Genomic DNA, 57,671 nt, shown 5'->3' on the forward strand with positions numbered 1-57,671 from the left:
GAGGGGCTGCTGCGGGCGCTCGTACTGCGGGCGCTTGTGTCGCCGATGGCGCTGAAATCTGTGGCGATGCAGTCACCGCAGGGGCTGCGCGGCGCAGCGTTGGCGGGTCGAACAGCATGGTGTAGCTGCGCACGATGCGGCCAGATCCCCAATTGGCGTCCAGGACCAGATCCAGGAAGGGTTCGTTGACTGGGCGATCACTTGATAAGCGAAGGACCGCCGTACCATCCGGCCGGCGCTGCAGTTGAATCTGCAGGTTGTTCATCGTTTGCGTGTATTCCATGCCCTGCGAGCGGAAGACCTCTGGGGCTGCCGTGGTGGCGCGCAAAGTGTCGGCTTCTGCCGGTGTGATCTGGGGCAGGTCAATTTCAGCGCGCAGGGGCTCGCCCAAAGCCGACTGCACGGTAATACGGCCCAATGCCAGAGCGGATGCATCGCTGGCATAGAAACCAGCAGAAGCGACGGCCGCAGCCGCCAAGACAGAAAATTTCCAACGATGCATGTTTGCGAACAACTGATTAGGATTTTTTGCGGCTCGGACGAGCGATGCTTTTTTTCTCATGGTCTGATCCCCGCCCCGGCGCGTGAAAATATGTAAAAAGCACCATAGCATCAATGTTTTGCACTGACAAGCTGAGGTGGCTCTGAAGCTTTGAGTGGGGTGTCAGTGCCCCACCTTGGGGCATACAGATGTTGCCAATTGCCAACGTAGCGTAACTGAGTGTGTCCTGGTGCTGGGCGTAAAAAAGCGCGCGCAATGGAGTTGCGCGCGCTTGGCTGGGGGCGGCTTATCAAGCGCCCAGCAAGATGCGCAGCATGCGGCGCAGTGGTTCGGCCGCGCCCCACAGCAGTTGGTCGCCAATCGTGAATGCACCCACATATTCAGGTCCCATGGCCAGCTTGCGGATGCGGCCCACAGGGATGGTCATGGTGCCGGTCACGGCCACGGGGGTCAGGTCCTTGATGGTGGCTTCGCGGGTGTTGGGCACCACTTTCACCCACTGGTTGTCGGCGGCGATCATGGCTTCCAGGTCGGCCACGGGCACGTCCTTCTTGAGCTTGAAGGTCAGTGCCTGGCTGTGGCAGCGCATGGCGCCGACGCGCACGCAGAAACCATCGACTGGGATGGCAGCCGTGTCAAAGCCTTCACCCATGCCGAGGATCTTGTTGGTCTCGGCCATGCCCTTCCATTCTTCCTTGGACATGCCATTGCCCAGATCCTTATCGATCCAGGGGATCAATGAGCCGCCCAGGGGCACACCAAAGTTGGCAGTTTCAGCGCCGGTCAGGGCGCGCTGCTTGGCGATGACCTTGCGGTCGATTTCCAGGATGGCGCTCTTGGGGTCGTCCAGCAGCGACTTCACTTCGGCGTTCAGCGTGCCGTATTGCGTGAGCAATTCGCGCATGTGCTGCGCCCCGCCGCCCGATGCCGCCTGGTAGGTCTGGGTGCTCATCCACTCCACCAGGCCGGCCTTGTACAGCGCGCCCACACCCATCAGCATGCAGCTCACGGTGCAGTTGCCGCCCACCCAGTTCTTGCCGCCGTGGGCCAGCGCGTCCTTGATGACGGGCATGTTCACGGGGTCCAGGATGATGACGGCGTCCTTTTCCATGCGCAGCGTGGAGGCCGCGTCAATCCAGTGGCCGTTCCAGCCGGCAGCGCGCAGCTTGGGGAAAACATCGGAGGTGTACTCGCCGCCCTGGGCGGTGATGATGATGTCGCAGCGCTTCAGTGCGTCGATGTTGAAGGCGTCTTGCAGGGTCGTTTCGTTCTTGGCCTGCGCAGGGGCCTTGCCGCCTGCGTTGGACGTGGAGAAGAACAATGGCTCAATCAGATCGAAGTCTTTTTCTTCAATCATGCGGTCCATCAACACCGAGCCGACCATGCCGCGCCAGCCGACCAAACCTACCAACTTGTTGCTCATTTCAACGCCCTTTCAGATTAAGAAACAGTGCCAGACCGGACTGCTCGCCTGGCTCGTCAGAGGCCAGGAGGGGCGCACGACGAACCAGGCTGAGTCAGCCCTTAATGGTCGTGGTTTTGGTGATGGTTGCGCGCGCAGCAACACCGGCCGTGGCGGCGGGTGCAAGGCTCAGGGTGAACGTGTGGGCGGCAAACATTGGGGTGGGATTATACCGACAGCCCCGTCGTGGCCGTGTGATGGCAGCGCTTCACAGGCGCCGAAACAACAAAGGCGGCCCGAAGGCCGCCTTTGTTGTTGGTTCCACCGCAGCGGGCGGGAGGCAAATATTCAGTGCACTGCGCCTTCATCTCCATTGGAGGTAACGGGCGCGGCGCCCATCGATTTGCCTTATTTCAAGGCCGCCACCACCGCATCCCCCATCTGCACCGTGCCCACCTTGGTGGTGCCTTCGCTGTAGATGTCGGGGGTGCGCAGGCCCTGGGCCAGCACCTTTTGCACGGCGGCTTCAATGCGCTGGGCTGCGGCTTCCTGGTTCAGGCTGAAGCGCAGCATCATCGCGGCGGAGAGGATGGTGGCCAGCGGGTTGGCCACGCCTTTGCCTGCGATGTCGGGCGCGCTGCCGTGGCTGGGTTCGTACAGGCCTTGGTTGCTGCTGTTCAGGCTGGCCGAGGGCAGCATGCCGATGGAGCCCGTCAGCATGGAGGCTTCATCCGAGAGGATGTCGCCAAACATGTTGCCGGTGACCACCACGTCAAACGCCTTGGGGGCCTTCACGAGTTGCATGGCCGCGTTGTCCACGTACATGTGCTGCAGCTCGACGTCGGGGTATTCCTTGTGCACGTCGGTGACCACGTCCTTCCAGAACTGGAAGGTTTCCAGCACGTTGGCTTTGTCCACGCTGGTGACCTTGTTGTTGCGCTTGCGGGCGGCCTGGAAGGCGACGTGGGCAATGCGCTCGATCTCGGGGCGGCTGTAGCGCATGGTGTCAAACGCTTCTTCGGCACCGGGGAAGTGGCCATCGGTGGCCACGCGGCGGCCGCGCGGCTGGCCAAAATAGATGTCGCCGGTCAGCTCGCGGATGATCAGGATGTCGAGGCCTGCGATCAGCTCGGGCTTCAGGCTGGAGGCGCTGACCAGCTGCTCGTAGCAAATGGCGGGGCGGAAGTTGGCGAACAGGCCCAGGTTCTTGCGCAGGCCCAGGATGGCTTGTTCGGGGCGCAGAGGCCGGTCGAGTGTGTCGTACTTCCAGTCGCCCACGGCGCCGAAGAGGATGGCGTCGGATTCTTTGGCGAGCTTGAGTGTCGATTCAGGCAGCGGGTGGCCATGGGCGTCATACGCCACGCCGCCGACCAGGGCGGTTTCCATCTCGAACGGGAGCTCAAGGGCGTCCAGCACCTTGACGGCCTCCGAGACAATTTCAGGGCCAATGCCGTCACCCGGTAGAACTGCGATTTTCATTGGATTTTCTTCGAATTTGATAGCTGCTAGCGCTTATGGATAAAGCGCTGGAGGCCAATTTGACTGATATTTTGGATGCCGAAGCCGTCTCACGACACCATGGTGTGCGCCAGCCAGGGCTTGGTCGCCAGGCGCTGTGCCTCAAACGCCTTGATCTTGTCGGACTGGAGCAGAGTCAGGCCGATGTCGTCAAAGCCGTTGAGCAGGCAGTATTTGCGAAATGCCTGCACCTCAAACGGAATTTCTTCTCCTTGGGGGCGCACAACGACCTGGCGCTCCAAGTCGATGGTGAGCTGGTAGCCCGGGAATGCCAGCACTTCGTCAAACAACTGGGCCACGGTGGCCTCGGGCAGCACGATGGGCAGCAGGCCATTCTTGAAGCAGTTGTTGAAGAAGATGTCGGCAAAGCTGGGCGCGATCACGGCGCGAAAGCCGAATTGGTCCAGCGCCCACGGCGCGTGCTCACGGCTGGAGCCGCAGCCAAAGTTCTTGCGCGCCAGCAGCACCGAGGCGCCTTGGTAGCGCGGCTGGTTCAGCACGAAGTCGGGGTTGGGTTGGCGGCTGGCAGGGTCTTGCCCTGGCTCGCCGTGGTCCAGGTAGCGCCATTCGTCAAACAGGTTCACGCCAAAGCCGGTCTTCTTGATCGACTTCAAAAACTGCTTGGGGATGATGGCGTCGGTGTCAACGTTCTCGCGGTCCATCGGGGCCGCAAGGCCCTTGAGTAAAGTGAATTTCTGCATGGCGTTCTTTTTATTTGGCGGCGCGTTCGAGGGCGCCACCGGCACGCTGTACGTCCTGGCCCACGCCCTTGACGGTGTTGCATCCGGCCAGCACGAAGGTGATGGCGAGCACGATGAGGGTTGCGGTCTTTTTCATGGCAAAACTCCTTCAGGCAAATTGACGAATGTCCACAAAGTGGCCGTGCACAGCGGCCGCTGCGGCCATGGCGGGGCTCACCAGGTGTGTGCGGCCACCAGCGCCCTGGCGGCCTTCAAAGTTGCGGTTGCTGGTGCTGGCGCAACGCTCGCCGGGCTCCAGGCGGTCGGCGTTCATGGCCAGGCACATGCTGCAGCCGGGTTCGCGCCATTCAAAACCTGCGGCCACAAAAATCTTGTCCAGCCCTTCACGCTCGGCCTGCTCTTTGACGAGGCCTGAGCCGGGCACCACCATGGCCAGCTTCACATTGCTGGCCACCTTGCGGCCCAGGCTCTTCACCACGGCGGCGGCTTCGCGCATGTCTTCGATGCGGCTATTGGTGCAGCTGCCGATGAACACCTTGTCGATGGTGATGTCGTTGATGGGCTTGCCGGGCTGCAGGCCCATGTAGGTCAAGGCGCGTTCGATGGCGCCGCGCTTGTTGGCGTCTTTTTCCTTGTCCGGGTCAGGCACGCGGGCGTCCACGCCCAGCACCATCTCGGGGCTAGTCCCCCAGGTGACTTGCGGCACGATGTCGGCCGCGTCGAGCTTGACCACGGTGTCGAACACTGCGTCTGCGTCGGAGTGCAGCGTTTTCCAGTACGCCACCGCGTGGTCCCATTCCACGCCCGTGGGCGACAGGGGGCGGCCCTTGACGTATTCAATGGTCTTGTCATCCACAGCCACCAGGCCCGCGCGCGCGCCGCCTTCGATGGCCATGTTGCACACGGTCATGCGGCCTTCCATGCTCATGGCGCGAAAGACGGAGCCTGCAAATTCGATGGTGTAGCCGGTGCCGCCTGCGGTGCCGATCTTGCCGATGATGGCCAGCACCACGTCCTTGGGCGTCACGCCTTTGGCCAGCGTGCCATCCACCTGCACCAGCATGTTCTTGGCCTTCTTGGCCAGCAGGGTCTGCGTGGCCATCACGTGCTCGACTTCCGAGGTGCCGATGCCGTGGGCCAGCGCGCCGAACGCGCCGTGGGTGCTGGTGTGGCTGTCGCCGCACACCACTGTCATGCCGGGCAGGGTGGCGCCGTTTTCGGGGCCGATCACGTGCACGATGCCTTGGCGCTTGTGCATGAACGGGAAGAACGCGGCGGGCGAGATCTGCGCCATGTTGTCGTTCAGCGTGGTGATCTGTTCTTTGCTGATCGGGTCGGTGATGCCGTCGTAGCCGTTTTCCCAGCCCGTGGTGGGTGTGTTGTGGTCGGCAGTGGCCACGATGGAACTCATGCGCCAGACCTTGCGGCCTGCTTCGCGCAGGCCTTCAAACGCCTGGGGGCTGGTGACCTCGTGCACCAGATGGCGATCGATGTAGAGGATGGACGTGCCATCTTCTTCGGTGTGGACGACATGCTCGTCCCAGATCTTGTCGTACAGGGTGCGTCCCATGGCGTGGCTTCTTTCTGCTTTCAGGTGGGGAATTGGATTTTAGTGTCGGGGGCTCAGGGCGCCGGTACCGTGTCTGAGCGGGGCACGAGGTGCTCAACGAGCAATCGGGCGGTGACGGGCAGGGCGTCAAAGTCGCGGGCCACCACCCGCAGCTCGCGGTGTGCCCAGGCGTCGGTCAATGGAATGGCCTGCAGATTGCCCACGCCGCGCATGAGGGCGAAGGCGCGGTCGGGCAGCAGGCCCACACCCAGTCCGTTGTCAATCATGCGGCACATGGCATCGAGCCCCGTGACCTGGATGCGCTGGCGCAGCGGGCGCCCGGCGGTGGCGGCGGCCGAGCGCATGGCCAGGCTGATGCTGCTGTTGGCGTGCAGACCCACAATGTCCCAGTCCAGGACTTCTTCAAAATTAATAGCAGATAGCGCAGATAAATCGTGCGCCTGCGGCACGACCAGCACTAAATTGTCTGCACGGTAGGGGCGGCTTTGCAGTTCCAGGGCACCGTTGGCATTGACCATGCCGATGTTGCAGATGCCCAGGTCGGCAGCGCCTTCCTGCACGGCGTGCAGCACGTCGCTGGAGAGGTGCTCTTGCAGGTCGATCTTGATCTGGCTGTGTTCGCGCGCAAACGCGCCCAGGTCTTCGGGCAGAAACTGGAAGATCGCCGAGATGTTGGCGTGCATGCGCACATGGCCGCGCACGCCGTCGGCGTATTCGCTGAGCTCGCCCTGCATGCGCTCCAGCCCGAACAGCACCGTGCGTGCGTGGTGCAGGAGGCTTTCTCCGGCGGGGGTGAGCGTGACGCCCCGGCTGTGGCGGTAGAGCAGGGCGGTATCTACGGCGGTTTCCAGGTCTGACAGCCGCTTGCTCACTGCCGACGCCGCAATGAACTCGCGCTCTGCCGCGCGGCCGATGCTGCCAAGCTCACACACCGCCACAAACAATTGCAGCGAGGTCAGGTCGATACGGCGCGCAAAACTGCGCTCGGAGCTTTTCATGGGGTGGGGCTTAGTCTTCTTGTTTCGAGAAGGCTGTGTATTTTCAACCCATTTTTCAAGCTTTGCCATCGTTGAATGCGATGGCCTTCATCGTGCAAGTGGACAAATTATGAAAAAGTGAGCTACCCGCGCTTGATGCCAAAAAGGTTTAGGTAGTTTTCTATCTGAAGCCCAATGAGAACAAGCGCTAGCAGCTCATTTTTTTGACAAGAAACTTGCGGTACTTGGTACTTTGTCAGGCATTGAGCGTACTGCCGTGCTCAGGCACCGAGGCCCGCCACCGCAATTCGTGCTCAATGCGCTGGCGCAGCTGATCGGCAGCGCCCATTTCTCCGTGCACCACGTACACCTGGTCCGGCGCGTGGCCCATGCTGCGCAGCCAAGCGATCAGCTGGTTGCCATCGGCGTGGGCCGAGGCCGACGATAGCCGCACCACCTCTGCACGCACGGCAACGTCCTGGCCGTGGATGCGGATGTTTTTTTCACCGTCTGCCAGGCGCGCACCCCGCGTGCCAGGCGCCTGATGGCCCGTCAAGATGATCATGTTGCGATGGTCCCCCGCGTGCAGCGCCAGGTGATGCAGCACACGGCCCCCGGTGGCCATGCCGCTGGCCGACAAGATGACCATGGGGCCATGCAGTTTTGCCAGCCCCTTGGATTGTTCCGGTGTCTGGACCATGGTGGCGCCGTGTTCCAGCGCCTGAACCTCACGGCCGCTGAGGCGGTGCTCCTGCATGTGGTGCTGGAACAAGCCGGTGGTGCTGACGGCCATGGGGCTATCCAGAAACACTTTGAGGGAGGGCGGCACGACCCCCTGCGCCTTGAGCAGGCCAATGGCATGCAGGACCACCTGCGCACGACCCACTGCAAACACCGGCACGACCGCAATGCCGCCGCGTGCAGCCAAGCGCTGCAGGGCAGGGCCCAGCTCATCCAGCAGGCCCTCGTGGGGGTGCTCGCGATCGCCGTAGGTGGATTCGATGAGAACCGTGTCTGCAGGGGGTGGTGCGTCCGGCGGGTTCATGAGCAGGTCATCGGGCCGCCCCAAGTCGCCTGAGAACAGAATGCGCCGCCCCCCCACTTCCAGCAAAACGCTGGCGGCACCCAGGATGTGGCCTGCGGGTGAAAAAGTCACGCGCCAGCCGGGCAGCGGCTCGAAGGCTTTGTGCAACGCATGGATCTGGAACTGCTTGAGACAGTGCATCGCGTCAAGCCGGGTGTACAGGGGCAGGGCGGGGCTGTGGCTGCTGAGCTGGTGCCTATTGAGAAAGGCCGCGTCTTCCTCCTGCAGATGCCCGCTGTCTGGCAACAGGATGGTGCACAGGTCGCGCGTTCCCGGCGTGCAATGTATGGCATGTTTGTAGCCGTCGCGTGCCAGCAGGGGCAGATACCCGCTGTGGTCCAGGTGGGCATGGGTCAGCACCACTGCATCGACCTGCCCTGGAGCCAATGGCAAGGGCTGCCAATTGCGCAGCCGCAGCTGCTTGTAACCCTGGAAAAGTCCGCAATCCAGCAGCAGACTTTTGCCGTTGTAGCGCACCAGGTATTTGGAGCCGGTGACGGTGCCTGAGCCGCCCAGGAAGGTAATGTTGACGCTCATGTCGGATGCTCCCCATTGCTGAACTGTGGTGCTCTTGGCGGCTGACTGAATGTTCATGCTACTGCGCCAGGCGTAGGGGTGGGTGCTTGCTGTTGGGTTCTTGCTTCAGATCAAGAAACTTCCTCTGGCTATGTTTTTCTGTTGCTATTTCGAATGCAGGTTTGCATTGAGGTCGCTCCATTCCGGCGGGCGGTTTTCGGCGGGTCTTTTCGCAGACAAGTTCTGGCATGCACCCTGGTTTTCATCTCCTGCTCGCATTGCCTTGCTTGTTGTTGTTTTGCTGGCAGTGGGGGCGTGTGTATGCGCAGTTGTCGGGCGATCCGCCTGATTGGGGTGACGAGCCTCTTGTGTGTTGTCGCTCTGGCTTGATGAGGGCTATGACCCTGAAGTGCGGCACCAGCCGCACAGTGCCGCAGCACGGTATTGATCTTCACCCGGTTCAATAGACACCTAGCTCCTGTGTGCGTCTGCAATGGGTGATGACAAACGATAGAAAGGGACCAGCGGCTTGGTTGAGTGATCGAGTGGATGCAACCGGACACGAGTTGTCACCATAATTCACGCATGAAAAAGTTCGCTTACCACTGTCCGCGCGTGGCACAACGTGGGTTCACGTTGATCGAGTTGTTGGTGACTCTCGCTTTGGCTGCCATTTTGGGTAGTTTGGCTGCGCCCTCCGTGCGAGATTTCATCATTCGTAGCAAGTTGACAAACCTTGGCAATGAGTTCACCGGCAGTGTGCTCAAAGCACGCAATGAAGCTGTCAATCGCAACACGTGTGTGACCATGTGCATGAGCAGTAGTGCAGGTAATGCGTCCCCGGCGTGCACCACTACGGGCGATGACTGGCAAGTTGGTTGGATTGCCTTCCTCAATCCAAGCTGCGACAGTGGTGCCAACTCGCCGACAGATTCCATCAACATGCTGCTTGCCCGCCCAAACGTGGGTAGTGACTACCTAATCCAAGCTCAAGGGAGCTCTCCAACAAAAAAAATGACCTTTTCTGCACGAGGTTCACCAAGTTTAGGAGCTGCGGGTCAATTTAATATTGTTTATCAAGAGGTGAATAATCCATTGAATAAATATGCCTTTAATATTTGCCTGGATGGACTGGGGCGGACGCGAACTATTCCTGGTGATAAAATTTGCTCGGCGTATAAATGAGATTGCATTATGAAATGTCAATGTAATAATATGCTCAAAAGCGCTCGTGTGCGATCGAGGGGTGTGACATTAATTGAAATGATGGTAGCCATCCTTGTGTTGTCCATTGGAATGTTGGGCATTGCGGGGCTTCAGGCGGCGACTTCCAAATACAAAATTAATACTTGGGCTCGATCATCAGCATCCACGTTGTTGTCGGATTTGTCTGAACGGGTCCGCATCAATCCGGATGCTGCGGGTACAAGTTTTGCAGGTGAGGGGGTGACCACAACGTCGGGATATGTGGTGGCAGCCAACTGGGCTGCGCAACAGTCTGATGCGTTGACGATCACTAAAAATTGCGAAACTGCTGCTTGCACATCATCGGAGCGTGCTACCTATGATCTCTTGATTTGGCGGCAGCGCTTACGCGAAAGCATGCCGCAAGGGGCAGCTTTGGTTTCTGGTGATCGAAGAAACGGTTTGAACATCGCGATGATGTGGTTTGATAAAGAGCTGGTGGATGATCCCAGTAGTGCAAGCGCGACGCTTGTGAAGGCCCCTGTTTGTAATGGAACAGAGGCTGGCATGGCGCAACAGACTTGTTGCCCTACTGAAGCAGCTGCACCTGTTGGTGTCCGCTGTGCACGTTTCTCTTTTGTGCCTTGATGGATGGTTATGAATAAATCCAGTCAATCTTCTCTCCTGTATCAATCTCAGCGTGGCCTGACTATTATTGAATTGCTGGTGGCCATGACCATTAGCTTGGTGATTGTCATTGCTGCTGCCTACATGTATTTGGCATCGCGCGAATCCCAGCGCGCCATTGATCGGAGTAGTAGCAGTCGAGAAACGAGCGCCTATGTGATGCAGATGCTCGGCCGCGAAATCATGAATGCAGGTTTTTACCCTGCTATAGCCCTACCGATTCCGCCCGACGCCACACAGCGAGGTATGTATGACACATACCCTCCATTACCTGCTGAGCCACGGGTAGTTACAGATTGGCAAAACCCTTTGACTGGATGGCCGCCGACTGCTTTTCAAACAGGAATTTTTGGGTGTGATGGGGGGAAGTTAGATGTTCAATCCAGCACCTGTCCCGCTGTGGACAATACGTTAGCAGATACTATCGTTATTAATTATTTTACCTCAGACACTCCGGCAATGGAGAGAACGACAGGCAGGCGGTTTGACTGCACCGGTTCTGATGCAGGCGGAGATCCTAGTAATGCAGAGCGGAAAAAGAACTCTGGTGGAGCGCCTCCTGGAACACCTCATACTGCTACCGCTAATAATATTCCACCGCAATTGCCAATTTTTGTCTCGAATCGGTTTTCGTTGAGTTCCATAAAAATGTCTGTGGATCAGCAGGATGTCAATTCAAAGAGTTTGGTTTGCAGTGGAAATGGACAAAGTCCACATGGAGTAGCAGACGCTACGGCTTATCAACCAATAATTTCAGGTCTTGAAGATTTACAGTTTTCTTATGGAGTTTACAGCACCGACGCTACGTTGGTGCCTGGACGGTATTACACGGCTTCCGAGGTTGGTGCGTTGCCCAGTGTAGTTATCAATGGCTTGACGCTATCAGCATGGCAGCGGGTTACAGCCGTGCGTGTTTGTGTTCTTTCACGTACTGCAGGTGGGAATACACGCATTGCAGATAAAACAAGTGCGCCGCGTACCTATCTTGATTGCAGCGATACCGCCAAGAATCAGCCGACAGGGGACACAATTACCCGCTCTGTTGAGGTTTTTGGTTTGCGCAACAATCTTAAACAATATTATTAGGATATAGATAATGCAAGGCAGGTGCGAATCTGTGTCAGGCGCCAAGCAGCAGCAGGGCGCTGCCTCGTTAACACGCGAGCGGGGGGTTGCGTTGGTGGTTGTACTGCTTTTTCTCGTTGCTATTACGGGGATCAGCGTCTGGACGGCCCGTCAATCCATGTTGGCAGAAGGCATGGCCCGTAATCAAATGGACCAGGAGGCCGCTCGGCAAGCCGCTGAGTCGGCGCTCCGTGATGCTGAGCGAGATATTGATAACGCACCATTGGGCGTTCTCATGGCGGGAGCATCTTGTCAGCGAAATGGTGCAACAACTGACACCGATGGCCTCAGCCCCAGTAGTTTTACTATTGGCTGCACGGGGGGGCTATGTTTGAAAGATGACGCGAGTTATGCGTCGAGTGACTGGTCAGCGGCAACGACGTCAAACACTACCGTGGCAGAACCGTGGTGGCCCGCAAGCAAAGGCGGATTGTGGAATGATGATGAAACCACTAAGCCAGGTCGCGATCCTGTCAGTTCGAGCAATTGCGACTCGTTCACTGGTGGTGTTCCCTTGGGAACTTACAGTGGCGTTCCTGCCATGCGGGGTGTTGCTAAGCAACCTGAGTACTTGATCGAAGTATTTCAACGTAAGCATGTCCGAATCAATCTTGATGAGACGCAAGTGACATCTACAGGCGAGAAAGCCAATCAGTGGTCGACAATGTATCGAATTACCGCCCGTGGCTTCGGTTATTCACAGCGAACGCAGGTAGTTTTGCAGTCGGTGTTTTTCCCATAATTTTGATTCTTTTGAATCACCTGTTGTTAATATCTATTTAATGCTGAATAAATTATTCAGGAGCACGTTGTGAAATTATCTATCGTTTTAAAAGCAGGAGTCCTCCTTACTGGATTGTCCGGTGTGGTAGGTATCTTTGCTACTCCATTGGATGTATCTACGCCTCGCGATGTGATACCGCCGAATATTGTTACGAGTGCCAACAAGCCAATGATGATGCTCGCAGCATCGAAGGATCATTCGCTTTTTGGTCCTATCTATTCTGATTTTGAAGATCTTGATAATGATGGTATTATTGATACTACATTCAAGCCTTCTTTTAAATATTACGGATATTTTGATGCGACGAAATGCTACTCATATGACGGCGCAAGTAACCAATTCAATCCAAGTGCATTAGCCACTCAAACGACAGTGACCGTGGGCACAGTCACTTCCATAAAATACAGCTGTTCATCGGCACAGTCTTATTGGAGTGGTAATTTTCTTAATTGGGCGACAATGACCCGGTTGGATACTGTGCGCAAGATGCTGTATGGTGGCTATCGCTCTACCGATAGCAATGGCTCTACTGTATTGATGGGGTCACGACTGGTTTACGATGCGCATTCGTTTGTTAAATACTATAAAGAATCGGATATACGTGACTACACGCCTTTCACACAAGCCAGCTTAACGAAAACAACGGGCGCTAACGCGAATGTTTATGCTGGTTTGAGTATCTGTGTTACCGGTAACAGCGAGGATCCAAAGACGTCTCAGCCTGTCATGCGATTGGTCAAAGGGAATGTGCGATTTTGGTCTACGGTGGAGATTCAATTGTGCCGTTGGCATGATACAGATGGTTATAGCCAAGGCACTTTTGGGCCGAAGTTGGCGCGATTTTATTCAGATATCGATAAAGGTAATGGCGGTGTAAAGCACGAAATCACAATTCCCAACAAAGTCGGAGATGGCGCTACATATTCGGGGATTGGTCCAGATTTGAACGTGCGCGTGAAAGTATGTGACCCCAATTATCTTGGAGAGGAGCGTTGTCAAGCGTTTCCCCCGGCATCAACCACCAACTTCAAGCCATACGGCCTCCTTCAAGAGTTTGGCTATCCAAAAAATGCGGGTGATGCTGCGCGTGTAGAGTTTGGTTTGATTACCGGAAGTTATGATAAGAAGAATACAGCCGGTGCATTGCGAAAAAATATCCGTGATTTAGAGGATGAGATAAATCGCACCACTGGTGTTTTTTGTCACAGTCTATTATCCGGATGCAGCGCCACTTTGGCGGCTCCGGATAGCCGACCCACGGGGGTTGGGGCGATAAAGGCATTTGACTCTATATTGCTGTACGGCCGCACATCGGGGCACAGCTATGGCGGAGGTAATACGCCAAGTGGCTCTGGTGAAACAGATTTGCCCGCGTGGGGTAATCCTATCGGTGAAATGGTTGTTCAAGCGTTGCAATATTATGCCTACAATGGTTCGACACCAACGCCGACTAATCCGTCGTCGGGTACAAACGATGCGAGCGTGGGAATGCCCGTCGCCAGTTGGAGTGATACCCTGGCCAATACTACGGCACGTGCAAAGTACGGCAATGCTGTTTGCCGACCACTCAATATATTGACATTTTCTTCAAGTGCACTGAGTTTCGATGGGCAAGCTGCCACACCTTTTGGCACGTTGCCCAACTCCGGTGGAGGACTCGACTCGTTTGTTAATAAAATTGGAGATGCTGAGGGGATCACTGGCACACTGCGCTCAATAGGTTCCGTTTCTGGCAAAGGCCTGACTGCTGCAGATGATCAGAATTCTTGTGCAGCGAAGACGGTGACCTCGTTGGCCAATGTGAATGGTGTATGTCCGGAGGCGCCAGCGATGGGCGGCACCTATCAGGTAGCCGGGGCTGCACTTTATGGCAACACAACCAAGATACGCACATTGGCTACTCCACCCGCAGATTTGGCAAAAGTAGAAAATGCCTTGAAAGTTCGCACAATGGCGGCGTCTCTTTCGGGTGGTGCCCCCCGCATTGACGTTCCAGTTCCTGGCTCGAATCCCAAGAAGTACGTGTATATAACACCTGAGAGTGTACAAAATGGCGGTAAGGTCAGTGCTCCATTAACATTCGCATCGATCAGCTCTGGTGCAACCTACGGTGCATTTATCGTGACATGGAACGATATCTTGATGGGGGGCGACTATGACATGGACATCACTGGTTTTCTTCGTTATGACCTGATTGCTAATGCTGCATCCCCATCGGGTTGGGATATAAAAATTACTACTGATATTCCTGGGGTATGTGGCGGTGCTGCAGGTACCCACGGGTTTAGTATCATTGGTGTTCAAAAGGGTGGATCAAGCGCGAATGGGCGGTATCTTACGCACCAACACGGTGGTGGTAGTTCAACGTTTGCCACGCTCACAGGAATGCCAGCAACATCCGAGTATCTTTGCGGTGATGTTACTTATCAAAACACAATTCTTACAGGTACAACAAAATATAAGGATTCGGTATGTGCTGTCACGGGTACTGGTGCTACCGGAGATTCAGCAATTCCTACCTTGGCAAATTATTGCAGCGTTAAAAATGCTGATTATTTGGTGGGTAAGACATTCAATATGGTGGGTGAAACTGATGCCCTTATCAAAGATCCATTGTGGTACGCCGGAAAATATGGTTTTTTCAAGTCTAGCACCAAGAATACTGATGGCACTTACAGCAATGTAGCTATGCCGTCCACGCAAGACACGTGGGACAGCGCGGGGGCCGATGGTAGTGTTGGCTCAGATGGTCAGCCTGATGGATATTTCTTGGCGCGCCGGCCTGAGTTGTTGGAGTCCCAGCTGCGCAAGGCACTGGATGCTGCTGCCAAAAACTCCAATGCGGCACCCGCAATTTCTTCGGCACAACTGGTCGCCGATGGCTATAAGTACGTGGTGAAGTTTGACAGCGCTACCGTGACCGGTGCATTGGAGGCTTACAAAGTCGATTCCGAGGGAGAGTTTGCTGCGACTCCAAATTGGGAGGCCGGCGCTCTGTTGGCGGCTCGCGCGAGTAGTAGTAGTCGGGCTATCATCACGAATAATGGCAACGGATCTTCAGCTGGTGTCGCTTTTCGATGGGCTTCGTTGCCTGCGCCATACGTAACGCAGATGACAACTGCCAGTACCAATGTATTGACTAATGCCAATGCGGAATTAGCGCTGAATTATATTCGCGGCGACCAAACGCTTGAGGGGCTCAATGGGCTGCGTCAGCGTGAGAGTGGTCTTCTTGGCCCTGTGGTGAATGGTACTCCTTGGATTCAGAGTACACCAAGTTCTACATTGCCTGGCATTACTGCTGATGGTTATAGTGCCTTCTTTGCTGCACAGAAAAATCGAACCAAGCTGTTATGGGTTGCGGCAAATGACGGCATGTTGCATGCTTTTAATCCCTCAAATGGCCAAGAGGTTTTTGCCTATGTGCCAGGCACTCTTGCGAACAGATTGGCTGAAATCCCATTGCAAAGGGGTACAACGGCGCGTACTAAGTTGAGTAATGTCAATTTTGTCACGGGTGCAGAAAGTCAGCCAGTCGGAACTGTATGGCCTTATGTGGATGGAAATCCTTTTGTGGCCGATGTCAAGGTGGGGACGGATTGGAAGACCTATGTTTTTGGCACACTGGGACGTGGGGGTAAAGGCATATTTGCTTTGGACGCTACGGTCGTTGCCGATTTAACTGAATCAAATGCAGCCAATGTTTTTAAATGGCAATTTACTTCGGACGATGATGGGGATCTAGGATATATCACTGGCGACGTTTCTGTTCATTCGGCATCCAATCAAGCATTGCCTGTTGTTAAGTTGAATAATGGAAAGTACGCGCTGATCCTAGGTAATGGTAATAAGTCAACATCGGGTAAGGCGGCCTTGTTTATTCTGTATATGGAAGGACCCAATGTCAGCAGTTGGACTGGTCGTTATGTAAAAATCGTCGCAGATGCGGGAACTGGCAATGGACTGTCAGCGCCGCGTTGGGAGGATATTGATGGAAACGGCACGGCTGATGTGGTTTATGCCGGTGATTTGAAGGGTAATCTCTGGAAATTCAATATTTCGAGTATCGATCCCGCAGTTTGGGATGTGGCTTACAAGGCTAGCGGTGTGAACAAGCCTCTGTATACAGCCACCTATACCAATGTATCCAACCAGGTCATTCCGCTTCCAATCACCACGGCGCCGCAGCTGCTTTACATGGCAAAGGGCGGATTTTTGGTGAATTTTGGAACAGGCAATGCCTTTGAAACGGGGGATTTTCCGAGTGCAGGTGTTGTACAGCGGGTCTACGGGATATGGGATCGTCCGGGCATGGGCACTTCGGGTGGGCGTGCGCTGCCCACAGGCTTGACTACTCTGGCATCGCGGACATATTCTCGTGACTCTGATGGAGTTGTGACGGTGAGTGCTGGAGCGACGATGGACTGGTCGACAAAAGATGGCTGGTATCTGAATCTTCCTGGCGCTTCAGAGGCTGTGCTATCAGACCCATCCGTCGATGCAGGCGTGATGTCTTTCGTAGCGGTCCGTCCCAAAACAACAACTGACGAGTGTTCATCGACACCGAATGCAGCATTGTTCACCGTTGATCCTATCTCTGGCCGTGCCGAGCGCAACACACAAGGCACCATAGAGGTTGCGTCGGTGAAGGTGATTGTTGCCGCTAAGGAAATTGGCGATCAGAAGGTCAAAGTTGTGAATGATCGAACCAAAAAACCCTTCACCAAGACGTGTAAGGCAGGTGAAGCCGGATGCACCTGTGTTGGAGCAACTTGCACCAAGGATGCCCCTATTTGCGCTGCCGGTCAGCGTGCGAAACGAGTGACTGGACGAAGCGCTGATGCGATTTTGTGCACTAGCTCGGCTCCACGTTTGCAATGGCGTGAAATTCCTGGTCTAAGGACAAACCAATGACAAAGAAGCGATATCAAAAGGGTTTTACCCTGATTGAATTAATGATTGTTGTAGCGATTATTGGAATTTTGGCAGCGGTGGCCTATCCGTCCTACAAGGAGTACATCGCGCGTTCTCGCAGGGCAGAGGCTAGAACCATTTTGATTGCAAGCCAGCAGTGGATGGAGCGGTTCTATACGGAAAATTTCCGCTATGATAAAACTAGCGCAGCAACCCCTGTGGCTGTTACCGATTCTTCGCAATTTCCATCTCGTTTCAGTGTGTCGCCCACTCCGGGTCAAGGGGCGCCGGTATATGACATAACGGTTGTGGTGACTAACAATGTCCGGGATGTCTATTCGGTACAGGCTACGCGCAAGGCTGGATCTTCCATGGCTGCTGATCGTTGTGGAGACTTTTCCATTGATCATCTTGGACGAAGAGATTTGACTAATTATTCAGGTTTTTCCAGCAAGGCAGCAGCGATTGAGGCCTGTTGGAAATAGTTTTTGAGCTTCATGGGAACCCAATCACAGCAGCGTGGTTGGGTTTTTTTTTGCCGGAGGTCTTTTGATTTGTAAAAATAATGTGGGGATTTTTGAAGGTGCCGAGCATTTGATGGACATTGCAATAGCGAACGCCCACGAGGGATTGTGGCGAACTTCACCGAACCCCAGGGTTGGCTGTGTGATCGCCGATGCGAGCGGAGTCGTATTGGGCCAAGGCTCCACCCAACGCGCGGGCGGTCCCCATGCTGAAGTTGTGGCTTTGCGTGATGCTCGGCTTAGGGGGCATTCAGTAGTAGGTTCCACAGCATATGTCACGCTGGAGCCCTGCTCGCACCATGGACGCACAGGGCCATGTTGCGATGTGCTAGTGAATGCGGGCATTGCCAAAGTAGTAGCGTCATTGGCCGACCCGAATCCTTTGGTGGCGGGCAAGGGCTTTTCCCGTTTACGAGCCTCAGGTGTCGCAGTAGAGGTTGGACAGAGGGGCGACGAGTCGCGTGAGCTAAACCTTGGCTTCTTCAGCCGCATGGTGCGAAAAATCCCCTGGGTGCGTATGAAAATTGCCGCCTCGTTGGACGGAAACATGGCGCTTCTGAATGGGGCCAGTCAGTGGATCACGGGGCCTGAAGCACGAGCCGACGGGCACGCGTGGCGCGCCCGAGCGTGTGCTATTTTGGCGGGTATTGGCACCGTTCTTGCCGATGATCCCCGGTTGGATGTGCGCGGGATTCACACGGAGCGACAGCCCATTCTGGTGCTCGTAGATAGCGAGTTGCAGGTGCCTTTAAATGCTTCTATTTTTATAGCTGATCGCGCCGTATATATCTACGCAGCAATCGAACATGAGGCAAAACAACGCGCATTGGAGGAACTGGGTGCGACCGTGATCGTTTTGCCTAATGACCAAGGAAAGGTGGATTTGTCGGAAATGATGAAAGACTTGGCACGCCGTGAAATCAATGAATTGCACGTCGAGGCGGGTAGTAGGCTCAATGGTTCCCTGGTACGCGAAGGGTTGGTTGATGAATTTTTGGTCTACCTGGCACCGAAGTTGATTGGCACAGGGCTTGGAATGTTGCAGTGGGGCCCATTCACAGAGCTTTCACAGGCGTTGTCACTCGAGTTCGCGGGAGTAGACCGCGTAGGGCCTGATGTGCGTTTGCTAGCCCGGGTCATTGGGCGGGATCGCTTCTAACGGCCCGCCTTTTCCTGCGCTGTGGTTGCCTGCCCCTTATTTGCGTACATATCCAAGGCAGGCGCCCGCGTTGGGTGCTCCCTTGCATTCGCGCGTGAGCCTTCGGTCGCGCTCTGTTGTAGTTTCTTCCGATGTGCTGCGTTGGTGTTTGATCTTGACGGCGCCTTTTTTCTTGGTTTGCTGGGCCGTCGGTTTATGTATCGTTTTTGATGTCGGCTCGACGCTGTATGCGGCTTTTGGAGTTGCAACGGCGGCCACTACAACCACTGCACCTATGGCAGCGATGAGCGCGTTGAGTAAGCGCGTGGTGACTCTGTGTTGAGTGTGCGATGGGGGTTTTATTGATGTCATGGGTGGCCTCTGGTTTGTTGTGTGGAGTAGGTCCGCTTGCATGTGTGCTGAGGGCGCTGCAATGCGAGACATGCAGTGTTTGCAATCATAGATAGGTAGCCGTCGCAGGGGTGTCTGCGATTGAGGCGATCAAAAGGCCGCATTTTCCCCGTGTTTCTTGAGGCGGAGGTACTTTGACTCTCGCGGTTGAATGGCTGTACGAATGCTTGGCCTGCGCCTTGAGGGGGCTGCTGGCTGCAACTCCGCTGAAAATTTGCTTCGAGGTATAATCCAGCGGTTTTGCATGGTGCAAGACGCACGCCTGTGGCCGTTCCAGCTGCTGGCGCAAGTAAAAAACCATGGCCTGCCATAAGGTCGGCCACATTCAAGGAAAAATTATGATCGCATCCTCTATCAAGGCCGAAGTCGTCAAGGCAAACGCCCGCGCTGCCAACGACACTGGTAGCCCAGAAGTGCAAGTGGCCCTGCTGACCGCCCGCATCAACGAACTGACCCCCCACTTCAAGACGCACGCCAAGGACCACCATGGTCGCCGTGGCCTGCTGCGCATGGTGAGCCGTCGTCGTAAGCTGCTGGACTACCTGAAGGCCAAGGACGCTGACCGTTACACCGCGCTGATCGCCAAGTTGGGTCTGCGCAAGTAATTTTCATTGCATGCGAAAACGCCTGGGTTAGTCCGCTAGCTCAGGCGTTTTTTACTTCGGAGTCGCAAAACAGAGCGAAGCTGTGTCATTCCAATGAGGTTGCGACCAATGGCTGGTACGCAGTTTCACTGGAATGGCATCGTGTTCTGAATTGCCCTCCAGAACAATCTGGTAGTGCGCTACCAGCTATCAAAACAGGAGCTGAACATGAGCATTTTCAACAAAGTCACCAAGTCTTTCCAATGGGGTGACAAGACCGTCATCATGGAAACGGGTGAGATTGCCCGCCAAGCCTCCGGCGCTGTGCTGGTGAATATTGATGACACCGTGGTGCTGGCCACCGTGGTCGCTTCCAAGGGCGCCAAGCCCGGTCAGGACTTTTTCCCTCTGACGGTGGACTACATTGAAAAGACATACGCTGCAGGCAAGATTCCTGGCAGCTTCTTCAAGCGTGAAGCCAAGCCCAGCGAACACGAAACCCTGACCAGCCGCCTGATTGACCGTCCGATCCGTCCACTGTTCCCAGAAGGTTTCTTCAACGAAGTGCACGTGGTGATCCACACCGTGTCGTTGAACCCCGAAGTGGATGCTGACATCGCTGCCCTGATCGCTACCAGCGCAGCCTTGGCCATCTCCGGCATCCCCTTCAATGGTCCCATTGGTGCGGCACGCGTGGGTTACATCAACGGCGAATACGTTCTGAACCCTGGCCAAACAGCGCGCAAGGGCTCGCAAATGGACCTGGTGGTTGCTGGGACCGAAGCCGCTGTGCTGATGGTGGAATCCGAAGCCCAGCAGCTCTCCGAAGAAATCATGCTTGGCGCCGTAGTGTTCGGTCACCAACAAGGCAATGTGGCTATCAATGCCATCCATGATCTGGTGCGCGACGCGGGCAAGCCGGTGTGGCAATGGGCTGCTCCTGCCAAGGACGAAGCCCTGATCGCCAAGGTTGGCGCTCTGGCCACTGACAAGCTGCGTGCAGCTTACCAAAACCGCAACAAGCAAGCCCGCACGCAGGCCTGCCGCGAAGCCTATGCTTCCGTCATGGCTGCACTGAAGGCTGAAGGCGCTGACTTTGACTCCGTCAAGGTCGAAGGCATGCTGTTCGACATCGAAGCCGGCATCGTGCGCAGTCAGATTCTGGCGGGCGAGCCTCGCATCGACGGTCGTGATACGCGCACTGTGCGTCCTATCGAAATCCGCAGCAGCGTGTTGCCACGTGCCCACGGCTCGTCGTTGTTCACGCGTGGTGAAACTCAGGCGCTGGTCGTGACCACACTGGGCACCGAGCGTGATGCGCAGCGCATCGACGCACTGGCGGGCGAGTATGAAGACCGTTTCATGATGCACTACAACATGCCTCCCTTTGCCACTGGCGAAGTGGGTCGCATGGGTTCGACCAAGCGCCGCGAAATCGGTCACGGCCGTCTGGCCAAGCGTGCTCTGGTGGCAGTGCTGCCATCGAAGGAAGAGTTCCCCTACACCATGCGTGTGGTCTCGGAAATCACCGAATCCAACGGTTCGTCGTCCATGGCTTCGGTCTGCGGCGGCTGTCTGTCGATGATGGACGCTGGCGTGCCCATGAAAGCCCATGTGGCTGGTATTGCCATGGGTCTGATCAAGGATGCCAACCGTTTTGCCGTGCTGACCGACATCCTGGGTGACGAAGATCACCTGGGTGACATGGATTTCAAGGTGGCAGGTACGACCGCTGGTATCACGGCGCTTCAGATGGACATCAAGATCCAGGGCATCACCAAGGAAATCATGGAAGTCGCTTTGGCTCAGGCCAAGGAAGCGCGCGTGCACATCCTGGGCAAAATGCAAGAAGCCATGGGTGAGGCCAAGACCGAAGTGTCGAACTTCGCTCCCAAGCTGTACACGATGAAGATCAACCCCGAGAAGATCCGTGACGTGATCGGTAAGGGCGGTTCCGTGATCCGTGCGCTGACTGAAGAAACCGGTTGCCAGATCAACATCGAAGAAGATGGCACGATCACTATCGCTGCGACCGACGCCGCCAAGGCCGATGAAGCGAAGAAGCGCATCGAGCAAATCACGGCAGAAGTCGAGATTGGCAAGATCTACGAAGGCCCTGTGACCAAGATCCTGGACTTCGGTGCCCTTATCAATCTGCTGCCCGGTAAGGATGGTTTGTTGCACATCAGTCAGATTGCGCACGAGCGTGTCGAGAAGGTGTCTGACTACCTGACCGAAGGCCAGATCGTCAAGGTCAAGGTCATGGAGACGGATGAAAAGGGCCGCGTCAAGTTGTCCATGAAAGTTTTGGCCGAGCGTCCCGCTGGCGGTGGCGAGCGCCCTGCGCCTGCAGAGCGTGGTGACCGCGAGCCTCGCCGTGACCATGGTCGCGACGGTGGTCGTCAGCCCGCCGAGCAGCAGCAGCAACAATCCCTGTTGTCGGATGGTGCGTCCGAGCAGATCGTTGGTTAAACGGTAGATTGCTATTGATTTTATAGCTGCCGGCGCTTTTGTGTAAAGCGCTAGCGGCTAGAATCGTTTGAAATTTTCTTTCGATGAACCGCAACATGCGCGCTGTTGAGATCACGTCTTTTGGCGGTCCTGAAGTTTTGAAGCTGGGCGAACGCCCTGTGCCGCAGCCGGGTGCTGGCGAGGTGTTGATTCGTGTCCGTGCGAGCGGCATCAATCGCCCAGATGTGCTGCAGCGCTTGGGTCACTACGCGCCACCTCCCGGAACTTCCGACCTTCCGGGTCTGGAGGTGGCTGGTGTCGTGGAGTCGGGTGATGCTGCAGCCATGGCTGCAGCGGGCGTTCGTATTGGTGACCGTGTTTGTGCGCTGGTGGCGGGTGGTGGGTATGCCGAGTGGTGTGTCGCACCGGTTGTGCAGTGCTTGCCGGTGCCCGAGGGCTTCAGTGATGTAGAGGCGGCGTCGTTGCCTGAGACCTTCTTCACGGTATGGAGCAATGTTTTTGATCGCGGCCGTTTGCAGGCGGGGGAGACTCTGCTTGTGCAGGGTGGCACCAGTGGAATTGGTGTCACAGCCATTCAACTCGCCCGGGCGTTTGGTGCAGTGGTTATCGCCACGGCGGGCAGTGATGACAAATGTGCGGCCTGTCTGGCGCTCGGAGCGCACCATGCCATCAACTACAAGTCGCAGGACTTTGTGGCTGAGGTGAAGAGCGTGACTCAGGGGCGGGGCGTTGACGTAGTGCTCGACATGGTCGGCGGCGACTATGTCGCGCGCGAAGTGGAGTGCTTGGCCGAGGATGGTCGTATTGTGATCATCGCAGTGCAAGGTGGCGTCAAAAGCGGCTTCAATGCGGGGCTTGTCTTGCGGCGGCGACTCACTATCACGGGTTCTACGCTGCGCCCGCGTCCTGTGGCGTTCAAAGGAGCGATTGCGCTCGCCCTGCGTGCGCAGGTATGGCCTTTGTTGGCTGCGGGCAAAGTACGTCCAGTCATCCATAGCACGTTTGCGGCGGCGGATGCTTGCCAGGCCCATGCCTTGATGGAGTCGAACCAGCACATCGGCAAGATTGTTTTGACGTGGTAACCATGAACAGTAAGAAAAAACTCATCGCCGGTAATTGGAAGATGAACGGCAGCTTGGCTGCCAATGAGGCATTGTTGAAGGCACTCATTGCCGGTCTGGGTGATGTGGCGTGTGACGTTGCGGTGGCTGTGCCCGCGCCCTATCTCGCGCAGGTGCAGTTGCTGACCGCTGGAGCGGCAGTCGCCGTGGCGGCACAGGATGTGTCCCGGTTTGAATCGGGGGCCTATACGGGCGAGATTTCTGCCGGCATGCTCAAGGACTTTGGTGTGCGTTATGCGTTGGTGGGGCATTCAGAGCGCCGCCAGTACCATGGTGAAACGGATGTGGTGGTGGCAGAGAAGGCTCAGCACGCGTTGGCTGCGGGTATCACTCCTATCGTCTGTGTGGGCGAAACGCTGCAGGAGCGTGAGGCGGGGCAGACAGAGTCTGTTGTCAAGCGTCAGCTTGCGGCGGTGATTCACCTCAATGGTCATTGCATCAGCGAAATCGTGGTGGCGTATGAGCCAGTCTGGGCCATTGGCACTGGGCGCACAGCATCACCAGAGCAGGCGCAGGCGGTCCATGCGGTGCTGCGCGCACAGCTCTCGGCAGCGAGCGAGCATGCCGACCGCGTCCGCCTTTTGTATGGCGGCAGCATGAATGCGGCCAATGCTGCGCAATTGCTGGCGCAGCCCGATATTGACGGTGGACTGGTTGGAGGAGCTTCGTTGAAAGCCCCCGACTTTTTGCAAATTATTGCTGCGGCCCGTTAAAGCCTCAGCGAAGCTATTCAATCAGGAGTGAACAGAGAATGAACGTGATCGTGAATGTGATTTTGGCGGTGCAGATGTTGGCGGCCCTGGTGATGATTGGCCTAATCTTGATTCAGCATGGCAAGGGTGCGGATATGGGGGCGGCATTTGGCAGTGGCAGCTCTGGCAGTTTGTTTGGTGCGAGTGGAAGTGCCAATTTCTTGTCTCGCACCACGGCGGTGCTTGCCGCTGTATTTTTTGTTTCCACCCTGGCATTGGCTTACTTTGGCAATGCACGGCCTGCAACATCGGGCAGTGTGCTGGAGGCTCCTGCCGCTGTGCCATCGGGTGCACCAGCAACGCCGGATGCTGCGGTTGTGCCAGCAATGCCTGCCTCCGGCGCTGCGCAGATTCCGACTAAATAATCTGCACGAATTTGGGCGCTCAAGGTCGAAGCAGGGTTTTTCCGGAGTAGAATTCCGGATTGTCTGGGAAGCCAAAACCGCAAGGTTCCTCATGCCATCCAGATACAAAAATCAGCCGTCGTGGTGAAATTGGTAGACACGCTATCTTGAGGGGGTAGTGGCGAAAGCTGTGCGAGTTCGAGTCTCGCCGACGGCACCAAAACAAAGGCCTGCCTGCATGATCCGTCTGGGGTCGTGACGGGCAAGGCCACAGCGGTGAGCACATCCTCAAGATGAACCTCGATCAGTACCTCCCCGTCCTTTTGTTCATCTTGGTCGGCATCGCCGTAGGCGTTGTCCCTCTGGTGCTCGGCTACATACTGGGCCCCAACCGCCCGGATGCCGCGAAGAATTCCCCCTACGAATGTGGCTTTGAAGCCTTCGAGGACGCGCGCATGAAATTCGATGTGCGCTACTACCTCGTCGCCATTCTTTTCATTCTGTTTGATCTCGAAATCGCATTCCTGTTTCCTTGGGCGGTGACGTTGCATGAGGTGGGTGTTGCGGGCTTCGTGGCGGTCGTTATTTTTCTGGCCATCCTGGTCGTGGGGTTTGCCTACGAGTGGAAAAAGGGTGCCCTGGACTGGGAATGAGCGAGCTTCAACAAGGACTGATGCAATGATTGAAGGCGTGATGAAGGAAGGCTTTATCACCACGAGCTATGACTCGGTGGTGAATTGGGCCAAAACTGGCTCGCTGTGGCCCATGACATTTGGTCTGGCCTGCTGTGCGGTTGAGATGATGCATGCGGCAGCGGCTCGTTACGACATTGGTCGCTTCGGTGCTGAAGTGTTTCGCGCAAGCCCTCGGCAGTCCGATCTGATGATTGTGGCCGGAACGCTGTGCAACAAAATGGCGCCCGCGCTGCGCAAGGTGTACGACCAGATGTCGGAGCCTCGCTGGGTGCTGTCGATGGGTTCGTGTGCCAATGGGGGTGGTTACTACCACTACAGCTATTCTGTGGTGCGCGGTTGTGATCGCATCGTCCCGGTGGATGTGTATGTGCCAGGCTGCCCTCCCACGGCAGAAGCGCTGATCTACGGGATCATCCAGCTGCAGCAGAAAATCCGCCGCACCAACACTATTGCTCGCGTCTGAAGGGTTGATGATGACTGCTGTTGCCATTCGGCCCGAAATTCTCAAAAACAATATCGTTGCAGCACTGGGGGCGAAAGTGCGGCAGATCACGGTGGCTCTGGATGAGGTCACTGTGGTTGTGGCTGCTGAGGACTATCTTGATGCCATGCGCCTGCTGCGTGATGCGGAGAGTTGCCGTTTCGAGCAATTGATCGATTTGTGCGGGGTGGACTATTCCGCGTACGCCGATGCGGTGAATGAAGGCTCTCGCTATTGTGTGGTGTCGCATTTGCTGTCCGTGAGTCTGAATCAGCGCGTGCGCGTCAAGGTGTTCTGTGTAGATGACGACTTTCCTGTCGTGGCCTCGGTGTCCGATCTGTGGAACTCGGCAAACTGGTATGAGCGCGAAGCTTTTGACTTGTTTGGCATCGTGTTCGATGGTCACAATGATCTGCGCCGTATCCTGACCGATTACGGCTTCATTGGTCATCCGTTTCGCAAGGACTTTCCACTGTCTGGACATGTTGAGATGCGCTACGACGCCGAGCAGCGTCGGGTGGTTTATGAGCCGGTGTCGATTGAGCCGCGCGAAATCACGCCACGCATCATTCGCGAAGACAAGTACGGAGGCCTGCACTAAAGGCGCCTCTCGCCCTATGTGACCCACCATGGCTGAAATCAAGAACTATTCCCTGAACTTCGGGCCGCAGCACCCTGCGGCGCACGGCGTGCTGCGCCTGGTGCTTGAGCTTGATGGCGAAGTTGTGCAGCGCGCGGATCCGCACATTGGTTTGCTGCACCGTGCCACCGAAAAGCTGGCTGAGCACAAGACCTACATTCAGTCGTTGCCCTATATGGATCGACTGGACTACGTGTCCATGATGTGCAATGAGCACGCTTACTGTCTGGCTATCGAGAAGCTCCTGGGTCTGGAAGTGCCTATCCGCGCCCAGTACATCCGTGTGATGTTCTCCGAGATCACTCGCCTGCTGAATCACCTCATGTGGCTTGGCTCGCATGGCAACGATTGCGGTAGTTCCACTATCTTGATCTACACCTTTCGCGAACGAGAAGACTTGTTCGATATGTACGAAGCCGTCTCGGGCGCACGCATGCATGCGGCTTATTTCCGTCCAGGCGGCGTGTACCGTGACCTGCCGGACTCCATGCCGCAGTACAAGATCAGCAAGATCAAGAACGCCAAGGCCCTGGAGGCCATGAACCAGAACCGCCAGGGTTCGATGCTCGATTTCATTGACGACTTCACGCAACGCTTCCCTGCCTGTGTGGATGAGTACGAGACGCTGCTCACAGACAATCGCATTTGGAAGCAGCGCACGGTGGGCATCGGCGTGGTGCCGCCTGATCGCGCGTTGAATCTTGGTATGACCGGCCCCATGATCCGTGGATCCGGTATCGCATGGGATCTGCGCAAAACACAGCCCTACGATGTTTATGACCGCATGGATTTCGACATTCCGGTGGGCAAGACGGGCGACTGCTACGACCGCTATCTCGTGCGCGTGCAGGAAATGCGCGAGTCCAACCGCATCATCAAGCAGTGCGTTGACTGGCTGCGAGTCAATCCCGGCCCCGTGATTACCGACAACCACAAGGTGGCTGCTCCTGATCGCGAATCCATGAAGTCCAACATGGAAGAGCTGATTCATCATTTCAAGCTGTTCACCGAAGGCTTCCACGTCCCCGAGGGCGAAGCCTATGCCGCCGTCGAGCACCCCAAGGGCGAATTCGGCATTTATCTGGTGAGCGACGGTGCTAACAAGCCCTACCGCCTGAAGATTCGTGCGCCCGGCTTTGCGCACTTGGCCACACTCGACGAGATGGCCCGAGGCCACATGATCGCTGACGCTGTGGCCATCATCGGCACCATGGATATCGTGTTCGGGGAGATTGACCGATGAGCAGTACCGAATCGAAGAACCTGACCGCTGGTGCCATAACCGAGGCAACACTCACCCGCTTTGCGTGCGAAGTGGCCAAGTACCCGCCCGAGCAGGCGCAGTCCGCCGTGATGGCTTGCCTGACCATCGTGCAGCAGGAGCAGGGCTGGGTCAGCGTCGAGAGCGAGGCTGTGATCGCAGAGTACCTTGGCATGGCCCAGATCGCGGTGCATGAAGTCACCACGTTCTACAACATGTATAACCAGCAGCCGACAGGCAAGTACAAGCTCAACGTCTGTACCAATCTGCCTTGCCAGCTGCGCGACGGCCAGAAGGCGTTGCACCACCTTGAGAAGAAGCTGGGCGTGACCATGGGCGAGACCACGTCCGATGGCATGTTCACCCTGCAGCAGTGCGAGTGTCTCGGCGCTTGCGCCGATGCGCCGGTGATGCTGGTCAACGACCGCACCATGTGTAGCTTTATGGACAACGACAAGCTCGACCAGCTCGTGGACGGTCTTCGTGCCGCTGAGGGGCAAGCATGATCACCGCCGCACAGAAGATCCTCTCGCAGTTCCAGGCCACCGGCGTTCAGACCTGCTTCCATGACCGTCACATCAATCCGCAGATTGTTGCGGGCCTCGATGGCACGAACTGGAGTATCAAGGACTACGAGGCGCGTGGTGGCTACGCCGCCTTGCGCAAGATCCTTGCCCAGGGTGAAGGCGAAGGCCTCACCCAGGACCAAGTGATCGCCACCGTCAAGGAGTCGGGTCTGCGTGGCCGTGGCGGTGCGGGTTTTCCCACCGGCCTCAAGTGGAGCTTCATGCCCCGCTCGTTCCCCGGCCAGAAGTACCTCGTGTGCAACTCCGACGAAGGTGAGCCAGGGACTTGCAAGGACCGCGACATCCTTCAGTTCAATCCACACATCGTCATCGAAGGCATGATCATCGCGGCGTACGCGATGGGCATCTCTGTGGGCTACAACTACATCCACGGCGAGATTTTCCAGACTTATGACCGCTTCGAGGAAGCCCTTGAAGAAGCGCGAGCCGCCGGTTACCTGGGCGACAAGATCCTGGGTAGCAATTTCAGCTTCCAGCTGCATGCCGCCCACGGTTTCGGCGCCTACATTTGTGGCGAAGAAACCGCACTGCTCGAATCACTGGAAGGTAAGAAGGGGCAGCCGCGCTTCAAGCCGCCGTTCCCAGCCAGCTTCGGCCTGTATGGCAAGCCTACGACCATCAACAACACTGAAACCTTTGCGGCCGTGCCGTGGATCATCCGTAACGGTGGTGCGGCTTATCTTGAATGTGGCAAGCCCAACAACGGCGGCACCAAGATTTTTTCTGTGTCTGGTGATGTGGAAAAGCCTGGTAACTATGAAATTCCGCTGGGCACGCCCTTTGCCAAGTTGCTTGAACTGGCCGGTGGCGTGCGCAAGGGGCGTCAGCTCAAAGCTGTGATTCCTGGTGGTTCGTCGTCTCCTGTGCTGCCAACGTCCATCATCATGGACTGCACGATGGATTACGACTCCATTGCCAAGGCTGGCTCCATGTTGGGTTCGGGTGCAGTCATTGTCATGGACGACTCGCGGAGCATGGTCGAGAGCCTGCTGCGTCTGTCGTATTTCTATTCGCACGAGTCCTGCGGTCAGTGCACGCCTTGCCGTGAAGGAACGGGCTGGATGTGGCGGGTGATTGACCGTATTCAGCATGGGCAGGGCCGTGACGGTGATCTGGACCTGCTCAATTCGGTGGCAGACAACATTCAAGGTCGCACGATTTGCGCCCTCGGCGATGCTGCAGCAATGCCCGTGCGCGCCATGATCAAACACTTCCGTCCCGAGTTTGAGGCACTGATCCGGACCAAGGCCGTGCAGGCTGCGACCTCCGTTTGATCGCGAGAGAACATATGGTTGAAATTGAACTGGACGGTCAGAAAGTAGAAGTCGCCGAAGGTTGCATGGTGATGCATGCAGCCGAAAAGGCCGGTACCTACATTCCCCATTTCTGTTACCACAAGAAGCTTTCGATCGCGGCCAACTGCCGCATGTGCCTGGTGGATGTGGAAAAAGCCCCCAAGCCCATGCCTGCCTGCGCCACGCCCGTGACGCAAGGCATGGTCGTGCGCACCAAGAGCGACAAGGCGATCAAGGCCCAGCAGTCGGTCATGGAGTTCCTGCTCATCAACCACCCGCTGGATTGCCCCATTTGCGACCAAGGCGGCGAATGCCAATTGCAGGATTTGGCCGTGGGCTACGGTGGCTCTTCCTCGCGCTATGAGGAAGAGAAGCGCGTCGTGCCCGTCAAGGATGTTGGTCCGCTGATTTCCATGCAGGAAATGAGCCGCTGCATTCACTGCACCCGTTGCGTGCGTTTTGGTCAGGAAGTGGCCGGCGTGATGGAATTGGGCATGATCCACCGTGGCGAGCATTCCGAAATCACCACCGTGGTCGGCGATACGATCGACTCCGAGCTGTCGGGCAACATGATCGATATTTGTCCCGTGGGCGCGTTGACCAGCAAGCCGTTTCGCTACAGCGCTCGCACCTGGGAACTGTCGCGCCGCCGCTCGGTCAGTCCGCACGATTCGACCGGTTCCAATCTGATTGTCCAGGTCAAGAATCACAAGGTTATGCGTGTGGTCCCGCTGGAGAACGAGGCCGTCAACGAATGCTGGATCGCTGATCGCGATCGTTTTTCTTACGAAGCGCTCAATGGTGGTGATCGCCTGACCCAGCCTATGCTCAAGCATGGCGGCATGTGGAAGGAAGTCGATTGGCAGACTGCGTTGGAGTATGTCGCCAACGGCTTGAAGAACATCAAGAACGACCATGGCGCCAGTGCTATCGGTGCTTTGGTCAGCCCACATAGCACGCTTGAGGAGCTGTACCTGGCCTCGGCTTTGGTCCGCGGTATGGGGTGCGACAACATTGACTACCGCCTGCGCAATGCTGAATTTGCGGTCTCTGAAGGTATCCGTTGGCTCGGGACCTCGATCGCATCCTTGTCTGCGCTGCAGCGCGTGCTGGTCGTAGGATCTAACTTGCGCAAGGATCACCCGCTGTTCGCCCAGCGAATCCGCCAGGCCGCGCGCCATGGTTGCCAAGTCAATGCCGTCGATTCTGTCGTTCACGACTGGGCGATGCCGGTCGGACAATTTGTGGCTCAGCACGCCAGCCAATGGGTTCAGATCCTGGGCGGGATTGCTTCCGCTGTGGCCCAGGAAAAAGGCATTGCTGCTCCCGAAGGGGCCGCACCTTCGGATGATGCCGCGCAAGCGATCGCCCGTTCCCTGTTGGGCGGTGATCGCAAGGCCGTCCTGCTGGGCAACGCCGCTGCGCACCACGCGCAGGCGGCACAGCTGCTGGCGCTGGCGGGCTGGATCGCCGAGAACACGGGTGCAACAGTAGGCTATCTGACGGAAGCCGCTAACACGGTGGGAGCCCAGTTTGCGGGCGCTCAACCCGTCAATGGTGGTCTGAATGCAGGTCAAATGCTTTCCGGTGGTTTGAAGGCTGCCTTGTTGCTCAATACCGAGCCGGTTTACGACTCGGCAGCTGGTGCCCGTGCGGCTGCTGCCCTGAGTGATGCAGAGATGGTGGTTACGTTGAGCCCCTTCAAGGCCAATATGGAGTTCAGTGACGTTCTGTTGCCAATTGCCCCGTTCACCGAAACTTCGGGTAGTTTTGTCAACGCTGAAGGCCGTCTGCAAAGTTTCCACGCTGTGGTGCGCCCCCTGGGGGATACCCGCCCGGGGTGGAAGGTTTTGCGTGTACTGGCCAACTTGCTGGGCGTGCCTGGTTTCGACTTCGAAACCTCGCAGGACGTGCTAGCCCGTGCCACGGACACTCCTGCAGGCAAGTTCACACAAGTGCCCGTTGCACAGCTGTCCAACGCCGTGAAAACGGTTCCTGTGGCCACTGCCGCAGTTGGAGAACCCGCAGTCGCATCTATCTATCAACTCGACGGCTTGGTGCGCCGTTCCACGTCGCTGCAGCTGACAGCCGACGCGCGCACGGCACGTGAAGGAGTGGCTGCATGATCGACGCGATCTATAACGCGGGCCTGAACCTGCTTTCCTTTGGATGGTGGACCGGCATGGTCTGGCCGGTACTCTGGATCGTGATCAAAATCGTCTGCATCTTGGCTCCCCTGATGGGGGCTGTGGCCTATCTCACGCTGTGGGAGCGCAAGCTGCTAGGTTTCATGCAGGTGCGTCACGGTCCGAACCGCGTGGGGCCGATGGGTTTGCTGCAACCTATCGCCGACGCGCTGAAGTTGTTGACCAAGGAAATCATCCAGCCCACGGCCGCGAGCAAAGGGTTGTTTGTGCTCGGCCCGGTCATGGCTATCATGCCCGCCTTGGCGGCTTGGGTGGCGATTCCCTTTGGGCCCGACGTAGCGCTGGCCAACGTCAATGCTGGTCTGCTGCTGGTGATGGCCATCACCTCGATTGAGGTGTACGGCGTGATCATTGCTGGCTGGGCATCGAACTCCAAGTACGCGTTCTTGGGCGCATTGCGTGCGTCTGCCCAGATGGTGAGCTACGAAATTGCCATGGGCTTCTGCTTCCTCGTAGTGATCATGGTGTCGGGTAGCATGAATCTGACCGAAATTGTGATGGGGCAGGCTCGTGGCATGGCCGCAGACAAGGGGCTGACTTTTCTGTCGTGGAACTGGTTGCCCCTGTTGCCCATTTTCCTGGTGTATCTGATCTCTGGCGTTGCCGAAACAAATCGCCACCCTTTTGACGTAGTGGAAGGGGAGGCCGAAATCGTGGCCGGTCACATGGTCGAGTATTCGGGCATGGGCTTCGCGATTTTCTTTCTGGCCGAGTACGCCAGCATGTGGCTGGTGTCTATTTTGGCGGCGCTGATGTTCCTGGGCGGCTGGCTGTCGCCGATTGACAGTGCATTGTTCAACTGGATTCCTGGCTGGATTTGGCTGGGCCTCAAGACCTTCCTTGTGGTGTCCATGTTCATCTGGATTCGGGCAACCTTCCCGCGGTTTCGTTATGACCAGATCATGCGTCTGGGCTGGAAGATCTTCATCCCGGTCACGCTGGTATATCTGTTGTTTGTTGGCGGGTGGTTGCTCTCGCCCTGGAATATCTGGAAATAAGCGGGGACATCACAAATGACTGCTGTTGCTGCTGCATCTTTCTCGTTCAAGGATTTCTTCAAGAGCTTCATGCTCGTGGAGTTGCTCAAGGGCATGGCTCTTACGGGCCGGTACGCTTTTCGCCGCAAGGTGACCGTGCAGTTCCCTGAAGAGAAGACTCCTCTCTCTCCACGTTTTCGTGGTCTGCATGCCCTGCGCCGTTATGACAACGGCGAGGAGCGCTGCATTGCCTGCAAGCTGTGTGAGGCTGTTTGCCCCGCCATGGCGATCACGATTGAGTCGGATGTTCGCGCTGATGGATCTCGCCGTACCACGCGCTATGACATCGATCTGACCAAGTGCATCTTCTGCGGGTTCTGCGAAGAAAGCTGCCCCGTTGACTCAATTGTCGAGACGCATATCTTGGAGTACCACGGTGAAAAGCGTGGTGATTTGTACTTCACGAAGGACATGCTCTTGGCTGTGGGTGACCGGTACGAAGGTGAAATTGCGGCAGCCAAGGCTGCAGACGCCAAGTACCGCTGAGCGGTTTTGGTTTCAGCTTCTTTGCCAGACTTTCTATAAAGACCCGATTCATGGACGCCAAGACTGGTTTCTTCTATCTCTTCTCGGTGGTGCTGTTGTTTGCAGCTTTCCGGGTGATCACTGCGCGCAACCCGGTGCATGCGGTGCTCTATCTCATCCTCGCGTTCTCGCAGGCAGCAGCCGTGTGGGTGTTGCTCAAGGCCGAGTTTTTGGCCATTGCCCTGGTGCTCGTGTATCTGGGTGCGGTGATGGTGCTTTTCCTGTTCGTGGTGATGATGCTGGATATCCACGTCGATACTGTGCGCAAGGGCTTCTGGAAGCATTTCCCCTTAGCTGCGACTGTGGGTGCGTTGATCGCTCTGGAAATGGCTGCAGTGCTGATGGGGGGCTTTCGTGGCATGGACGAGCCCAAGGCTGTCGCCGCCGCAGTGGATGCAGCGGGGCAAGTGGTTCAGTATTCCAATACCAAGGCGTTGGGCAAGCTGCTCTACACCCAATACTTGTTTCCCGTTGAGATAGCTGCCGTCATTTTGCTGGTTGCCATGATCGCAGCCATCGCCTTGACATTGCGCCAACGCAAGGACAGCAAGGCCATCAACCCATCGTTGCAGGTTCGGGTGCGTGCCTCTGATCGGCTGGAGGTCGTCAAGGTCGCCGCGACACAAAAGGCCGCTGCAGAAGTTTCGGTTGAGCCTGCTGTTGAGGAGAAAAAAGCATGACGCTGACTTTGGGCCACTTTCTCTCTCTGGGGGCCATGCTGTTTGCGCTGGCTGTGATTGGCATCTTCCTGAACCGCAAGAATTTGATTGTGCTGCTGATGGCGATCGAGTTGATGCTTCTCGCCGTGAACATGAATTTCGTGGCGTTTTCGTATTACCTGGGCGACATGCACGGACAGGTGTTCGTGTTTTTCATCCTGACGGTGGCGGCTGCTGAATCTGCCATTGGCTTGGCCATCCTGGTGCTGCTGTTCCGCAACAAGTCCAGCATCAACGCGGAAGATCTCAACACCCTCAAGGGTTGATGAGTCACCGGTATTCCCAAGGTTCTCAAGAATGAGTCAAACCCTCTCTGCTTCCACACTCCTGGCCGTGCCGCTGGCTCCGCTGGCAGGCGCCTTGCTGGCCGGTATTTTCGGTACGACCTTTGGTGGTAACTGGATTGGCCGACGCCTGAGTCACACCCTCACGATTCTTGGTGTACTCGTGGCCTTCGTCCTGTCAGCCATGACGCTCAAAAGTGTGGCCCTGGATGGCGCACGTTTCAACGAGACGCTCTACACCTGGATGGTAGTGGGTGGCTTAAAAATGGAGGTGGGGTTCCTGGTGGACAGCCTCACGGCCATGATGATGGTGGTAGTGACCTTCGTGTCGCTGATGGTCCACATCTATACCATCGGCTACATGGAAGAGGACGAGGGTTACAACCGCTTCTTCTCCTACATCTCGCTGTTCACCTTCTCGATGCTCATGCTGGTCATGAGCAACAACCTGCTGCAGCTGTTCTTCGGCTGGGAAGCGGTGGGCCTGGTGTCCTACCTGCTGATTGGTTTCTGGTTCAACAAGCCCACGGCCATCTTCGCCAACATGAAGGCCTTCCTGGTCAACCGCGTGGGCGACTTCGGCTTCATCCTGGGCATCGGCCTGATCGCGGCCTACACCGGCACACTCAACTACAGCGAGATCTTCGCCAAGTCGGGCGAACTCGGTGGCCTGCCGTTCCCCGGCACCGACTGGATGCTGATCACCGTGATCTGCATCTGCCTGTTCATCGGTGCCATGGGCAAGTCCGCCCAGTTCCCGCTGCACGTCTGGCTGCCCGACTCGATGGAAGGCCCGACCCCGATCTCGGCACTGATCCACGCGGCCACCATGGTGACCGCCGGTATCTTCATGGTGTCGCGCATGTCGCCCCTGTTCGAGTTGTCGGACACGGCGCTCAATTTCATCCTGGTTATCGGCTCCATCACAGCCCTGTTCATGGGTTTCCTGGGCATCATTCAGAACGATATCAAGCGCGTGGTGGCCTATTCCACGCTGTCGCAGTTGGGCTATATGACCGTAGCCTTGGGCGCCTCGGCTTATTCGGTGGCGGTGTTCCACCTGATGACCCACGCGTTCTTCAAGGCGCTGCTGTTCCTCGGAGCTGGCTCCGTCATTATGGGCATGCACCACAACCAGGACATCCGCTGGATGGGGGGGGTGCGAAAGTACATGCCCATCACCTGGATCACCTCGTTGCTGGGTTCGCTCGCACTGATCGGTACGCCTTTGTTCTCGGGTTTCTACTCCAAGGACAGCATCATTGAAGCGGTGCACTTTAGTCACTTGCCTGCTGCCGGGTTTGCCCACTTTGCTGTGCTCGCCGGTGTGTTCATCACGGCGTTCTATTCGTTCCGCATGTATTTCTTGGTTTTCCATGGCAAAGAGCGTTTCGATCAGAATCCTGACGCACACCATGACGATCACCATGATCACGGCCATGATGATCACCACGAGCCGCATGAGTCCCCCTGGGTGGTGACGGTGCCGCTGGTGCTGCTGGCCATTCCTTCGGTGGTGGTGGGCTTCATGTTCATTCAGCCCATGCTGTTTGGCGACTTTTTCAAGGACGTCATTTTTGTGGATGCGGCCAAGCATCCCTCAATGGCCCATATGGCAGAGCATTTCCATAGTGCTTGGGCTATGGCACTGCATGGATTGCAGACCGCCCCGTTCTGGTTGGCCGTTGCTGGCGTGGCCCTGTCGTACTACATGTACATGGTGAATCCGGCACTGCCGGCCGCCATCAAGCGCATGTGTCTGCCCGTCTATACGTTGCTCGAAAACAAGTATTACCTCGACTGGATCAACGAGAACATTCTGGCCCGTGGTGCACGGGCGCTGGGTGTGGGTCTCTGGAAGGGCGGCGATCAAGCCATTATTGATGGCGCCCTGGTAAATGGCTCCTGGAAGCTGGTGCGTGGAGTGTCCGGAATCGTCCGTTGGGTGCAGTCTGGTTTTATCTTCCACTATGCGCTGGTGATGATCCTGGGTGTCTTCGCACTGATGACCTGGTTTGTCTGGGGCGATGTTTTCATGCAGCTCATCAAATAAGGAAAACAACAAATGGGTCTGTTGAGTCTTGCAATCTGGACGCCGATTGCTTTCGGTGTGCTGCTGCTTGCCATTGGGCGGGATGAGCATGCACGTGCTGTGCGTTGGTTGGCGCTGCTGGGTGCGTTGATCGGTTTCCTGGTCACGTTGCCTTTGTATGACGGCTTCAAACTGGGCACCGCTGCTATGCAGTTCGTCGAGAAGGCGGCCTGGATTGAGCGCTTCAACGTGCACTACCACCTGGGCGTGGACGGCATCTCCTTCTGGTTCGTTCCGCTGACCGCCTTCATCACGGTGATTGTGGTGATCGCCTCGTGGGAAGCCATCACCGAGCGCGTGAACCAGTACATGGGTGCTTTCCTGATTTTGTCGGGTCTGATGATCGGCGTCTTCAGCGCGCTCGATGGCATCCTGTTCTACGTGTTTTTCGAAGCCACGCTGATCCCGATGTACCTGATCATCGGAATCTGGGGCGGTCCCAACAAGATTTACGCAGCGTTCAAGTTCTTTCTGTACACGCTGCTCGGTTCGCTGTTGATGTTGATCGCGCTGATTTTTCTGTACAACCAGTCCGGCGGGAGCTTCGACATCGCTACTTGGCACCAGTTGCCTCTCAGCGGCCGTGCTCAGACTTTGTTGTTCTTTGCCTTCTTTGCGGCTTTTGCGGTGAAGGTCCCGATGTTCCCGTTCCACACCTGGTTGCCTGATGTGCACGTGGAGGCGCCTACCGGTGGCTCTGCGGTGCTGGCCGCCATCATGCTGAAGCTGGGCGCCTATGGTTTTCTGCGCTTCTCGCTGCCTATCGCTCCCGATGCAGCACGCCAATGGGCATGGCTGATGATCGCCCTGTCGCTGATTGCGGTGATCTATGTGGGCCTGGTGGCCATGGTCCAGAAGGATATGAAGAAGCTGGTGGCGTATTCGTCCGTGGCGCACATGGGGTTTGTGACCCTGGGATTCTTCATCTTCAATGACCTGGGTGTGTCCGGTGGCTTGGTGCAGATGATCGCCCATGGCTTCGTTTCGGGCGCCATGTTCCTGTCCATCGGCGTGCTGTACGACCGTGTTCACTCCCGCGAGATCGCGGCCTATGGTGGCGTGGTCAATACCATGCCCAACTTCACGGCGTTCGCGCTTTTGTTTGCCATGGCCAACTGCGGTCTGCCCGGTACGGCCGGTTTCGTGGGTGAGTGGATGGTGATCCTGGGTGCCGTCAAGGCCAACTTCTGGATTGGCCTGGCATCGGCCACAGCACTGATATTTGGTGCTGCCTATACCTTGTGGATGTTCAAGCGTGTGTACCTCGGCCCTGTGGCCAATGACCACGTCAAGGAACTCACGGATATCAACAGCCGCGAATTCCTTGTGATGTCGCTGCTGGCGATTGCTGTGCTGGCCATGGGCCTGTACCCACGTCCCTTCACGGACGTGATGGACACTTCGGTCGCGGAACTGCTCAAGCATGTCGCACTGACCAAGCTGAACTGACCAGACTGAACTGAGAGATTCGAGATGATTGACAACATCAGCTGGCTAGCGATTTACCCCGAAATTGTGCTGTTGACCATGGCCTGCGTGATTGCGCTGGTCGATCTGGGTGTCCACAGTGCTCGCCGCACGGGCACCTATGTGCTGACCATGCTCACGCTGGCCGTTGTGGCGGCCTTGCAGGCCATGTACGCCAGCAGTGGTAACACGTTCTACGGTTTTGGCAACATGGTGGTCAGCGATGCCATGGGCAACTGGCTCAAGTGTTTTGCCACCGTGGCCATGATGGTCACGCTGGTGTACGGACGCCCGTATGCCGCCGACCGCGACATGATGCGGGGCGGTGAGTTGTTCACGCTGTCGATGTTTGCCTTGCTGGGCATGTTCATCATGATCTCCGGCAACAACTTCCTGGTCATCTACCTGGGCCTGGAGCTGCTGACGCTGTCGAGCTACGCCCTGGTGGCTCTGCGCCGCGACAACGCCACGGCGACGGAAGCCGCCATGAAGTATTTTGTTCTTGGCGCTATGGCCAGTGGTTTTCTGTTGTATGGCCTGTCCATGATTTATGGTGCCACGGGCTCTCTGGACATCGGCCAAGTGTTCAAGGCCGTCAACTCCGGCCAGATCAAGCACCAGGTGCTCGTTTTTGGTCTGGTGTTTGTGGTGGCTGGCCTCGCCTTCAAGTTGGGTGTGGTGCCTTTCCATATGTGGATCCCTGATGTGTACCAGGGTGCTCCCACGGCGGTCACGCTCATGATCGGTGGCGCTCCCAAGCTGGCTGCATTTGCTATCACGATCCGCCTGCTGGTGGATGGGCTTTTGCCGCTGGCCATCGACTGGCAGCAGATGCTCGCGGTACTCGCGATTGGCTCGTTGCTGGTGGGCAACCTTGCCGCCATTGCGCAGACCAACCTCAAGCGCATGCTGGCCTACTCGACCATCTCGCAAATGGGTTTCGTGCTGCTGGGCCTGATGTCGGGGGTTATCAATGGCAATGTGGATGCCACGGCGGTCGAAAACGCGTACAGCGCGTCCATGTTTTACGTCATCACCTATGTGCTGACCACCTTGGCGGCGTTTGGGGTGATTCTTTTGCTCGCGCGTGAAGGATTCGAGAGCGAAGAGATTTCTGACTTCGCAGGCCTGAACCAGCGCAGTCCGCTGTACGCGGGCGTGATGGCCGTGTGCCTCTTCTCCATGGCTGGTATTCCTCCGATGGTCGGCTTCTACGCCAAATTGTCGGTGCTTCAGGCATTGGTGGCATCGGGTCAAAGCTTCTACATTGCCATGGCCGTGTTTGCGGTAATCATGTCGCTGATTGGCGCTTTCTACTACCTGCGTGTGGTCAAGGTCATGTATTTCGACGCTCCATTGACCGCCTCGACGGTGTCTGCACCCGTGGATGTGCGCGTGGTTCTGACCATCAATGGTGCTCTGGTTCTTGTGTTGGGTCTGCTGCCCGGTGGCTTGATGGCTTTGTGCGCGGACGCCGTGGTGCGTGCGCTGGCGACCTGAGCTGCTGCAACGCGAACGAACACACGTCCCTACCGACGACGACCTCACGGGTTCATTTTCAAGTGTCTCTCACAGGGTCGGTCTGGCTCATCATCGTGGCGGCCTTCATCGCCGCCAACCTGCCCTTTGTGAGCCAACGCTGGCTCATAGCGGGGCCTGTAGCGCTTGCCGGCAAGCCCCTGATAGGGCGACTCGGTGAACTGATTTTTCTGTATTTGGTTGTTGGTGGTCTGGCTCTTTTGCTGGAGCGCCGTGCCGGTCAGATTGCGCCGCAGGGCTGGGAGTTTTACGCCATCACGGGGACGATGTTTCTCACCTTCGCCTTCCCCGGTTTTGTCTACCGTTATCTGCTGCGTCGCCACGGCTGATTTCGCAAGCCTACGATGTTGTTGTCATGAAGGTTCTGGACCTCCAGTGTCGGCAAGGCCATGTCTTTGAGGGCTGGTTCGGGTCCGAAGACGATTTTCAGAGTCAGAGGCAGCGTGGGCTTGTCCAGTGCCCTCTTTGTGCAGACGAGCACATAGAAAAGCGGTTGAGCGCACCGCGCCTGAACCTCGGTGCCCGTGAGCCTATGGCTGCATCGGCGTCGCCCACCACTACCCACACCCCTGCCATCAGCCGTGGTGCCATCGATGGTGCTGGTGTTCTCCCTCCCGTCTTGCAGGCTGCTTGGCTGGCGCTTGCCCGCAAGGTGGTTGCCAATACCGAGGATGTCGGTGCGCGCTTTGCACAGGAAGCCCGACTGATGCACCACGGCGAGGTCGAGGAACGCGCCATTCGGGGGCAGGCCACGCCTGACGAGGCCGTGCAGTTGCTGGAAGAGGGTATTGCTGTCATGCCCTTGCCTTTGCCGGTCGCTGCCAAGGAAACCCTTCAGTAGCTTGGATTGGCTCTGGCGCTGGCTTATAGCCAGGATTAGGTTGTTTTTGCCTCCAAGCGCAATGCCTGTATGCTTTGTTTGCTATTGCATATGTAGCATTTGGGTTTTTGAATCCTGCATACTTTCCATGGCGAAGAGTGTCCGTGATGCATCTGGGTCTTTTCGCAAGTCCCTCGCCGTGACGCTCAGGCCGTGAATTGCAGCGCAGCAAGGCGTGCGTAAACCCCGCCCTGGGCCAACAAGGCGCTGTGCGTGCCCTGCTCCACGATGTGCCCGTGGTCCAGCACCACGATGCGGTCCGCGTTCTGCACGGTGGCCAGTCGATGTGCGATGACCAGGGTGGTTCGTTTTCCTGTGTGGCGCTGCATGGCGGTATCGAGCGCGGCCTGCACCATGCGCTCGCTTTCGGCATCCAGGGCGCTGGTGGCCTCGTCCAGCAAGAGCAGCGGCGGGTTCTTCAGCATTGCGCGGGCAATCGCGATGCGCTGGCGTTGGCCGCCCGAAAGGCGCACGCCGCGCTCGCCAAGAAAGGTGCCATACCCTTCTGGGAGGGCCATGATGAAGTCGTGTGCAAAGGCAGCTTGGGTAGCGGCCATCACCTCATCATCCGTGGCCCCTGGGCGTCCGTAGCGGATGTTGTCCATGGCAGAAGCTGAGAAAATCACAGCGTCCTGGGGCACTGTCCCGGTGTGGGATCGCAGCGTGTCCAGCGTGATGGCACGAATATCGACGCCGTTGAGAAGAATGCGGCCTTGCGGTGCCTCTGGGGCATCCGTGTCCACGTCATAGAACCGTTGCAATAGCTGAAACACGGTCGTCTTGCCGGCGCCGCTTGCGCCCACCAACGCCACCGTTTCTCCGGGGGAAAGGTGCAGTGAAAAGCCATGCAATGCGGGCTGGTCCGGGCGCGAAGGATAGTGAAATTGGACATTGTCAAACTGCACTTCCAGGCCCTTGTCTGATACCGGTAGCGCCAGTGGCGTGGTGGGGTCCGCGACCGGTGAGCGGCTGGACAACAACTCCATCAGCCGCTCTGTGGCGCCTGCAGCGCGCAGCAAGTCGCCGTATACCTCACCGAGTACCGCGACAGCGCCTGCCAGCAAGATCACATAGACCACCGTCTGCCCCAGGTGGCCTGCACTCATCTGGCCAGCCAGCACGGCTTCGGTCCCACGGTACAAGCCCCACAGCAGCAGTGCGGCGTTGGCGATGATGATGAAGGCGACCAGCACCGCGCGCGCACGGGTGCGTTTGATGGCGACCTGAAAGGCGTTCTCTGTGGCCCGCGCGAATCGTGCTGCCTCGCGTGGCTCTGCCGTGTAGCTCTGCACCACGGGGACTGCATTCAGCACCTCTGCAGCAATCGCGCTGGAGTCGGCCACACGGTCCTGGCTGTCTCTCGACAACCGCCGCACACGCCGGCCGATCCACATGGTGGGCAAAACCACCAACACCACGGCAAGCAGCACCACCGACATGACATACGGATTGGTCCACACCAGCATGGCCAGCGCGCCAATCCCCATGACCGCATTGCGCAGCCCCATCGACAGTGAAGAGCCCACGACTGTTTGCACCAGCGTGGTGTCAGCGGTCAGGCGGGACAACACCTCACCGGTCTGTGTGGTTTCAAAGAACTGCGGGCTTTGTCGCAGGACGTGGCTATAGACGGCATCGCGCAGGTCGGCGGTGACACGCTCGCCCAGCCAGCTCACCATGTAAAAGCGTGCCGCAGAGAACACCCCCAGGGCAATCGCAACGGCAAATAAGGCCTCGAAGTGCCCCCGAAGTGCCATGGCCTGTTCGCCTTTGTCGCTGGATGCGCTCACCAGGCCACCATCGATGAGCGTGCGCAATGCCATCGGAAACGCCAGCGTGGCCAGTGCAGCCAGTACCAGGAAAACTCCTGAGAGCGCGATGCGTCCCCCGTAAGGGCGCAAAAAGGGGAGCAGACCGGTCAGTGAACGGGGGGCGCCGCGAGCAGGGGTGGAGGATGGGGTGGATGCCATGGCGGCAGTTTAGGGCCCGCAGCCAGATATGGGCGGCGCTGTTCTCGTGGTCCCTTGGGGCTGCTCGGACTTTGCGCTGGTCGGGGTGATGCGCGCGGTGCACGACGTTCGTGGGTGTTTGGCAGATGTCAGTAAATAGTCAGTGACTTCCCCGGGCTGCGACGAGCGCCTGGGGGTGCACAAACCGGTGTGCGCCTTGGTCGGATTGGGCGCTGGCCCAGCGTATGAACCCGTTGGGGGCGCCGACTGCCGCACGCCTTCACTGTGCGTAGGCATTTATACATAGGCATTAGTCCCAGTATCGACTGCAGGGTAGGGGGGCATACGATGCGTTGCAATCCAATACACACGGAGTCCTTGCTGCAAGGCTCCATTTTTCAGCACCCTACGGAGCGGCCAAGGCGCAATGAGCGACGTCATTCTTGAAACCAAAAGCCTGACCAAAGAGTTCAAGGGCTTCACCGCAGTGAGCGATGTGAATCTGGCTGTCCGTCGGGGCTCCATCCATGCGCTCATCGGTCCCAATGGCGCGGGCAAGACCACTTGCTTCAACCTGCTCACGAAGTTCCTGGAGCCGACCTCGGGTGTCATCCGCTTCAACGGGCACGACATCACGCGAGAGCAGCCCGCACAGATTGCTCGCCGTGGAGTGATCCGCTCGTTCCAGATCTCGGCCGTGTTTCCGCACCTCACACTCATCGAGAACGTGCGCCTGGGCCTGCAGCGCAAGCTCGGTACCTCGTTTCACTTCTGGCGCAGCGAACGCACACTGCGCCAGCTGGACGACCGCGCCATGCAATTGCTGACCGAAGTGGGCCTGGAAGACCTGGCCGACGAGGTGACCGTGAACCTGCCCTATGGCCGCAAGCGTGCGCTGGAGATCGCCACCACGCTGTCCATGGAACCCGAACTCATGCTGCTCGACGAGCCCACCCAGGGCATGGGCCATGAAGACGTAGACCGTGTCACGCAGCTCATCAAGAAGGTCTCGGTGGGTCGCACCATTTTGATGGTGGAGCACAACATGAAAGTCGTCTCCACCATCGCCGACCGCATCACGGTGCTGCAGCGCGGTGCCGTGCTGGCCGAAGGGCCGTACGCTGAAGTGTCCAACAACCCGCAAGTCATGGAAGCCTACATGGGCACGACCGACGGCCAACTGCAGGGAGCGCACTGATGGCTGGCGTTCCTGCACTCGAAATCAAGAACCTCGAAGCCTGGTACGGCGAATCGCACGTGCTGCATGGTGTGGATATCGTCGTGCAACCCGGCGAAGTGGTCACGCTGCTGGGCCGAAATGGCGCAGGTCGTACCACCACCATGCGCGCCATCATGGGTCTGACCGGCGCCCGCAAGGGCTCGGTCAAGATCAATGGTGTGGAGACGGTGAACATGCCCACGCACCGCATTGCCCACCTGGGCGTGGGCTACTGCCCCGAAGAGCGCGGCATCTTCTCCAGTTTGTCTTGCGAGGAAAACCTGCTCCTGCCCCCGGCATTAAAAACCGGCACCCCCGGTATGTCTGTGCAAGAGATCTACGCCATGTTCCCCAACCTGGCCGAGCGCAAGAACAGCCAGGGCACGCGCCTGTCGGGCGGTGAGCAGCAGATGCTGGCCGTGGCCCGCATCCTGCGCACTGGTGCCAACCTGCTGCTGCTTGATGAAATTTCCGAAGGCCTGGCGCCCGTCATCGTTCAGGCACTGGCCCGAATGATCAAGATGCTGCGCGAAAAGGGCTACACCGTGGTCATGGTCGAGCAGAACTTTCGGTTTGCAGCGCCGCTGGCTGACCGCTTCTACGTGATGGAGCACGGCCGCATCGTCGAAAAGTTCGGAGCCTCAGAGCTGGAAGCCAAGATGCCGGTGCTCAATGAATTGCTGGGCGTTTGAGAAAAGTCTACCCACCGTTTCCCCACTGTTTTCTTCCACCACACCTACAGGAGACAAATCCATGAAGAAACAACTCAAAGTGCTGGCACTGATGCTGGGCGTTGCAGGCCTGGCTACTTCGGCCGCGCACGCACAGGACAAGGTCAAAATCGGGTTTATCACCGACATGTCCAGCCTGTATGCCGATGTGGAAGGCAAAAACGGCGCTCTCGCCATCCAGATGGCCATCGATGACTTTGGCGGCAAGGTGCTGGGCATGCCCATCGAGCTGATGAGTGCGGATCACCAGAACAAGGCTGACATTGCCGCGTCTAAGGCGCGCGAGTGGATTGATACCCAAGGCCTGACCATGATCTTCGGTGGCACCAACTCGGGCACGGCGCTGGCAACGGCCAAGGTGGCGTCTGAGAAGAAACGTGTCTACATCAACAACGGCGCTGCCAGCTCTGCCCTGACCAACGATCAGTGCTCGCCCTACACCGTGCACTATGCCTACGACACCGTCGCCCTGGCCAAGGGCACGGGCTCAGCCATCGTCGATACCGGCGGCAAGAGCTGGTACTTCCTGACGGCGGATTACGCCTTTGGTCACGCTCTGGAGGCCGATACCACCTCCGTGGTCAAGGCCAAGGGCGGCAACGTGGTGGGTGCCGTGCGCCATCCGCTCAACGCGTCGGACTTCTCGTCCTTCCTGCTGCAGGCGCAAAACTCCAAGGCCCAGATCCTGGGCCTGGCCAATGCCGGTGGTGACACCATCAACGCCATCAAGGCGGCCAAGGAGTTCGGCATCGGCAAGACCATGAAGCTCGCTGGTCTGCTGATCTTCATCAGTGACGTGCACAGCCTGGGCTTGCGCAACACCGAAGGCCTGCAGTTCACCACCAGCTGGTATTGGGACCTGAACGACGAGACACGCAAGTTCTCGGCCCGTTTCTTCGAGAAGACCAAGCGCATGCCTACCGAAATCCAGGCAGCTGACTACTCGGCCACCATGAATTACCTCAAGGCCGTGGAAGCGGCAAAGACAGTGGATGCGGACAAAGTCATGACTACCTGGCGTGGCATGAAGATGAACGACTTCTTCGGTTCGGGCCAGCTGCGCGCCGACGGCCGCTACGTGCACGACATGTACCTCATGGAAGTGAAGAAGCCAGCCGAGTCCACCAAGCCTTGGGACTACTACAAGCTCATCAAGAAGCTGCCTGGTGACTCCGTATTCACCACCAAGGCCGAGAGCAAGTGCGCGCTCTGGAAGTAAACCCCTGAGACGGTGTCTACGGGTCTGGCTTCACCCCTGTGGGTGGTCCAGTCGCGTGGCATCCGTCTGATCTGAACCCTCTCCACCTGCTGCTGCTTCCCATGGAAATCTTTGGTGTCTCATTGCCCGGCCTGTTGAGCCAGCTCCTTCTGGGGCTGGTCAACGGTTCGTTTTATGCAATTCTCAGCCTCGGGCTGGCCGTGATCTTCGGTCTGCTCAACGTCATCAACTTTGCGCACGGTGCGCTGTTCATGACCGGCGCCCTGATCACCTGGATGGCCATGAACTACTTCGGCATCAACTACTGGTTGATGCTGGTGCTGGCGCCGCTGGTGGTGGGGTTGTTCGGCGTCCTGATCGAGCGCCTGCTGCTGCGCTGGATTTACAAGCTCGATCACCTGTACGGCCTGTTGCTCACGCTGGGTCTTACGCTGCTGATCGAGGGCGTGTTTCGCTCCGTCTATGGTGTGTCGGGCCTGGGCTACGACACGCCCGAACTGCTCGAAGGTGCGACCAACCTTGGCTTCATGATCATGCCCAACTACCGTGCATGGGTGGTGGTGGCCTCGATCGTGGTGTGCCTGGGCACCTGGTATGTGATCGAAAAAACCAAGCTCGGTGCCTACCTGCGTGCTGGCACCGAAAACCCGCGCCTGGTAGAAGCCTTCGGTATCAACGTGCCTGTGATGGTGACGCTGACCTATGCTTTCGGCGCAGCGCTGGCCGCCTTTGCGGGTGTGCTCGCAGCACCGGTCTACCAGGTCACGCCGCTCATGGGCCAGAACCTCATCATCGTGGTGTTTGCCGTGGTGGTGATCGGAGGCATGGGCTCCATCATGGGCTCCATCCTCACCGGGTTGGGCCTGGGGGTCATCGAAGGTTTCACCAAAGTGTTCTACCCCGAAGCATCGTCCACCGTGGTGTTTGTCATCATGGTCATCGTTCTTCTCATTCGCCCCGCCGGCCTGTTCGGCAAAGAAAAATAAGGGGCCGCCAGCATGAATTCCAAGAACACCGCCACCATTGGTTATGGCCTGCTGCTGCTGGCCTTGATTGCCGCGCCGTTCCTCGGTGCCTATCCCGTCTTCGTGATGAAGCTCATGTGTTTTGCACTGTTTGCTTCCGCATTCAATCTGTTGCTCGGTTACACCGGTCTGCTGTCTTTCGGCCATGCCGCTTTCCTGGGTGGCGCCGCCTACGTGGCCGGACATGCCATCAAGGTCTGGGGCCTCACGCCGGAAGTGGGCTTGTTGCTGGGTACGGCCGGGGGCGCTTTGCTGGGCCTGTTGTTTGGCTGGCTGGCCATCCGCCGCCAGGGCATCTATTTCTCCATGATCACGCTGGCCCTGGCGCAGATGCTGTTTTTCGCGTGCCTGCAAGCCAAATTCACCGGGGGTGAAGACGGGCTGCAAGGCGTTCCGCGCGGCAAGCTGTTTGGTGTGATCGACCTCCAAAGCGATCTGGTCATGTACTACGTGGCGCTGGTGGTCGTGGTGCTGGCCTTTTTGGTCATTGTGCGCACTATCCACTCACCCTTCGGCCAGGTGCTCAAGGGCATCAAGGAGAACGAACCCCGCGCCATCTCGCTAGGGTATGACACGCACCGCTTCAAGCTGCTCGCCTTTGTGTTGTCGGCTGCTCTGGCGGGCCTGGCTGGTTCTCTCAAGACCCTGGTGCTGGGCTTTGCCACGCTGTCGGATGTCCACTGGACGGCCTCGGGCCAGGTCATCCTGATGACGCTGGTGGGCGGCCTCGGTACGCTGTCTGGCCCGCTCATCGGCTCGGCCGTGGTGGTGCTGCTTGAAAACAAGATCGGCGAATTCGGCAACCTGCTGGCCGCCTTGACCAGTGTGGAGTGGTTCAAGACCCTGGGCGAATCGGTCACCATGGTCACGGGCCTGATTTTCGTGATCTGTGTGCTGGCCTTCCGCCGGGGCATCATGGGCGAAATCATTGCCTGGCTGGCACAGCGCCGTGCAGGTGGCTCCTCCGCCAAACACTGACGTGATGCCGCCCATAGCGGCAGATGTCTGCAATTCAAGAACCGCTGCAGCCTTTACAGGCGCAGCGGTTTTGCATATCCGGTCATCTCCAGATAGCCCCGCCCCACAGGCTGGCCTGTGTGGTCTGTCAGATCGGAAAGGCCTTCCCAGTAGATTGCGCCCGTTGATCCGCTGCTGTCCAGCTCCTGGTTGTCCAGCAAGGTGCGAACTTCAAAGACGCCTGCGGGCGTTTGCACCCGCCACTGCACCGGGTAGCGCGCGCCACTGCGTGGGCTGGTCCACCAGCGCTGGGGCGTGAACTCCACGGACCGCGCGTCAAACACCTGCACGGGCTGCCCGGGTGCACGCCACGAGCCCCCTGCCCACAGCGCAGAGCCATCCGCACGCCGCAAGCGAAACGCCGTGAGCGCGCTGCCATCGTGCAGATTGATGCCGATCCAGTCCCAGCCCAGGGCTTCGGGGTGCAGCAGGGCGTCGCTCCATTCGTGGTCCATCCAGGCACGGCCGGTGCCTGGGGTGATGGCCATGCGTTTGCCTCGCACCACCAGGGTGCCGCTCACGGTGAGTTGGGGTTGGCTGTAGTAATAGCTGGCCTGCTCGGCATCTGGTCCCTTGCGCGACAGCCCTTGCTGGCCCTGCAGCAACACTGGTTGCGTGCTGTTGAACTGTAGGTCCAGACCGAACTCGGTGCCGGTAATCTGCGTGGTGTATTGGCTGGCCACAAAATCCAGTGCTCCGCGTGGTGTGTCGCTGCGTTCCAGTGTCCAGTCCTGCAACCGGATGCGGGTATCGGCCTCGCTGGCCTGTGCGACGCCAAACCCCGCACGTGCAATGCGCTGGTCGTGCAGCAGGCGCTGGCCTTGCACGTCGGAAACGGCGGCATGTGCAAACAGCAGTTGCTTGGCGGCAAACGCCGACTGCAGGCCCTGCGCAGCATCCACGCGCGAGCGAAAGAACGTGAGCTGAAACCCCCAGGGCTGGCCCTGTGCCTGTACATGGCCGGTGATGTACCACCACTCGGTGCGCAGCTCCGGGTGGCTGCCGTGGTCGCGTGGAAAGGTCAAGGTGCGTGCGGGCAGCGCTGGTGCCACGCCCGGCCACAGCGCACCCAGCCCGGCTGCGTGCAGGCTGGACCACATCAGCCACTGGCGGCGTAGGGGGCTGTGCATGGTGACCGTACGGGATGGAGCGATGACGGAGCAGGGCGCTCAGCCGATCAACGCATCCACTTTCTGCTGCGCCGCCGAGCAATCGCCAAACGTGCGGTCCACCCACTCGGTGTTGAAGTACGTGGGCAGATAACGCTCGCCCGCATCACACAGCAACGACAGGATGGAGCCGCGTTCGCCCCGTTCGCGCATTTCGCTGGCCAGCGCCAGCATGGCTACAAAGTTGGTGCCGGTGGAGGGCCCCACGCGCCGCCCCAGCAACTGTGACAGCGCCCGCATGGCGGCGACCGATTCGCAGTCCGCTACATCCATCATGCGGTCCACCAGGGTGCGGATAAAGCTCGGCTCCACACGCGGGCGCCCAATGCCTTCGATGCGCGAGCCCTGTGCAGTGAGCTGAGCATCGCCCGTTCGGTGGTAGGCGCTGAACACCGAGCCTGCCGGGTCGGCCACGCACACCTGCGTGGCATGCCGCTGGTAGCGCACATAGCGGCCAATGGTGGCGCTGGTGCCGCCCGTGCCTGCACCCACCACGATCCAGCGTGGCACAGGGTGCGGCTCGCGCGCCATCTGCGTGAACATGCTCTCGGCAATGTTGTTGTTGCCGCGCCAATCGGTGGCGCGCTCGGCATACGTGAACTGGTCCATGTAGTGGCCGCCCGTCTCCTCTGCAATCGCACGGGCTGCGTCATACACCGCGCCCGCGCTGTCGACAAAATGGCAACGCCCGCCGTGAAACTCGATCTGCGCGATCTTTTCTGGCGACGTGCTGCGCGGCATCACCGCCACAAACGGCAGCCCCAGCAGCCGCGCAAAGTAGGCCTCGCTCACTGCCGTAGAGCCGCTGGAGGATTCGACGATGGTCGAGCCCTCATGCACCCAGCCATTGCACAGCGCGTACAAAAACAGCGACCGCGCCAGCCGGTGCTTCAGGCTGCCCGTGGGGTGGGTGGATTCGTCCTTGAGGTACAAGTCAATGCCATGCGCTGCAAACGTGGGCAGCCGCAGCGGGATCAGGTGCGTGTCGGCACTGCGCTGGTAGTCGGCTTCGATGCGGGCGATGGCTTCGTGGAGCCAGGGGGAGGGGAGGGGCATGGAGGTATGTGGGTGCTGATGGGACTGGTAGTTGGGCTTTTCAGACATGTCTTGCTTGGGGCAAGTTGAACCTGAGCTTACCGATGCCAGCGCTCTGAGGGGACTTCCCGTTTGAATAGATAGCCCTCATTGCAGGTTTCGTAGGTGATGAGCCCTATGTTCAGCATGAAAAGCTTTTCGTGCCAGGCCGCTTCTGTGTTTCCCGCTTTCGGGAGCACGATGGTTTTGTGGCTCGGCCCTGTCTCCAGCTCATACAGATGGAGTTGCCCCAGTGCACAGTACACATCGGCATTGCCAGAGTCCGTCTTCACTTCGAAAAGTTCGGGATTCAACTCTGAGTTGTATGCGTGTAAGTCGTGCCAGCCAAGGATGTTGTCTAGGTTGCTGTAGCCCTGGGTGGAACTCAGCCAGGCAGCGAGGCTGTTCACTATTGCTCCGTGAGTGCGCTGGGCGGAGTAGGCGCCTGGCTGAACTAATGCGCGATCTCCGCAGTGCTCTGGGTCAAATCCGCGCCTTGGGCGCTTGTCGGCTGGCAGGAGCCACTGAGGAACCTGCGGATCAAGGGCGTGATCTCGATCAATGTAGGTTGCCAGATTGCCAGGCGTTGTACCCAGGAAGCTGGTAACCCCAGGGGCCTGCATGAACCCAATGAACTGGAATGGACCCTTGACTTGAAGAGTCCATCGGCCGTCGATGTCTCGGCGGTTTATCTTCCCAGAACTTGTGCCCAGGGCGCGTCCAGCCCAGACTTCAACACGATTCCCCTCGGCAGAGTCAAGCAACACAACGACGCCACCAAACTCCCGTTCTTCGCTGATTGGCCACCACCCAGTCTGTCCGTTTGGCAACCAAGCCACGTTGCGTTCGTAGACCTCCTCGTACTCACGCTTACACCGAACTACGATGACTCGGGTAACGCGGTTCATCAGTTCCGTTTGAAAGAGGTCTTGTATGGACTTCAGAGATTGCATGAGTTACTCCCAAATGCTGGTTCGACCAGCGGGTGATGTATTTTTTACTGCGCTTTTGTAGCGGCCTGCGCAGTCGGTCTCTCATCTGGGCGGTAGTGACTTTTAGGAGGAGCCGAGCTAACTTGGGAGAACCCGCGTGGCCAGAATATGTGCGTTGATGAGTCGTAGCCAAAGCGTGTGCGACGCTTCTACCAATCCTCCTTCACCGCCATCACCGCATCTTGCCCCGCCGCCGCCCGCCCCGCCAGCCACGCGGTGGTCGTGCCCGACACAACAACGGCAGCGCACAGTGCGAGCAATCTCCCCCCAGGCACCGCCAAATCCATCGTCCAATGAAAACTCTGCGGGTTGACCACGTGCACCAGCACGACCGACACGGCCAGCCCCAGCAGTACGCCCGCAGCCGCACCCACCGCCGTCCACGCCGCGCCTTCGCCAGCCACCACGGCCAGGATCTGCCGCCGCGTGAGGCCCAGGTGGGCCAGCAGGCCAAACTCTTTGCGTCGGGCCAGCACCTGGGCGCTGAAGCTGGCGGCTACGCCAAACAGGCCGATGCCGATGGCCACGGCCTGTAGCCAGTAGGTGACGGCGAAGCTGCGGTCGAAGATGCGCAGCGAGCGTTCGCGAATGGCGCTGGAGGAGGTGAACTCCACCAGGGCCTCGCTATCGCCGCTGCGTGATCCTGCAGGCGTGGGTGGGCGGCTGGCGTGTACCGCCGCCAGCGCACGAATCGACGCCTGCAGGGCGGCGATGTCGGCGCCATCGCTGGGCCAAAGTGCCAGGTCGCTGGTGCGGGCGTCGCCGGTCAGGCGCAGCCACACGGCGCGGTCCATCACCACGGCGCCGGTTTGCCGGGCGTAGTCCCGCCAGATGCCTGCTATGTAAAAGATAGCTGGTGGCGCTTTATTAGTCTGCACTTGAGGGCTAAAAGCCTTGGAAAGTGCGGGCCACTCCATGCCAGGGTGCAGACCATACAGGTCCACCACCGCCTCGCTGATATACACGCCGGTGCGGCCTGTGGGCACCGGCAGGGCCTCGCCCACCAGGGGCAAGCCCTGCGCCGGGTCGTCACCCAGCGGGCGGCTCAGCACCGTCAGGGCGGGTTGGGTGGGTGACAACTGCAGCGGGCTGGCACGCAGTGCCTGCACGCGGTCCAGGCCCGGCAGCTGGCCGACGGCTTCGGCAAAGCCAGCGGGCAGCAATGCGGCGTCGGTGCCGCCCGCGCTAATGGCAGATCGCACATACAGCGGCGACGGCAGCACGGCGTCGAGCCACTGCGTGACCGAGCCTCGAAAGCTGGACACCATCACCGTCAGGGCTACGGCCAGGCTGAGGGACGCCACCACGCCGCCCACGGCAATGGCTGCGCTGCCGCGCATGCGCCGTGCGCGCTCCAGCGCCAGCAATGGCAGCACATGCCGGGCGGCCAGGGGTTGCAGCCACGCTAGCCACCGTGCCATGCCCCAAGGCAACAGGGCGATGCCGCCGACCAGCAGCAGCGCAATGGCTACGTACGCGGCCAGTGGGATGCCAAAAATGGGTGGGGCGCCTGTCAATATTGCCCCGGCAGCTATCAAAACGATACCAATCGTGCCTTGGTCCGCCTGGCTGGCGGCGGTGCCCAGGCCTTTGAGGGTTTGGGCAGGGGGCAAGGTCTGCGCGGCGTGGGCGGGCCACCAGCCGCCCACCAGCGCTGCTGCCACACCCAGTGCGCCGTAGACCAACGCGGCGGGTGCGCTCCACTGCAGCGCAGGCCGCACGCCCGCAAAGTAGCCGCCCCCCAGGTCGCCGCCCAGCAGTTGCAGCGCCGTGGCCGCCAGCGCAGTCCCCAAGGCAATGCCGAGCGCGCTGCCCACCAGCCCCAGCGCTGCCGATTCGGCCAGCACCAGCATCAGGCGCTGGCGGGGTGTGGCACCCAGCACGGCCAGCAGCGCAAACTGCGGCCCGCGCTGCGCCACGCTGAGCGCGAGCACCGAAAACACCAAAAACGCCCCGGTGAACAGTGCCACCAGGGCCAGCACCGTGAGGTTGACCCGGTAGGCGCGCGACAGGTTGCTGATGCGTTGGGCCGCATCGCCGGGCTGCGCCAGCACCAGGTTGGCAGGCCCGCCTGGCTGTGCGCGCAGGGCGCTCTCCCACGCGCCGCGATTTGTGCCGGGTTGCAGCAACAGGTCGATGCGGCTGAGTTCACCCGCGCGGCCAAACAGGTCTTGCGCAGCGCCTATGTCCATCACCGCCAGCGGTGCGCCGCCAGCCGCCACGGTGCCCGCCACCTTTACTGAAAGGGCCTGCTGCAACCCGGTATGCAGCGTGAGCCGGGGCAACGGTGAAGGTGCAGTGGTGGACAGGCCCAGTGCCTGCAGCGCCGCCGTGTTGAGAAACACCGTGGCCGGAGCGAAGAGGGCGAAGCGGTCTGCAGTGTCCCAGGGGCGCGGCATCAGGGCAGGGGCCATGGTGGGCAGCAGCAAAGCATCGGCGCCCAGCACACGGATGGTGGTGCGCTGCGCAGGGGGCGGCGGCTGCGCACCGACAGCGTCTGCGCTGTAGGCCTGCATCACCGCCGACACCTCCAGCCACGGGCTGGCGCGGGCCACCTGCGGGTCGGTGGCCAGGCGCCCGTACAGCGCCTCTGGCAGGGTGCCTCGCATGGCCCGCAGCTCCAGGTCTGGCTGGCCATTGACGGAGCGCACGGCCTGCGAGAACTCGTCCAGCGCGGAGGCGTTGATGACATGCACCGCAAACGCCAGCGCCACGCCCAGCATCACGGCCGCCACCGCCGCAGCGCTGCGCCAGGGGTGGTGGCGCAGGTCCTGCCAGGAGAAAGTGCGAAGCAGTGCGAGCATGGGCCGCCGCAGCGTGTGCTGTTTACCCGGCGATGCCGTCGGCGGTCAGCCGCAACACGCGGTCTGCCCGCGCCGCTGCCGCATCCGAGTGCGTCACCAGCACCAGCGATGCGCCGTGCTCGCGGGTCTGTGCCAGCAGCAGGTCCATCACGCGCGCGGCGGTGGTGGGGTCGAGGTTGCCGGTGGGCTCATCGGCCAGCAGCAGGGCGGGGCGGTGCACCAGGGCGCGGGCAATGGCCACGCGTTGCAATTGGCCACCGCTGAGCTGTTGCGGCAGCCGCTCGCCCAGGTCTGCCAGGCCCACCGCGTCCAGCATCTGCTGCACGCGGGCCGCGTTGTTCTGGCCCAGCAGCATCAGCGGCAGGGCCACGTTTTGGGCCACGTCCAGATGCGGCAACACATGGAAGGCCTGAAACACAAAACCGACTTGTGCGCGTCGCCACAGTGCCCGCGCCGTATCGTTCAGTTGGCCCAGGTCGGTGGTGCCGTGGGTGATGTGCCCGGTGTCCCAGGTATCCAGGCCCGCCAGGCAGTTGAGCAGCGTGGACTTGCCCACGCCCGAATCGCCCACGATGGCCACGAACTCGCCGGGCGCCACGGTGAACTGCACATTCGCAAACACCGGCGTGCTGCCGTAGTGTTTGCCCAGGCCGTCCACGCGCAGCAGCTTCATGGCGCGCGCTGCTCCAGGCGCTGCAGCACGGCCTGCACCAGGTGGGCCACGGCGTGGGGCTGGTCGCAGGCGATGGTGTGGCGCTGCGGCATGCTGCGCAGCCAGGTGATCTGGCGCTTGGCCAGCTGTCGTGTGGCCACAATGCCGCGCTCGCGCAAGAAGGCCATATTCAACGGAGTGCCCGCCGGGCGGCTGGCCTGGAAGTCCAGCTCTTCCCAGGCCTGGCGGTAGCCTACGCAGCGCATCGAAGGCAGGTCGGGGTGCAGGTCGCCGCGCGCGCGCAGGGCCAACACTTCGTCGATGAAGCCGCCGGCGAGCATGGTGTCAAAGCGCAGTGCGATGCGCTCGTGTAGCCAGGCTCGGTCGCCAGGTTCCAAAGAAAAAAGGGCGCTAGCGCCGGTGGTGTTTGCGCTGACCGCTACTTTTTTAATAGTGTGAAAGCTTGACAGCGGCTGGCCGGACACATGCCACACCTCCAGCGCGCGCTGGATGCGCTGGCTGTCGCCGGGGGCGAGGCGGGCGGCGGTCACTGGGTCCACGCGCGCCAGTTCGGCATGCAGTGCGGGCCAGCCCTCCTCGGCCGCCTGGGCTTCGAGCCGTGCGCGCACCTCGGGGTCGGCGGCGGGCATGTCGTCGATGCCGTCGAACAGTGCCTTGAAGTACAGCATGGTGCCGCCCACCAGCAGGGGCAGTGCGCCACGCGCGCGGATCTCGGCAATGAGCCGCGTAGCGTCTTGCACAAACTCGGCGGCGCTGTATGGTTGCAGCGGGTCTCGAATGTCAATCAGGTGGTGCGGCACGGCGGCAAGCTCCGCCTCCGTAGGTTTGGCAGTGCCAATGTCCATGCCCCGGTACACCAGGGCCGAGTCCACACTGATGATCTCGACCGGCATGCCTTGTTTGCCCAGCACGGCAGCCAGCGCCAGTGCACCGGCGGTCTTTCCGGTCGCCGTGGGGCCTGCCAAGGCGATGGTGGGCAGGGTGTCAGCTTTGCTCACGGGGCGCTCCAAATTTTTGCACCAGCGTCCACGAGATGATGGCCAGCACCACCGACCAGAACCAGATGCCGCTCACGAGTGGCCAGACCGTGCCATCCAGCCGCATGCCCAGCCAGCCCCCAATCGCAAAGGCGGCCAGCATCATCATGAAACCGTTGAGTGCGGATGCCACCCCCGCCGCCTTGGGAAAGGGCCCCACCGCGCCACTTTGCCCACAGGGCTGATGAATGCCGTGGGCCACCATGAACAGGTAAAACGGCAGCGTGAGCGCCCAGGGGTGGTGCCAGCCCATCCACGCCACCAGTGCCATCAGGGTGCCACCGCTCACGCTCAGGGCCCCGGCGATGGCCACCGTGCGCTGCAGCCCGCAGCGGGCCAACAGGGCGCGGCACACAAAGGTGCCCGCAAAGTAGGCCGCGCAGGCAGATGCCATGACCCAGCCATACACCGTGCGGGTGAGCCCGAGCACATCGATGTACACAAACGAGGACGCGGCCAGAAAGGTGAACAGACCCCCGTAAGTGGCGGTGGTCTGCAGCGAAAACGCCCAGAAGGTGGGGCTGCGCAGCACCTGTTGCCAGGTGCCCACCAGCGCGCGGGGCTGCAGGGCCTGCGGGTTGCGGTGCGCCAGGGTCTCGGGCAAACGCAAGGCCACCAGCGCCAGCGTGACAACGGAATAGACCGTGAGCGCCAGCAGCGCCGCACGCCAGCCCAGCCATTCGCTGAGCAGGCCGCCCAACGGTGCGCAGATGCAGGCCACGATGCCCAGCCCCGTGAGCGCTTTGGACATGGCGCGTGCGCCATCGAGCGGGGTATAGAGGTCGCGCACGATGGCCCTTGCGCACATCACCACGGCCCCCATGGCGGCACCCTGGGCGATGCGCCACAGGATCAGCAGGCCCATGGTGGGCGCAAAGGCACTGCCCAGCGAGGCCACGGTGTAGATGGCAAGGCCTGCCAGCAAGACGGGGCGGCGGCCAAAACGGTCGGACAGCGGCCCCCACACCATCTGCGAACAGCCAAACGCCAGCAGCAGCCCGCTGAGCGTGAGCTGCGCCGCCGCCATGGGCGCGCCCAGGCTGCGGGTGAGAGCGGGCAGGGCGGGAAGGTACAGGTCCGTGGTGACGGGCTGAATGCTCAGCAGCAAGGCCAGCACCAGGATGGCCAGGCCGGGTTGTATCGAGACGGGGGCGGCCGCAGACGTTGCGGTGGCGGAGGGGGCAGACATATCTGTCTGAGCGTACCAGAAGGGGCTTAGGCGGCGCGGCTGGCCGCGGTGGTGAGAACCTGTGCGGATTTGTGTGTGTGGCGCGTCGCGGGGGTGACAACGGCCAGCCCCAGGGGCGCAGCTACATTGTGTTGTGGTGGTCTGGGCGAGCGCCTGTTTCAGGGGCAACCGGTCGGGCGCCACACCACATAACAAGGAGACAAACCATGCACAAGATGAACAACGCCCCTATGGCGCGCCCCGCAGTGTCCGCGCAGCCTGAGCGCACCAGGCGCAAAGGGCTTTTTGCCGCAGTGCCGTGGCGCGCGGCCTGGGTTGCGGCCGCACTGGGCACAGCCCTGGCAGCCCATGCGCAAACCCCCGCGCTGCCCGCACCCGAGTCCGTGGCGCTGGACAAGCTGGGCTATATGAGCACCTTTCCGCCCGAGGGCGCGCAGCGTGTGGATCTGAGCAATTCGTACAAGTACCCGCAACTGCGCTGGGCCGTGCAGCACCTGCGCGAGTTACAGCCTACGCGCAACATTCGCCACGGCGGCAGCGCGCCGTCCGCTTTGCCATCGGATCCCCGGCCACTGGGCAGTGTGGCCTTTGACGACGACAAGGGCCAGCCCATCACGGTGGACCAGTGGCTGACCCGCACCTACACCGATGCCCTTGTTGTCATGCACAAAGGCCACGTGGTGTACGAGCGCTACGACAACCAGATGAAGCCCCACACGCCGCATCTGCTGTTTTCGGTGACCAAGTCGTTCACGGGGCTCATGGCGGCGCAACTGGCACACGAGGGCAAGATCGACCCGCAAGCGCTGGTCACCCAATACGTGCCCGAGCTGGCCGATTCGGCCTGGGGCGACATGAAGGTGCGCGATGTGATGGACATGACCGGCGCAGTGCGTTTCCGAGAGGTCTACACCGACCCCACCACGGAGATCTTTGGCTACAGCTGGTCCAGCGGCCTGCTGCCGCGCCCGCCGGGCTACCAGGGGGCGACCAACGTGACAGACTTCCTGAAGACGCTCAAGAAAGAAGGCGAGCACGGCCAGGGGTTTGTGTACCGCACCGTGCACTCCGAGGTACTGGGCTGGATCGTTTCACGCGCTACCGGCAAACACTGGGCCGAACTGATGAGCGACAACATCTGGCAAAAGCTGGGCACCGAGGAAGACGCGCACGTGATGGTGGACAGCGTGGGCACACCGCTGCAAGGTGCGGGCCTGAATGCCACTGCGCGTGATCTGGCGCGCTTTGGTGAGATGCTGCGCCTGGGCGGGAGCTACAACGGCCAGAAGATTTTCGACAAGGCCGTGATCGACGACACCGCCAAGGGGGGTGACCGCGAGAAATTCAAGATGGGTGGAATGGCCTTCAGGCCCGGCTACAGCTACCGCAACCAGTGGTGGGTGCTGCACAACGCCGATGGCGCCTATGAAGCCGCTGGCATCCATGGCCAGTTCATCCATGTGAACCCTGCGGCCGAGATGGTGGTGGTCAAGCTGTCGTCGCACCCGGTAGCGGGCGCGGGCTTTACCCATCCGCTGACGCTTAAGGCCTGG

At 59.0% G+C, this 57,671-nt stretch carries 51 protein-coding genes and 1 tRNA gene (2 of these 52 running past the window's edge); 35 read left to right on the plus strand and 17 right to left on the minus strand.

What is annotated here, in order from left to right:
• The 8 genes from CLU85_RS07885 to CLU85_RS07920 form a co-directional block, all read right to left on the minus strand.
• Positions 1-502, minus strand: partial view of a FimV/HubP family polar landmark protein gene (locus CLU85_RS07885; protein WP_100409783.1) — the 5' portion only. The gene continues 2,108 nt to the left of window position 1, outside the view; only the first 502 of its 2,610 coding nucleotides appear in the window; its start codon is at positions 500-502; its stop codon lies off the left edge, out of view.
• 289 nt (positions 503-791) lie between these two features.
• Positions 792-1,925, minus strand: coding sequence for an aspartate-semialdehyde dehydrogenase (asd, locus tag CLU85_RS07890; protein ID WP_100409784.1), 1,134 nt, complete (start codon positions 1,923-1,925; stop codon positions 792-794).
• 387 nt (positions 1,926-2,312) lie between these two features.
• A complete protein-coding gene (gene leuB / locus CLU85_RS07895) occupies positions 2,313-3,383 on the minus strand; it encodes a 3-isopropylmalate dehydrogenase (protein WP_100409785.1) in 1,071 nt (356 codons plus the stop codon).
• A gap of 89 nt (positions 3,384-3,472) precedes the next feature.
• On the minus strand, positions 3,473-4,123 hold the full coding sequence (gene leuD / locus CLU85_RS07900) for a 3-isopropylmalate dehydratase small subunit (protein ID WP_100409786.1): 651 nt from the start codon (positions 4,121-4,123) through the stop codon (positions 3,473-3,475).
• Positions 4,124-4,133: 10 nt separating this feature from the next.
• A complete protein-coding gene (locus CLU85_RS07905) occupies positions 4,134-4,259 on the minus strand; it encodes an entericidin A/B family lipoprotein (RefSeq protein ID WP_010463809.1) in 126 nt (41 codons plus the stop codon).
• Positions 4,260-4,271: 12 nt separating this feature from the next.
• Positions 4,272-5,693, minus strand: coding sequence for a 3-isopropylmalate dehydratase large subunit (gene leuC, locus CLU85_RS07910; protein ID WP_100409787.1), 1,422 nt, complete (start codon positions 5,691-5,693; stop codon positions 4,272-4,274).
• A gap of 53 nt (positions 5,694-5,746) precedes the next feature.
• Entirely contained in the window at positions 5,747-6,691 is a 945-nt protein-coding gene (locus CLU85_RS07915) for a LysR family transcriptional regulator (RefSeq protein WP_100409788.1), read from the minus strand.
• Between the two features lie 235 nt (positions 6,692-6,926).
• Positions 6,927-8,291 (minus strand): MBL fold metallo-hydrolase, encoded by a 1,365-nt coding sequence (locus CLU85_RS07920; protein WP_100412429.1) that lies wholly within the window; start codon positions 8,289-8,291, stop codon positions 6,927-6,929.
• Positions 8,292-8,855: 564 nt separating this feature from the next.
• On the opposite strand from CLU85_RS07920, the gene CLU85_RS07925 reads away from it, so the two are divergent.
• The 7 genes from CLU85_RS07925 (at position 8,856) to ribD (ending at position 18,648) form a co-directional block, all read left to right on the plus strand.
• Positions 8,856-9,455, plus strand: coding sequence for a GspH/FimT family pseudopilin (locus CLU85_RS07925; RefSeq protein WP_100409789.1), 600 nt, complete (start codon positions 8,856-8,858; stop codon positions 9,453-9,455).
• Positions 9,456-9,485: 30 nt separating this feature from the next.
• The gene (pilV, locus tag CLU85_RS07930; RefSeq protein ID WP_100409790.1) at positions 9,486-10,103 is read left to right on the plus strand and encodes a type IV pilus modification protein PilV; all 618 of its coding nucleotides are present in this window, start codon (positions 9,486-9,488) and stop codon (positions 10,101-10,103) included.
• A gap of 9 nt (positions 10,104-10,112) precedes the next feature.
• The gene (locus tag CLU85_RS07935; protein WP_100409791.1) at positions 10,113-11,228 is read left to right on the plus strand and encodes a PilW family protein; all 1,116 of its coding nucleotides are present in this window, start codon (positions 10,113-10,115) and stop codon (positions 11,226-11,228) included.
• A gap of 31 nt (positions 11,229-11,259) precedes the next feature.
• A complete protein-coding gene (locus CLU85_RS07940) occupies positions 11,260-12,009 on the plus strand; it encodes a PilX N-terminal domain-containing pilus assembly protein (protein ID WP_232727766.1) in 750 nt (249 codons plus the stop codon).
• 69 nt (positions 12,010-12,078) lie between these two features.
• Positions 12,079-16,965 carry a pilus assembly protein gene (locus CLU85_RS07945; RefSeq protein ID WP_232727767.1) on the plus strand — a complete coding sequence of 1,629 codons (4,887 nt, stop codon included), beginning with the start codon at positions 12,079-12,081 and terminating at the stop codon, positions 16,963-16,965.
• Positions 16,962-17,450 (plus strand): type IV pilin protein, encoded by a 489-nt coding sequence (locus CLU85_RS07950; protein WP_100409793.1) that lies wholly within the window; start codon positions 16,962-16,964, stop codon positions 17,448-17,450. Before CLU85_RS07945 ends, CLU85_RS07950 begins: the two co-directional genes overlap by 4 nt.
• Positions 17,451-17,562: 112 nt before the next feature.
• Positions 17,563-18,648 carry a bifunctional diaminohydroxyphosphoribosylaminopyrimidine deaminase/5-amino-6-(5-phosphoribosylamino)uracil reductase RibD gene (gene ribD, locus CLU85_RS07955; protein WP_100409794.1) on the plus strand — a complete coding sequence of 362 codons (1,086 nt, stop codon included), beginning with the start codon at positions 17,563-17,565 and terminating at the stop codon, positions 18,646-18,648.
• Between the two features lie 36 nt (positions 18,649-18,684).
• Here the strand turns inward: ribD and CLU85_RS07960 are convergent, their stop codons facing one another.
• Complete coding sequence (locus CLU85_RS07960) at positions 18,685-18,999, minus strand: hypothetical protein (RefSeq protein WP_232727768.1); 315 nt, start codon at positions 18,997-18,999, stop codon at positions 18,685-18,687.
• Positions 19,000-19,376: 377 nt separating this feature from the next.
• Between CLU85_RS07960 and rpsO the strand changes: the two genes are divergently transcribed.
• From rpsO to CLU85_RS08070, 22 genes are all read left to right on the plus strand, one after another.
• Positions 19,377-19,643: a 30S ribosomal protein S15 gene (gene rpsO, locus CLU85_RS07965; protein WP_005793232.1), complete on the plus strand. Its 267-nt coding sequence runs from the start codon at positions 19,377-19,379 to the stop codon at positions 19,641-19,643.
• Positions 19,644-19,850: 207 nt separating this feature from the next.
• Positions 19,851-22,094, plus strand: a complete 2,244-nt coding sequence (gene pnp / locus CLU85_RS07970) for a polyribonucleotide nucleotidyltransferase (protein WP_100409795.1) — start codon at positions 19,851-19,853, stop codon at positions 22,092-22,094.
• A 95-nt stretch (positions 22,095-22,189) separates the two neighbouring features.
• A complete protein-coding gene (locus CLU85_RS07975; RefSeq protein ID WP_100412432.1) occupies positions 22,190-23,176 on the plus strand; it encodes an NAD(P)H-quinone oxidoreductase in 987 nt (328 codons plus the stop codon).
• A 2-nt stretch (positions 23,177-23,178) separates the two neighbouring features.
• Positions 23,179-23,928, plus strand: coding sequence for a triose-phosphate isomerase (gene tpiA, locus CLU85_RS07980; protein ID WP_100409796.1), 750 nt, complete (start codon positions 23,179-23,181; stop codon positions 23,926-23,928).
• A 38-nt stretch (positions 23,929-23,966) separates the two neighbouring features.
• The gene (gene secG, locus CLU85_RS07985) at positions 23,967-24,332 is read left to right on the plus strand and encodes a preprotein translocase subunit SecG (RefSeq protein ID WP_100409797.1); all 366 of its coding nucleotides are present in this window, start codon (positions 23,967-23,969) and stop codon (positions 24,330-24,332) included.
• Between the two features lie 114 nt (positions 24,333-24,446).
• Positions 24,447-24,531, plus strand: a tRNA-Leu gene (locus tag CLU85_RS07990).
• Positions 24,532-24,604: 73 nt separating this feature from the next.
• On the plus strand, positions 24,605-24,964 hold the full coding sequence (locus CLU85_RS07995) for an NADH-quinone oxidoreductase subunit A (RefSeq protein ID WP_056061547.1): 360 nt from the start codon (positions 24,605-24,607) through the stop codon (positions 24,962-24,964).
• A 25-nt stretch (positions 24,965-24,989) separates the two neighbouring features.
• Entirely contained in the window at positions 24,990-25,469 is a 480-nt protein-coding gene (locus CLU85_RS08000) for an NADH-quinone oxidoreductase subunit B family protein (protein WP_007849129.1), read from the plus strand.
• Positions 25,470-25,479: 10 nt separating this feature from the next.
• Positions 25,480-26,088, plus strand: a complete 609-nt coding sequence (locus CLU85_RS08005; protein WP_100412433.1) for an NADH-quinone oxidoreductase subunit C — start codon at positions 25,480-25,482, stop codon at positions 26,086-26,088.
• A gap of 28 nt (positions 26,089-26,116) precedes the next feature.
• Positions 26,117-27,370 (plus strand): NADH-quinone oxidoreductase subunit D, encoded by a 1,254-nt coding sequence (locus CLU85_RS08010; RefSeq protein ID WP_100409798.1) that lies wholly within the window; start codon positions 26,117-26,119, stop codon positions 27,368-27,370.
• Positions 27,367-27,894, plus strand: coding sequence for an NADH-quinone oxidoreductase subunit NuoE (gene nuoE / locus CLU85_RS08015; RefSeq protein ID WP_100409799.1), 528 nt, complete (start codon positions 27,367-27,369; stop codon positions 27,892-27,894). The genes CLU85_RS08010 and nuoE overlap by 4 nt, the downstream gene beginning before the upstream one ends.
• Positions 27,894-29,249 carry an NADH-quinone oxidoreductase subunit NuoF gene (gene nuoF, locus CLU85_RS08020; RefSeq protein WP_369858308.1) on the plus strand — a complete coding sequence of 452 codons (1,356 nt, stop codon included), beginning with the start codon at positions 27,894-27,896 and terminating at the stop codon, positions 29,247-29,249. Before nuoE ends, nuoF begins: the two co-directional genes overlap by 1 nt.
• Before the next feature lie 14 nt (positions 29,250-29,263).
• Positions 29,264-31,396, plus strand: a complete 2,133-nt coding sequence (gene nuoG / locus CLU85_RS08025) for an NADH-quinone oxidoreductase subunit NuoG (RefSeq protein WP_100409801.1) — start codon at positions 29,264-29,266, stop codon at positions 31,394-31,396.
• Positions 31,393-32,475, plus strand: a complete 1,083-nt coding sequence (gene nuoH, locus CLU85_RS08030) for an NADH-quinone oxidoreductase subunit NuoH (protein WP_100409802.1) — start codon at positions 31,393-31,395, stop codon at positions 32,473-32,475. The genes nuoG and nuoH overlap by 4 nt, the downstream gene beginning before the upstream one ends.
• Positions 32,476-32,490: 15 nt before the next feature.
• Positions 32,491-33,000: an NADH-quinone oxidoreductase subunit NuoI gene (nuoI, locus tag CLU85_RS08035; RefSeq protein ID WP_100409803.1), complete on the plus strand. Its 510-nt coding sequence runs from the start codon at positions 32,491-32,493 to the stop codon at positions 32,998-33,000.
• A gap of 50 nt (positions 33,001-33,050) precedes the next feature.
• On the plus strand, positions 33,051-33,719 hold the full coding sequence (locus tag CLU85_RS08040) for an NADH-quinone oxidoreductase subunit J (RefSeq protein WP_100409804.1): 669 nt from the start codon (positions 33,051-33,053) through the stop codon (positions 33,717-33,719).
• The gene (gene nuoK / locus CLU85_RS08045) at positions 33,716-34,024 is read left to right on the plus strand and encodes an NADH-quinone oxidoreductase subunit NuoK (protein WP_094285673.1); all 309 of its coding nucleotides are present in this window, start codon (positions 33,716-33,718) and stop codon (positions 34,022-34,024) included. Before CLU85_RS08040 ends, nuoK begins: the two co-directional genes overlap by 4 nt.
• 31 nt (positions 34,025-34,055) lie before the next feature.
• Positions 34,056-36,095, plus strand: coding sequence for an NADH-quinone oxidoreductase subunit L (nuoL, locus tag CLU85_RS08050; RefSeq protein ID WP_157803944.1), 2,040 nt, complete (start codon positions 34,056-34,058; stop codon positions 36,093-36,095).
• A gap of 12 nt (positions 36,096-36,107) precedes the next feature.
• Positions 36,108-37,583 carry an NADH-quinone oxidoreductase subunit M gene (locus tag CLU85_RS08055; RefSeq protein WP_100409805.1) on the plus strand — a complete coding sequence of 492 codons (1,476 nt, stop codon included), beginning with the start codon at positions 36,108-36,110 and terminating at the stop codon, positions 37,581-37,583.
• A gap of 24 nt (positions 37,584-37,607) precedes the next feature.
• Positions 37,608-39,101: an NADH-quinone oxidoreductase subunit NuoN gene (gene nuoN, locus CLU85_RS08060; RefSeq protein WP_100409806.1), complete on the plus strand. Its 1,494-nt coding sequence runs from the start codon at positions 37,608-37,610 to the stop codon at positions 39,099-39,101.
• 62 nt (positions 39,102-39,163) lie between these two features.
• A complete protein-coding gene (locus CLU85_RS08065; protein WP_100409807.1) occupies positions 39,164-39,469 on the plus strand; it encodes a DUF2818 family protein in 306 nt (101 codons plus the stop codon).
• Positions 39,470-39,495: 26 nt separating this feature from the next.
• A complete protein-coding gene (locus CLU85_RS08070) occupies positions 39,496-39,981 on the plus strand; it encodes a DUF1178 family protein (RefSeq protein WP_100409808.1) in 486 nt (161 codons plus the stop codon).
• A 185-nt stretch (positions 39,982-40,166) separates the two neighbouring features.
• On the opposite strand, the gene CLU85_RS08075 is transcribed toward CLU85_RS08070, so the two are convergent.
• Positions 40,167-41,990 (minus strand): ABC transporter transmembrane domain-containing protein, encoded by a 1,824-nt coding sequence (locus CLU85_RS08075; protein WP_100409809.1) that lies wholly within the window; start codon positions 41,988-41,990, stop codon positions 40,167-40,169.
• Between the two features lie 406 nt (positions 41,991-42,396).
• On the opposite strand from CLU85_RS08075, the gene CLU85_RS08080 reads away from it, so the two are divergent.
• The 5 genes from CLU85_RS08080 (at position 42,397) to CLU85_RS08100 (ending at position 47,141) form a co-directional block, all read left to right on the plus strand.
• A complete protein-coding gene (locus CLU85_RS08080) occupies positions 42,397-43,167 on the plus strand; it encodes an ABC transporter ATP-binding protein (RefSeq protein WP_100409810.1) in 771 nt (256 codons plus the stop codon).
• The gene (locus CLU85_RS08085; RefSeq protein ID WP_100409811.1) at positions 43,167-43,880 is read left to right on the plus strand and encodes an ABC transporter ATP-binding protein; all 714 of its coding nucleotides are present in this window, start codon (positions 43,167-43,169) and stop codon (positions 43,878-43,880) included. Before CLU85_RS08080 ends, CLU85_RS08085 begins: the two co-directional genes overlap by 1 nt.
• A gap of 61 nt (positions 43,881-43,941) precedes the next feature.
• On the plus strand, positions 43,942-45,138 hold the full coding sequence (locus CLU85_RS08090; RefSeq protein ID WP_100409812.1) for an ABC transporter substrate-binding protein: 1,197 nt from the start codon (positions 43,942-43,944) through the stop codon (positions 45,136-45,138).
• A 101-nt stretch (positions 45,139-45,239) separates the two neighbouring features.
• A complete protein-coding gene (locus tag CLU85_RS08095; protein WP_100409813.1) occupies positions 45,240-46,124 on the plus strand; it encodes a branched-chain amino acid ABC transporter permease in 885 nt (294 codons plus the stop codon).
• A gap of 12 nt (positions 46,125-46,136) precedes the next feature.
• On the plus strand, positions 46,137-47,141 hold the full coding sequence (locus tag CLU85_RS08100; RefSeq protein WP_100409814.1) for a branched-chain amino acid ABC transporter permease: 1,005 nt from the start codon (positions 46,137-46,139) through the stop codon (positions 47,139-47,141).
• Positions 47,142-47,194: 53 nt separating this feature from the next.
• Here CLU85_RS08100 and CLU85_RS08105 read toward each other — a convergent pair whose 3' ends face one another.
• The 7 genes from CLU85_RS08105 to CLU85_RS08135 form a co-directional block, all read right to left on the minus strand.
• On the minus strand, positions 47,195-48,310 hold the full coding sequence (locus CLU85_RS08105) for a lipocalin-like domain-containing protein (RefSeq protein ID WP_100409815.1): 1,116 nt from the start codon (positions 48,308-48,310) through the stop codon (positions 47,195-47,197).
• A 39-nt stretch (positions 48,311-48,349) separates the two neighbouring features.
• Entirely contained in the window at positions 48,350-49,405 is a 1,056-nt protein-coding gene (locus CLU85_RS08110; protein ID WP_100412435.1) for a PLP-dependent cysteine synthase family protein, read from the minus strand.
• Between the two features lie 77 nt (positions 49,406-49,482).
• Positions 49,483-50,376: a hypothetical protein gene (locus CLU85_RS08115; RefSeq protein WP_100409816.1), complete on the minus strand. Its 894-nt coding sequence runs from the start codon at positions 50,374-50,376 to the stop codon at positions 49,483-49,485.
• A gap of 188 nt (positions 50,377-50,564) precedes the next feature.
• Positions 50,565-53,219, minus strand: coding sequence for an FtsX-like permease family protein (locus CLU85_RS08120; protein WP_100409817.1), 2,655 nt, complete (start codon positions 53,217-53,219; stop codon positions 50,565-50,567).
• A 22-nt stretch (positions 53,220-53,241) separates the two neighbouring features.
• On the minus strand, positions 53,242-53,892 hold the full coding sequence (locus CLU85_RS08125; protein ID WP_100409818.1) for an ABC transporter ATP-binding protein: 651 nt from the start codon (positions 53,890-53,892) through the stop codon (positions 53,242-53,244).
• Entirely contained in the window at positions 53,889-54,890 is a 1,002-nt protein-coding gene (miaA, locus tag CLU85_RS08130) for a tRNA (adenosine(37)-N6)-dimethylallyltransferase MiaA (RefSeq protein ID WP_100409819.1), read from the minus strand. Before miaA ends, CLU85_RS08125 begins: the two co-directional genes overlap by 4 nt.
• Positions 54,877-56,118, minus strand: coding sequence for a multidrug effflux MFS transporter (locus CLU85_RS08135; RefSeq protein WP_100409820.1), 1,242 nt, complete (start codon positions 56,116-56,118; stop codon positions 54,877-54,879). Before CLU85_RS08135 ends, miaA begins: the two co-directional genes overlap by 14 nt.
• 215 nt (positions 56,119-56,333) lie before the next feature.
• Here CLU85_RS08135 and CLU85_RS08140 point away from each other — a divergent pair, with 215 nt between their 5' ends.
• Positions 56,334-57,671: the 5' portion of a serine hydrolase domain-containing protein gene (locus tag CLU85_RS08140; protein WP_369858309.1), read on the plus strand. The gene runs 30 nt beyond the window's last position; only the first 1,338 of its 1,368 coding nucleotides appear in the window; it begins with the start codon at positions 56,334-56,336; the stop codon falls past the right edge of the window.

It is taken from the genome of Acidovorax sp. 69 (assembly GCF_002797445.1).
Classification (GTDB): domain Bacteria; phylum Pseudomonadota; class Gammaproteobacteria; order Burkholderiales; family Burkholderiaceae_C; genus Acidovorax.

Bases quoted from the DNA above. Each gene is read 5' to 3' on its own strand.
- asd (WP_100409784.1), bottom strand. From the start codon at position 1,925: ATGAGCAACAAGTTGGTAGGTTTGGTCGGCTGGCGCGGCATGGTCGGC.
- leuB (WP_100409785.1), bottom strand. From the start codon at position 3,383: ATGAAAATCGCAGTTCTACCGGGTGACGGCATTGGCCCTGAAATTGTC.
- leuD (WP_100409786.1), bottom strand. From the start codon at position 4,123: ATGCAGAAATTCACTTTACTCAAGGGCCTTGCGGCCCCGATGGACCGC.
- CLU85_RS07905 (WP_010463809.1), bottom strand. From the start codon at position 4,259: ATGAAAAAGACCGCAACCCTCATCGTGCTCGCCATCACCTTCGTGCTG.
- leuC (WP_100409787.1), bottom strand. From the start codon at position 5,693: ATGGGACGCACCCTGTACGACAAGATCTGGGACGAGCATGTCGTCCAC.
- CLU85_RS07915 (WP_100409788.1), bottom strand. From the start codon at position 6,691: ATGAAAAGCTCCGAGCGCAGTTTTGCGCGCCGTATCGACCTGACCTCG.
- CLU85_RS07920 (WP_100412429.1), bottom strand. From the start codon at position 8,291: ATGAGCGTCAACATTACCTTCCTGGGCGGCTCAGGCACCGTCACCGGC.
- CLU85_RS07925 (WP_100409789.1), top strand. From the start codon at position 8,856: ATGAAAAAGTTCGCTTACCACTGTCCGCGCGTGGCACAACGTGGGTTC.
- pilV (WP_100409790.1), top strand. From the start codon at position 9,486: ATGCTCAAAAGCGCTCGTGTGCGATCGAGGGGTGTGACATTAATTGAA.
- CLU85_RS07935 (WP_100409791.1), top strand. From the start codon at position 10,113: ATGAATAAATCCAGTCAATCTTCTCTCCTGTATCAATCTCAGCGTGGC.
- CLU85_RS07950 (WP_100409793.1), top strand. From the start codon at position 16,962: ATGACAAAGAAGCGATATCAAAAGGGTTTTACCCTGATTGAATTAATG.
- ribD (WP_100409794.1), top strand. From the start codon at position 17,563: ATGGACATTGCAATAGCGAACGCCCACGAGGGATTGTGGCGAACTTCA.
- CLU85_RS07960 (WP_232727768.1), bottom strand. From the start codon at position 18,999: ATGACATCAATAAAACCCCCATCGCACACTCAACACAGAGTCACCACG.
- rpsO (WP_005793232.1), top strand. From the start codon at position 19,377: ATGATCGCATCCTCTATCAAGGCCGAAGTCGTCAAGGCAAACGCCCGC.
- pnp (WP_100409795.1), top strand. From the start codon at position 19,851: ATGAGCATTTTCAACAAAGTCACCAAGTCTTTCCAATGGGGTGACAAG.
- CLU85_RS07975 (WP_100412432.1), top strand. From the start codon at position 22,190: ATGCGCGCTGTTGAGATCACGTCTTTTGGCGGTCCTGAAGTTTTGAAG.
- tpiA (WP_100409796.1), top strand. From the start codon at position 23,179: ATGAACAGTAAGAAAAAACTCATCGCCGGTAATTGGAAGATGAACGGC.
- secG (WP_100409797.1), top strand. From the start codon at position 23,967: ATGAACGTGATCGTGAATGTGATTTTGGCGGTGCAGATGTTGGCGGCC.
- CLU85_RS07995 (WP_056061547.1), top strand. From the start codon at position 24,605: ATGAACCTCGATCAGTACCTCCCCGTCCTTTTGTTCATCTTGGTCGGC.
- CLU85_RS08000 (WP_007849129.1), top strand. From the start codon at position 24,990: ATGATTGAAGGCGTGATGAAGGAAGGCTTTATCACCACGAGCTATGAC.
- CLU85_RS08005 (WP_100412433.1), top strand. From the start codon at position 25,480: ATGACTGCTGTTGCCATTCGGCCCGAAATTCTCAAAAACAATATCGTT.
- CLU85_RS08010 (WP_100409798.1), top strand. From the start codon at position 26,117: ATGGCTGAAATCAAGAACTATTCCCTGAACTTCGGGCCGCAGCACCCT.
- nuoE (WP_100409799.1), top strand. From the start codon at position 27,367: ATGAGCAGTACCGAATCGAAGAACCTGACCGCTGGTGCCATAACCGAG.
- nuoG (WP_100409801.1), top strand. From the start codon at position 29,264: ATGGTTGAAATTGAACTGGACGGTCAGAAAGTAGAAGTCGCCGAAGGT.
- nuoH (WP_100409802.1), top strand. From the start codon at position 31,393: ATGATCGACGCGATCTATAACGCGGGCCTGAACCTGCTTTCCTTTGGA.
- nuoI (WP_100409803.1), top strand. From the start codon at position 32,491: ATGACTGCTGTTGCTGCTGCATCTTTCTCGTTCAAGGATTTCTTCAAG.
- CLU85_RS08040 (WP_100409804.1), top strand. From the start codon at position 33,051: ATGGACGCCAAGACTGGTTTCTTCTATCTCTTCTCGGTGGTGCTGTTG.
- nuoK (WP_094285673.1), top strand. From the start codon at position 33,716: ATGACGCTGACTTTGGGCCACTTTCTCTCTCTGGGGGCCATGCTGTTT.
- nuoL (WP_157803944.1), top strand. From the start codon at position 34,056: ATGAGTCAAACCCTCTCTGCTTCCACACTCCTGGCCGTGCCGCTGGCT.
- CLU85_RS08055 (WP_100409805.1), top strand. From the start codon at position 36,108: ATGGGTCTGTTGAGTCTTGCAATCTGGACGCCGATTGCTTTCGGTGTG.
- nuoN (WP_100409806.1), top strand. From the start codon at position 37,608: ATGATTGACAACATCAGCTGGCTAGCGATTTACCCCGAAATTGTGCTG.
- CLU85_RS08070 (WP_100409808.1), top strand. From the start codon at position 39,496: ATGAAGGTTCTGGACCTCCAGTGTCGGCAAGGCCATGTCTTTGAGGGC.
- CLU85_RS08075 (WP_100409809.1), bottom strand. From the start codon at position 41,990: ATGGCATCCACCCCATCCTCCACCCCTGCTCGCGGCGCCCCCCGTTCA.
- CLU85_RS08080 (WP_100409810.1), top strand. From the start codon at position 42,397: ATGAGCGACGTCATTCTTGAAACCAAAAGCCTGACCAAAGAGTTCAAG.
- CLU85_RS08085 (WP_100409811.1), top strand. From the start codon at position 43,167: ATGGCTGGCGTTCCTGCACTCGAAATCAAGAACCTCGAAGCCTGGTAC.
- CLU85_RS08090 (WP_100409812.1), top strand. From the start codon at position 43,942: ATGAAGAAACAACTCAAAGTGCTGGCACTGATGCTGGGCGTTGCAGGC.
- CLU85_RS08095 (WP_100409813.1), top strand. From the start codon at position 45,240: ATGGAAATCTTTGGTGTCTCATTGCCCGGCCTGTTGAGCCAGCTCCTT.
- CLU85_RS08100 (WP_100409814.1), top strand. From the start codon at position 46,137: ATGAATTCCAAGAACACCGCCACCATTGGTTATGGCCTGCTGCTGCTG.
- CLU85_RS08105 (WP_100409815.1), bottom strand. From the start codon at position 48,310: ATGCACAGCCCCCTACGCCGCCAGTGGCTGATGTGGTCCAGCCTGCAC.
- CLU85_RS08110 (WP_100412435.1), bottom strand. From the start codon at position 49,405: ATGCCCCTCCCCTCCCCCTGGCTCCACGAAGCCATCGCCCGCATCGAA.
- CLU85_RS08115 (WP_100409816.1), bottom strand. From the start codon at position 50,376: ATGCAATCTCTGAAGTCCATACAAGACCTCTTTCAAACGGAACTGATG.
- CLU85_RS08120 (WP_100409817.1), bottom strand. From the start codon at position 53,219: ATGCTCGCACTGCTTCGCACTTTCTCCTGGCAGGACCTGCGCCACCAC.
- CLU85_RS08125 (WP_100409818.1), bottom strand. From the start codon at position 53,892: ATGAAGCTGCTGCGCGTGGACGGCCTGGGCAAACACTACGGCAGCACG.
- CLU85_RS08135 (WP_100409820.1), bottom strand. From the start codon at position 56,118: ATGTCTGCCCCCTCCGCCACCGCAACGTCTGCGGCCGCCCCCGTCTCG.